At 62.2% G+C, this 56686-nt stretch carries 51 protein-coding genes and 2 pseudogenes (2 of these 53 cut by a window edge); 33 read left to right on the top strand and 20 right to left on the bottom strand.

Going from position 1 to position 56686, the window contains the following annotated elements; all coding sequences use genetic code 11:
• The 3 genes from C1M53_RS16490 to C1M53_RS16500 form a co-directional block, all read left to right on the top strand.
• Positions 1-116, top strand: partial view of an aldehyde dehydrogenase gene (locus tag C1M53_RS16490; protein WP_165358164.1) — the final stretch only. The gene continues 1372 nt to the left of window position 1, outside the view; 116 of the gene's 1488 nt are visible here — the last part of the coding sequence; its start codon lies off the left edge, out of view; its stop codon occupies positions 114-116.
• A gap of 171 nt (positions 117-287) precedes the next feature.
• A complete protein-coding gene (locus C1M53_RS16495) occupies positions 288-806 on the top strand; it encodes a 2'-5' RNA ligase family protein (RefSeq protein ID WP_245488614.1) in 519 nt (172 codons plus the stop codon).
• A gap of 89 nt (positions 807-895) precedes the next feature.
• Positions 896-2533: an AMP-binding protein gene (locus C1M53_RS16500; protein ID WP_129413217.1), complete on the top strand. Its 1638-nt coding sequence runs from the start codon at positions 896-898 to the stop codon at positions 2531-2533.
• Positions 2534-2537: 4 nt separating this feature from the next.
• On the opposite strand, the gene C1M53_RS16505 is transcribed toward C1M53_RS16500, so the two are convergent.
• From C1M53_RS16505 to C1M53_RS16530, 6 genes and pseudogenes are all read right to left on the bottom strand, one after another.
• Positions 2538-3044 (bottom strand): L-2-amino-thiazoline-4-carboxylic acid hydrolase, encoded by a 507-nt coding sequence (locus C1M53_RS16505; RefSeq protein WP_129413218.1) that lies wholly within the window; start codon positions 3042-3044, stop codon positions 2538-2540.
• A gap of 2 nt (positions 3045-3046) precedes the next feature.
• Positions 3047-3829 (bottom strand): ATP-binding cassette domain-containing protein, encoded by a 783-nt coding sequence (locus C1M53_RS16510; protein ID WP_129413219.1) that lies wholly within the window; start codon positions 3827-3829, stop codon positions 3047-3049.
• Positions 3822-4622 carry an ABC transporter ATP-binding protein gene (locus C1M53_RS16515; RefSeq protein ID WP_129413220.1) on the bottom strand — a complete coding sequence of 267 codons (801 nt, stop codon included), beginning with the start codon at positions 4620-4622 and terminating at the stop codon, positions 3822-3824. Before C1M53_RS16515 ends, C1M53_RS16510 begins: the two co-directional genes overlap by 8 nt.
• Positions 4619-5440, bottom strand: coding sequence for an ABC transporter permease (locus C1M53_RS16520; RefSeq protein ID WP_129413221.1), 822 nt, complete (start codon positions 5438-5440; stop codon positions 4619-4621). Before C1M53_RS16520 ends, C1M53_RS16515 begins: the two co-directional genes overlap by 4 nt.
• Entirely contained in the window at positions 5437-6423 is a 987-nt protein-coding gene (locus C1M53_RS16525) for an ABC transporter permease (RefSeq protein ID WP_129413222.1), read from the bottom strand. The genes C1M53_RS16520 and C1M53_RS16525 overlap by 4 nt, the downstream gene beginning before the upstream one ends.
• Before the next feature lie 72 nt (positions 6424-6495).
• Positions 6496-8105, bottom strand: a pseudogene (locus C1M53_RS16530) (ABC transporter substrate-binding protein).
• Between the two features lie 244 nt (positions 8106-8349).
• On the opposite strand from C1M53_RS16530, the gene C1M53_RS16535 reads away from it, so the two are divergent.
• Complete coding sequence (locus tag C1M53_RS16535; RefSeq protein ID WP_129416215.1) at positions 8350-9645, top strand: amidase; 1296 nt, start codon at positions 8350-8352, stop codon at positions 9643-9645.
• A 56-nt stretch (positions 9646-9701) separates the two neighbouring features.
• On the opposite strand, the gene C1M53_RS16540 is transcribed toward C1M53_RS16535, so the two are convergent.
• The 6 genes from C1M53_RS16540 to C1M53_RS16565 form a co-directional block, all read right to left on the bottom strand.
• The gene (locus tag C1M53_RS16540) at positions 9702-10670 is read right to left on the bottom strand and encodes an ABC transporter permease (RefSeq protein ID WP_054309623.1); all 969 of its coding nucleotides are present in this window, start codon (positions 10668-10670) and stop codon (positions 9702-9704) included.
• Positions 10667-12220 carry a sugar ABC transporter ATP-binding protein gene (locus C1M53_RS16545; RefSeq protein ID WP_129413223.1) on the bottom strand — a complete coding sequence of 518 codons (1554 nt, stop codon included), beginning with the start codon at positions 12218-12220 and terminating at the stop codon, positions 10667-10669. Before C1M53_RS16545 ends, C1M53_RS16540 begins: the two co-directional genes overlap by 4 nt.
• 253 nt (positions 12221-12473) lie before the next feature.
• Entirely contained in the window at positions 12474-13469 is a 996-nt protein-coding gene (locus C1M53_RS16550) for an ABC transporter substrate-binding protein (protein ID WP_129413224.1), read from the bottom strand.
• Between the two features lie 233 nt (positions 13470-13702).
• Positions 13703-14140, bottom strand: a complete 438-nt coding sequence (locus C1M53_RS16555; RefSeq protein WP_129413225.1) for an RbsD/FucU domain-containing protein — start codon at positions 14138-14140, stop codon at positions 13703-13705.
• Positions 14141-14189: 49 nt separating this feature from the next.
• The gene (locus C1M53_RS16560) at positions 14190-15206 is read right to left on the bottom strand and encodes an aldo/keto reductase (protein WP_129413226.1); all 1017 of its coding nucleotides are present in this window, start codon (positions 15204-15206) and stop codon (positions 14190-14192) included.
• A 37-nt stretch (positions 15207-15243) separates the two neighbouring features.
• Positions 15244-16749 (bottom strand): altronate dehydratase family protein, encoded by a 1506-nt coding sequence (locus tag C1M53_RS16565; protein ID WP_129413227.1) that lies wholly within the window; start codon positions 16747-16749, stop codon positions 15244-15246.
• Positions 16750-16902: 153 nt separating this feature from the next.
• On the opposite strand from C1M53_RS16565, the gene C1M53_RS16570 reads away from it, so the two are divergent.
• From C1M53_RS16570 to C1M53_RS16600, 7 genes are all read left to right on the top strand, one after another.
• Positions 16903-17823, top strand: coding sequence for a GntR family transcriptional regulator (locus C1M53_RS16570; protein WP_129413228.1), 921 nt, complete (start codon positions 16903-16905; stop codon positions 17821-17823).
• A 124-nt stretch (positions 17824-17947) separates the two neighbouring features.
• Positions 17948-18307: a DUF2946 family protein gene (locus C1M53_RS16575; protein ID WP_129413229.1), complete on the top strand. Its 360-nt coding sequence runs from the start codon at positions 17948-17950 to the stop codon at positions 18305-18307.
• A 99-nt stretch (positions 18308-18406) separates the two neighbouring features.
• A complete protein-coding gene (locus tag C1M53_RS16580; protein ID WP_129413230.1) occupies positions 18407-18949 on the top strand; it encodes a copper chaperone PCu(A)C in 543 nt (180 codons plus the stop codon).
• Positions 18950-18982: 33 nt separating this feature from the next.
• The gene (locus C1M53_RS16585; protein WP_129413231.1) at positions 18983-19504 is read left to right on the top strand and encodes a YcnI family protein; all 522 of its coding nucleotides are present in this window, start codon (positions 18983-18985) and stop codon (positions 19502-19504) included.
• Between the two features lie 50 nt (positions 19505-19554).
• Positions 19555-21177, top strand: a complete 1623-nt coding sequence (locus C1M53_RS16590) for a copper resistance CopC/CopD family protein (protein WP_129413232.1) — start codon at positions 19555-19557, stop codon at positions 21175-21177.
• A 133-nt stretch (positions 21178-21310) separates the two neighbouring features.
• Positions 21311-22726, top strand: coding sequence for an NADP-dependent phosphogluconate dehydrogenase (gene gndA, locus C1M53_RS16595; RefSeq protein WP_129413233.1), 1416 nt, complete (start codon positions 21311-21313; stop codon positions 22724-22726).
• A gap of 103 nt (positions 22727-22829) precedes the next feature.
• Positions 22830-24095 carry a S41 family peptidase gene (locus C1M53_RS16600; protein WP_165358166.1) on the top strand — a complete coding sequence of 422 codons (1266 nt, stop codon included), beginning with the start codon at positions 22830-22832 and terminating at the stop codon, positions 24093-24095.
• Between the two features lie 46 nt (positions 24096-24141).
• On the opposite strand, the gene C1M53_RS16605 is transcribed toward C1M53_RS16600, so the two are convergent.
• Complete coding sequence (locus C1M53_RS16605; protein WP_129413235.1) at positions 24142-25182, bottom strand: LacI family transcriptional regulator; 1041 nt, start codon at positions 25180-25182, stop codon at positions 24142-24144.
• A gap of 347 nt (positions 25183-25529) precedes the next feature.
• On the opposite strand from C1M53_RS16605, the gene C1M53_RS16610 reads away from it, so the two are divergent.
• The 8 genes from C1M53_RS16610 (at position 25530) to C1M53_RS16645 (ending at position 33513) form a co-directional block, all read left to right on the top strand.
• The gene (locus tag C1M53_RS16610; RefSeq protein WP_129413236.1) at positions 25530-26768 is read left to right on the top strand and encodes an ABC transporter substrate-binding protein; all 1239 of its coding nucleotides are present in this window, start codon (positions 25530-25532) and stop codon (positions 26766-26768) included.
• Between the two features lie 92 nt (positions 26769-26860).
• Positions 26861-27751 (top strand): sugar ABC transporter permease, encoded by an 891-nt coding sequence (locus tag C1M53_RS16615; protein ID WP_129413237.1) that lies wholly within the window; start codon positions 26861-26863, stop codon positions 27749-27751.
• A gap of 2 nt (positions 27752-27753) precedes the next feature.
• Positions 27754-28653: a carbohydrate ABC transporter permease gene (locus C1M53_RS16620; RefSeq protein WP_165358167.1), complete on the top strand. Its 900-nt coding sequence runs from the start codon at positions 27754-27756 to the stop codon at positions 28651-28653.
• A 2-nt stretch (positions 28654-28655) separates the two neighbouring features.
• A complete protein-coding gene (locus C1M53_RS16625; protein ID WP_129413239.1) occupies positions 28656-29750 on the top strand; it encodes an ABC transporter ATP-binding protein in 1095 nt (364 codons plus the stop codon).
• Positions 29751-29792: 42 nt separating this feature from the next.
• A complete protein-coding gene (locus C1M53_RS16630) occupies positions 29793-30539 on the top strand; it encodes a sugar phosphate isomerase/epimerase (RefSeq protein ID WP_129413240.1) in 747 nt (248 codons plus the stop codon).
• A 28-nt stretch (positions 30540-30567) separates the two neighbouring features.
• Positions 30568-31707, top strand: coding sequence for a Gfo/Idh/MocA family oxidoreductase (locus C1M53_RS16635; RefSeq protein WP_129413241.1), 1140 nt, complete (start codon positions 30568-30570; stop codon positions 31705-31707).
• 168 nt (positions 31708-31875) lie between these two features.
• Positions 31876-32922 carry an L-glyceraldehyde 3-phosphate reductase gene (gene mgrA, locus C1M53_RS16640; protein ID WP_129413242.1) on the top strand — a complete coding sequence of 349 codons (1047 nt, stop codon included), beginning with the start codon at positions 31876-31878 and terminating at the stop codon, positions 32920-32922.
• A 165-nt stretch (positions 32923-33087) separates the two neighbouring features.
• A complete protein-coding gene (locus tag C1M53_RS16645) occupies positions 33088-33513 on the top strand; it encodes a Fur family transcriptional regulator (protein WP_129413243.1) in 426 nt (141 codons plus the stop codon).
• Between the two features lie 16 nt (positions 33514-33529).
• Here C1M53_RS16645 and C1M53_RS16650 read toward each other — a convergent pair whose 3' ends face one another.
• The 3 genes from C1M53_RS16650 to C1M53_RS16660 all read right to left on the bottom strand — a co-directional run bounded on the left by C1M53_RS16650 (position 33530) and on the right by C1M53_RS16660 (position 37495).
• Positions 33530-33841, bottom strand: coding sequence for a hypothetical protein (locus C1M53_RS16650; RefSeq protein WP_129413244.1), 312 nt, complete (start codon positions 33839-33841; stop codon positions 33530-33532).
• 207 nt (positions 33842-34048) lie between these two features.
• Positions 34049-37009 (bottom strand): DNA polymerase I, encoded by a 2961-nt coding sequence (gene polA / locus C1M53_RS16655; RefSeq protein WP_129413245.1) that lies wholly within the window; start codon positions 37007-37009, stop codon positions 34049-34051.
• Positions 37010-37108: 99 nt separating this feature from the next.
• On the bottom strand, positions 37109-37495 hold the full coding sequence (locus tag C1M53_RS16660; protein WP_129413246.1) for a helix-turn-helix domain-containing protein: 387 nt from the start codon (positions 37493-37495) through the stop codon (positions 37109-37111).
• A 119-nt stretch (positions 37496-37614) separates the two neighbouring features.
• Here C1M53_RS16660 and gstA point away from each other — a divergent pair, with 119 nt between their 5' ends.
• From gstA to C1M53_RS16700, 8 genes and pseudogenes are all read left to right on the top strand, one after another.
• A complete protein-coding gene (gene gstA / locus C1M53_RS16665) occupies positions 37615-38229 on the top strand; it encodes a glutathione transferase GstA (protein WP_129413247.1) in 615 nt (204 codons plus the stop codon).
• Positions 38226-38621 carry a nuclear transport factor 2 family protein gene (locus tag C1M53_RS16670; RefSeq protein ID WP_129413248.1) on the top strand — a complete coding sequence of 132 codons (396 nt, stop codon included), beginning with the start codon at positions 38226-38228 and terminating at the stop codon, positions 38619-38621. The genes gstA and C1M53_RS16670 overlap by 4 nt, the downstream gene beginning before the upstream one ends.
• A 15-nt stretch (positions 38622-38636) precedes the next feature.
• The gene (locus tag C1M53_RS16675) at positions 38637-38858 is read left to right on the top strand and encodes a 4-oxalocrotonate tautomerase family protein (RefSeq protein ID WP_129413249.1); all 222 of its coding nucleotides are present in this window, start codon (positions 38637-38639) and stop codon (positions 38856-38858) included.
• A 427-nt stretch (positions 38859-39285) separates the two neighbouring features.
• Positions 39286-40095: pseudogene (locus tag C1M53_RS16680) on the top strand (lipid kinase); the annotation flags it as partial.
• A 92-nt stretch (positions 40096-40187) separates the two neighbouring features.
• Entirely contained in the window at positions 40188-41573 is a 1386-nt protein-coding gene (locus C1M53_RS16685; protein WP_129413250.1) for a M20/M25/M40 family metallo-hydrolase, read from the top strand.
• Positions 41574-41584: 11 nt separating this feature from the next.
• Entirely contained in the window at positions 41585-42205 is a 621-nt protein-coding gene (locus C1M53_RS16690; protein WP_129413251.1) for a ribonuclease D, read from the top strand.
• A 97-nt stretch (positions 42206-42302) separates the two neighbouring features.
• Positions 42303-42554: a hypothetical protein gene (locus tag C1M53_RS16695; RefSeq protein ID WP_129413252.1), complete on the top strand. Its 252-nt coding sequence runs from the start codon at positions 42303-42305 to the stop codon at positions 42552-42554.
• Positions 42555-42809: 255 nt separating this feature from the next.
• Positions 42810-43064, top strand: coding sequence for a GlsB/YeaQ/YmgE family stress response membrane protein (locus C1M53_RS16700; protein ID WP_129413253.1), 255 nt, complete (start codon positions 42810-42812; stop codon positions 43062-43064).
• Positions 43065-43141: 77 nt separating this feature from the next.
• Here C1M53_RS16700 and C1M53_RS16705 read toward each other — a convergent pair whose 3' ends face one another.
• Positions 43142-43447 (bottom strand): DUF982 domain-containing protein, encoded by a 306-nt coding sequence (locus tag C1M53_RS16705; RefSeq protein ID WP_129413254.1) that lies wholly within the window; start codon positions 43445-43447, stop codon positions 43142-43144.
• Between the two features lie 416 nt (positions 43448-43863).
• Positions 43864-45678: a M2 family metallopeptidase gene (locus C1M53_RS16710; protein WP_207213010.1), complete on the bottom strand. Its 1815-nt coding sequence runs from the start codon at positions 45676-45678 to the stop codon at positions 43864-43866.
• A gap of 210 nt (positions 45679-45888) precedes the next feature.
• Between C1M53_RS16710 and C1M53_RS16715 the strand changes: the two genes are divergently transcribed.
• Positions 45889-48123, top strand: coding sequence for a transglycosylase domain-containing protein (locus tag C1M53_RS16715; RefSeq protein ID WP_129413256.1), 2235 nt, complete (start codon positions 45889-45891; stop codon positions 48121-48123).
• A gap of 35 nt (positions 48124-48158) precedes the next feature.
• Here C1M53_RS16715 and C1M53_RS16720 read toward each other — a convergent pair whose 3' ends face one another.
• Entirely contained in the window at positions 48159-48620 is a 462-nt protein-coding gene (locus C1M53_RS16720; protein ID WP_245488177.1) for a MarR family transcriptional regulator, read from the bottom strand.
• Between the two features lie 65 nt (positions 48621-48685).
• On the opposite strand from C1M53_RS16720, the gene C1M53_RS16725 reads away from it, so the two are divergent.
• Complete coding sequence (locus C1M53_RS16725) at positions 48686-50557, top strand: chloride channel protein (RefSeq protein ID WP_129413257.1); 1872 nt, start codon at positions 48686-48688, stop codon at positions 50555-50557.
• 97 nt (positions 50558-50654) lie between these two features.
• Here C1M53_RS16725 and ybaL read toward each other — a convergent pair whose 3' ends face one another.
• Entirely contained in the window at positions 50655-52442 is a 1788-nt protein-coding gene (gene ybaL, locus C1M53_RS16730) for a YbaL family putative K(+) efflux transporter (RefSeq protein ID WP_129413258.1), read from the bottom strand.
• Between the two features lie 533 nt (positions 52443-52975).
• Here ybaL and cysG point away from each other — a divergent pair.
• The 4 genes in view from cysG to C1M53_RS16750 are tightly spaced (at most 39 nt apart) and all read left to right on the top strand, a layout consistent with a single transcriptional unit that may run on beyond the window.
• Positions 52976-54427, top strand: coding sequence for a siroheme synthase CysG (gene cysG, locus C1M53_RS16735; RefSeq protein WP_129413259.1), 1452 nt, complete (start codon positions 52976-52978; stop codon positions 54425-54427).
• On the top strand, positions 54424-54720 hold the full coding sequence (locus tag C1M53_RS16740; protein ID WP_129413260.1) for a DUF2849 domain-containing protein: 297 nt from the start codon (positions 54424-54426) through the stop codon (positions 54718-54720). The genes cysG and C1M53_RS16740 overlap by 4 nt, the downstream gene beginning before the upstream one ends.
• Positions 54721-54759: 39 nt before the next feature.
• Positions 54760-56430: a nitrite/sulfite reductase gene (locus tag C1M53_RS16745; protein ID WP_129413261.1), complete on the top strand. Its 1671-nt coding sequence runs from the start codon at positions 54760-54762 to the stop codon at positions 56428-56430.
• Positions 56405-56686, top strand: partial view of a phosphoadenylyl-sulfate reductase gene (locus C1M53_RS16750; RefSeq protein WP_129413262.1) — the 5' end (the start) only. 483 nt of this gene lie beyond the right edge of the window; only the first 282 of its 765 coding nucleotides appear in the window; the start codon lies at positions 56405-56407; its stop codon lies beyond the right edge, outside the window. The genes C1M53_RS16745 and C1M53_RS16750 overlap by 26 nt, the downstream gene beginning before the upstream one ends.

Raw genomic sequence — 56686 nt, forward strand, 5'->3', positions numbered from 1 at the left:
CGGACATGACCGTGCCGCTCGGCGGTTTCGGCCAGTCCGGCTTCGGACGGGACAAGTCGCTGCACGCCTTCGACAAATATTCCGACCTGAAGACGGCCTGGATTTCGCTGGCCTAGGAGGCTGACGGCGCAAGCGTGGTCTTCTGATTGCGCTTGCGTATGTTCTTGTTTTGTTCTAATCGGGACGTTTCGGCCCCGCGAAGTGGGCGAGACATGTCCCAAGGTGTTTTCGATTTCGGTCAGTCAGAAGGTCCGCTCCGGCCCAAGAAACCGGAGCGGCTGATCTTGATGGTGCTGCTTGAAACGCCGGTCGGCAGTCAGGTGCTGGAGATTGCCACCGGGATACAGACGGCGAACAGGCTCCAGGCGAAATTGCGTCCGCTGAAGCACCTGCACATCTCGCTCCAGCACATCAGGGACGACAACCGTTTGCGCGAGAAATACGTATTTGCTGCCAAATGTGCCGCAAATTCCGTCAGCGTCGATGCGTTTGATGTCTGTTTCGATCGTATCGTCACGTTTCCCGGTGGTCGACCGGACAGGCGAGCAACGGTGCTTCTGGGCGGAAGCACGCCGCTGATGGATCTCCAGAGGAAGCTTGGTGCTGCTCTCGTCTCCAATGGGTTGCGTGGGACGCTGAGCTTCAACCCGCATATCACGCTTTTCTACAGTTCTCGGTCGGTTGTCCCGCAGCAGATCGATCCGTTGCGTTTCACCGTCCGAACGTTCTCGCTTGTCCACAGCGAGCGAGGACTGACAAAATACAACGTTCTTGAATCCTGGCTGATGCCGGCGAAGTGGCACTAAAAGGCATAGCCTTTGGTTCGATGGCTTCCTAAGTTGGTCCGCGCTATGTGATGCGACCTGAACGTTGCATCGCCATCGCGGAGGAGAGGATGGATTTTTCGACGGTCGACCGCACCTATGCCAGGGCGCGTGCGGGATTTCGCCTGGAAATACCCGAGCATTTCAATTTTGCGTTCGACGTCATCGACGACTGGTCGAAGCGGGACGACCGTACCGCGGTGATCGCCGTCTCGCGTGACGGCGAGACGATCCAGCGCATTGCCTATTCGCAGCTTTCGGAAAGCTCGAACCGCTTCGCCAATGCCTTGCGCAAGCTGGGTGTCAAAGCGGGCGACTTTGCCTGCCTCGTCATCGGCCGCGTGCCGGCCTGGTACACGGTGCTGTTCGGGTGCATGAAGGCGGGCGTTGTCTCGATGCCAGGCACCAACCTGCTCACTGCGCACGACATCGCCTATCGCGTCAACCACTCGAAGGCCACGGCGGTCATCGTCACCTCCGAGCATTGCGCCAAGGTCGACGCCATTCGAGCCGAATGCCCGACGCTGACGACCTTCATCGTCATCGATGGCGAACGCGACAGCTGGCTGTCGTTCGACAGGTTGTTGGCCGAGGCTTCGCCGGAACTGGACCGGAAGGATTTTCCGCCGAGCCGCGCCACCGACATGATGATGGCCTATTTCACCTCCGGCACGACCTCGCTGCCGAAGATGGTGCCGCGCGACCATGGCTATGCGCTCGCCCATGTGGCGACCGGCCTGTTCTGGATGGATCTCAGGCCCGGTGATGTGCACTGGTCGCTGACGGACACCGGCTGGGCGAAGGCGGCCTGGGGCATCCTGTTTCCGCAGCTGATGCTCGGGACGCCGGCAGTGCTCTACAATGGCGACGGTGCCTTCGACGCCGACATGCACCTGAAGCTGATCGGCAAACTCAGGGTCTCGACCTTCTGCGCGCCGCCGACCGTCTACCGTCTGTTCGCGCAACAGGATCTGAAACGCTACGATCTTTCCAGCCTGCGCCGTTCGCTGGGAGCGGGCGAACCACTCAATCCGGAGGTGATGCGCATCTGGAAGGAAGCGACGGGCACGACGATCGCCGACGGTTACGGCCAGACCGAGACCATCAACATCGTCGCCAATTTCCCGGGCGAGGAAGTGCGCTTCGGTTCGATGGGCAAGCCGGTGCCGGGCTATGATGTCGACGTCGTCGATGACGACGGCAAGCGCCTGCCGGATGAGGAAGTCGGCCATATCGCGGTCAGGGTCACCGACCCGCATCCAGGCGGCCTGTTCCACGGCTACTATACCGGCAAGGCACTGGACACCGGCTCGTTCCGCAATGGCTGGTATTATACCGGCGATACCGCGCGGCGCGACAAGGATGGTTATCTCTGGTTCGTCGGTCGTTCCGACGATCTGATCTCCTCCGCCGGCTACCGCATCAGCCCGTTCGAGGTGGAGAGCGCACTGATCGAGCACAAGGCGGTCGCCGAAAGCGCGGTCATCGGCAAACCCGACCCGACCCGCGGCCAGATCGTCAAGGCCTATGTCATCCTGGCAAAAGGCTTCACGGCGTCGGAAGACCTTGCACGCGACATCCAGGAGTTCTGCCGCAACCTGACCGCGCCCTACAAATATCCGCGCGAGATCGAATTCGTCGACGCGCTGCCCAAGACCATTTCCGGAAAGATCCGCCGGGTGGAACTCAGGCAGGCCAGCAAAGGGTAAGTGGTCAGGCCGCGTCGCGGTCGGTGAGCGCGATGTGACAGCAGCCGCTGCCATGGCCGGGCGACCAGGTGACGTTGTCGAAACGCACGCCGGTGGCTTCGAACAGGCCGCGATCGAAGGCGCCGGCAATGCGGCAGAGCGTGGTGAGCTGCTCTTCGCCGACGCCAGCCTCGACCCAGGCGTCCTTGAGTGGACAGCGCTTGACCTTGAAGGCGATGCGGTCCGGCGCGCGCTCGACATCGGTCGGATACATGCGTCCGTCATCCGGGCTGACGGAGAGGAAGGCCTCGCCGATGGCGCGCGCGTCATTGGGACCGAATTTGCCGAAGGCCGCAGCCGCCACCTCCTGGCCGCGCTTTTCGATGGCGCGCACCATGACCGTCTCGGCCTGCTCGGCACCCAGTTCCGTCGTCAGTTCGTCCAGCATGAGCCGGTAAAGATCGGCGCGGTTGCGGAAGGCGGAATCGAGTTCGCGGGCAAGCTTTTCCGCGCGGGCCTGAGGATCGGTCATGATCAGTCCTGTGTTCGGGGCAGTCTGGGCACAGCGGCAACCAGCGCCTTGCCGATGGTTGATTGCGGATTGTCGATGACGGCGCGGGCATCGCCCTGTTCGGCGATGCGACCGTCTTCGAGAAGGATGACCCGGTGCGCAAAAGCCCGCACCACGCCGAGGTCGTGGGAGACGAACAGATAGGCGATGCGTTCCGTGCGCTGCAGGTCGAGCAGCAGTTCGAGGATCTGGCCTCGCACTGAAACGTCGAGTGCCGACACCGCCTCGTCGAGCACGATCAGGGATGGCTTCGTGGCGATGGCGCGGGCGATCGCCACACGCTGGCGCTGGCCGCCGGAAACCTCGTGAAGGTGGCGGTTGCAGAGATCTGGCGCCAGGCCGACGCGTTCGAGGAGAGTTGCAATACGATCCGGGCGCTCGCTGCGGCTGGCAAGTCCGTGGATGCGCAGTGGATCATCCAGCACGCGCGCCACTGTCGCGCGCGGATTGAGCGCGGCAAGCGGATCCTGGAACACCATCTGCAGCCGTGCGCGTCTGGCGCGCAGAGCTGAACCGCGCAAGGCGAGGAAGTTCCCGCCTTCGAAATCCACCCGGCCGGCATCGGGTTCCATCAGCCGCAGGATCAGGCGGGCGATGGTGGATTTGCCGGAGCCGGAAGGACCGGCGAGCGACAGGGTCTCGCCGGTCGAAATGGAAAGGGAGATATCGTCGGCAGCAGTGACGATTGTCCCGCTTCGCCGGAAACGTTTGGTGAGCCCGGAGACGGCAAGCAGCGGCTCAGACATGGCCGCGTTCCGTGGCGATGATCATTGGCGTGGCGTCGAGGCCGATATGGGCGTCCAGCAGTTTCCTGGTGTAGGCATGCCGGGGTTTCTGGATCACTGCGTCGGCGGTGCCAAGTTCGACCATCTCGCCGCTGTCGAAGACGGCGATGCGGTCGGCCTGTTCGGCGGCAAGCGCGATGTCGTGGCTGACGAACAGCAGCGCCATCGCATCCTCGGCCACCAATTGCCGGATCAGCGCAACGATGTCGGCCTGCACGATGGTGTCGAGAGCGCTGGTTGCTTCGTCTGCGATGAGCAATCTCGGCCCGGCGGCGATGGCAGTGGCGATCGCTACCCGCTGCCTTTGTCCGCCCGACAGCTGGTGCGGATAGGCATGCAGGGCCGTGTCGGGGTCTGGCAGTCTGACACGCCGCAGCAGATCAAGTGCGCGGTCTCGCGCCTGTGCCCAACTGAGATCGAGATGTGTGCGGGCGACCTCGGCGATCTGCCGTCCGACAGCCATCACCGGGTCGAGGCTCGCCGAAGCGTCCTGGAAGACGAAGCCGATGTCGCGGCCGCCGCGCGACAGCTGCGGCTGTCCCGACCACAGGATCGCGCCATCCACGGTGGCCGTCGGTGGCAGAAGCCCGGCGATAGCGAGCGCCAGCGTGCTCTTGCCGGAACCGCTTTCGCCGATGATCGCCAGCCGTTCGCCGGGGGCGATGTCGAGATCGACGTTGCGGAGCGAGAACGAAGCCGTATCGCGCCGGTATGAGACGGACAGGTCGCGAATCGAGACGAGTGGGCCGGTCACGACAGGCCCTTCCTGACGGCGGTGCCTTCGACGACGCCTTCGCCGGCGAGATAGACACCGAGCACGGTCAGCACCAGCGCGATGCCGGGCACGATGGAGAGGAACGGTGCCGAACGCAGAACGGTGCGGCCCTCGGCAATCATGCCGCCCCAGGTGACGCGATTGGGATCGCCGAGCCCGAGGAAGGAAAGCGCGGCCTCGATCAGGATCGCTGAGGCAACGATGACGGAGGAGAGCGCGAGCACCGGAGGCAAGGCGTTGGGAAGAACCTCGCGCAAGGCGATCTCCAGCGGATGCATGCCGATGACCCGCGCGCCGGCAACGAAGTCGCGCTCGCGGATCGAAAGCACTTCGGCACGCGCGACGCGCGCCGGCCCTGTCCATGCCGAAAGGGCGATGGCGATCACCACAACCGTCAGCGACGGGCCGACGACACTGACGAAAGCTAGGGCCAGCAGGAAGGACGGTACGGTCTGGAAAGCGTCGGTGATGCGCATCAGTGCCTCGTCGACTATGCCACCGGCAAAGCCCGCCAATGTGCCAATCACCGCGCCGACGGCGATTGCGGCCGCCGCGGCGGCGAGGCCGACAGCCAATGATGTACGGGCGCCATGGAAGAGTTCGGCCAGCACGTCGCGGCCAAGACGATCGGTGCCGAGCGGCAGCGACCAATCCTGGAACGGCGGCAGCGACGGTGCTCCCTTGATGGCGAGAGGATCACCCGGGAAGAGCGTGGAAGCTGCCAGTGCCATCACCGCGAGTGCCGACAGGATGCCGAACCCGACCAATGCTTCCGGGACGCGTGTCAATCGCCTCATGCGCTGGCCTCGCTGGCGCCGACGCGCGGGTCGAGGAAGGCGTAAGCGATATCGACCAGGAGGTTGATGAGAATGACCAGGACGGCGCTGACCAGGATGATGCCGAGCAGCAGCGGCGTGTCGCGCAGCGCCACGGCCTCCTGTGCCAGCCGTCCCAGGCCGGGCACGGAAAAGATGCTTTCGATGACGACGCTGCCCCCCAGCATCTGGGCGGATTGCAGGCCGAGCATGGTGACCAGAGGCAGCAGCGCATTGCGCGCCACATGAGCCAGCACGATGCGCCGGCGGCTGAGCCCCCTGGCGCGGGCAGCGCGTACGAAATCCAGCCGCCACACCTCGGCCATGCCGGCGCGCATCATCCTGAGATAGAGCGCCAGATAAATCACGCCGAGAGAGGTCACCGGCAGGACGAGGTGATGGGCGATGTCGGCAGCCCGCGCGAAGCCGGTCTTGCCGGACGCGATTGTCTCGAAACCGGAGATGGGAAACCAGCGCAGATCGACGGCAAAGATGATGACCAGCACCAGCGCCAGCCAGAAACCGGGCACGGCGTAGAGCGCCAGCGATGCCGTCGACAGCAAGCGGTCGCGAAAGCTTCCAGGTTTCGCGCCGGCATAGATGCCGAGTGCCGAGCCGAGGCCGAAAGACAGGGCTGTCGAAGCGCCCATCAGGACAAGCGTCACTGGCAGCCGTTCCAGGATGACGTCGCGGATCGGCCGCGAGAAGGCAACCGACTGGCCGAGATCGAAGTGCAGCAGCGCCCACAGATAGTTGGCCAGCCGTGTCGCGGCGGACTGGTCGAGGCCCCAGCTCTGCCGCATCGCCTCGACGAGACCGGCATCGCCGCCGGTCGACACGAGATAGGCGTCGACCGCATCGCCGGGCGCTGCCTCGAGCAGGAGGAACGTGCCGACAACGACGATCAGGAGCACGAAGACGGAGCCGACGAGGCGCCGGCGCAGAAGGAGGAAGGCACGTGACATGAGTACAAAACTTTGAGGCCGGAACCACCAGCTTACGCGCTGGCGGCTGGCGACCTCAAGCACCGATCCCGATTACTTGGCCAGCCAGGTGTCCGACCAGTTCGACACCGCCCAGCGCGGATTGTGGCGATGTTGCCCACCTTGTCGCTGGCAACCGAAATGAAGGTCCAGTCAGCGACGTTGATGAAGGGCAGGTCCTCGACGACCTTCTTCTGGAATTGCTTGTAGAGATCGGTACGTGTCGTGGCATCCAGCGTCTCGGCCGCCTTGGCGATGATGCCGTCGATGTCGGCGTTCTTGTAGCCGCCCTGGTTGGAGAAGGGCACGCCGTCGGGAATGCCGCTCTGCGCCAGGATGGTGGTGGAGATCGCCGGGTCGCCGCGGAACACGGGCGGGCCGACAGCGAGGTCGAAGGCATGGTCGGTATAGACTGCCTTGATATGTGCTGCGGAGTCGTTGTTGACCAGCTCGGCGTCGATGCCGATGGCCGCAAGCGCCTGGCGCAGATAGTCACCGAATTGCTTGGTTTCGTTGAAATAGGGAGCCGGCAGCAGCTTGAGCTTGAAGCGCTTGCCGTCAGCGCCGGCCTTGTAGCCGGCCTCGTCGAGCAGGGCGTTGGCCTTGGCGACGTCGAAGGCATAGGCCGGCACGTCAGCGGTATAGAACTGCCTGTCGTTTTTCGGCACTGGTCCGGAGGCGGTTTCCGCATAGCCGAGGAAGATCGTCTTGACGACGAAATCCTTGTCGATGGCATGCGCGATCGCCTGCCGCACCTTCACATCGGCCAGTTCCTTGCGGCGGTGGTTGATTTCCACGACCAGCTGGTAGGTGAGGCCTTCATAACCCTTGGTGACGACCTTCAGTCCCGGCACCTTGGAAATGCGGTCGAGGTCGGCCAGCGGCACGGCCGAGAAGGCAGCAAGCTGGATCTCCTCCGCTTCTAGCGCATTGGCGGCTGCCGAGCGATCCGGCAGCACCTGGTAGACGATCTCGTCGAGATTGGGTTCACCCTTGCCCCAATAGGCGGTGTTCTTCTCCAGCCGGTAGTACTGGCCGGCCTTGTGTTCGGCGAACTTGAAAGGACCTGTGCCGATCGGCGCGGTGTTGGCCGGGTTCTCCTCGATCTTGCCGTTCTCATAGACGTGCTTGGGCACGACGCTGGTCAGCGCCGGCAGGGCGTTGCGGATCAGCTGGAACGGCGTGGGCTTGGCGAATTTGAAGACGGCGGTGTGCTTGTCCGGCGTTTCGACCGCTTCAAGGTCCTTGAAGACGACGCGGCCGAGGTTCTGCAACGGCTTCCAGATCTGCAAGGCCGAAAAGGCGACGTCGGCCGAGGTGAACGGCTTGCCGTCGTGCCAGGTCACGCCCTCGCGCAGCTTGAAGGTGACAGACTTGCCGTCTTCCGAGCCTTCCCAACTGGTGGCGAGACGAGGGCTGAGCCCGTCCTTGCCTTCATAGTCGGCTTCCGCGAGCGGCTCGACGATCTTGGACGAGATGAAGAAGACGCCGTTGGAGGCGACGATCGCCGGGTTCAGGTTGCGTGGCTCGGAATCGGCCGCGACCGTCAGACGCCCCCCTTTTTGCGGTTCCTGCGCCCAGCCGATGGTCGGGAGGGCGGTCGAGGCAAGCAACAATGCGGTGCCTGAAAGCAGCGAGCGCCTGGTGAGGCTGAAATCCGACATGACTGATCCCCCAAAATGACCCGCCAGGCGGGTTCAACATTGCGGACAGGTCTGGCACCTGTTTCCACCGGCGCGGATTATGACCTTTGTCGGCTGTTTCACCAGAGAAGGAATTGGCGCAAAAGGCCCTGGCGTTGAAATTTCCATCCGCTGGACCAGCCGTGGTGCATGCCAAAAGCGTTGCGGTTTGATGGTGCGCATGAGACAGCAGGGCAGCCATTGATCAAAGCAAGGTGAGATGCCGATGCCCTCAGCGCGTGATCGTCTCGAAGCCGTCCTGTCGCGTCTCGCAGAGCGGGCCGCCGGCGAGAAGGTGTTCACCAAGCTCTATCCAGACGCGGCCCGCGCAGCGGCCGACGCAACCGACGCTCGGCGGAAGGCCGGAATCGCGCTGGGGCCGCTCGACGGCGAGATCGTCTCGATCAAGGATCTGCTCGACGTCGGCGGCGAACCGACGCTGGCCGGTTCGCTGCTTCGCCGCACCGCCGCACCGGCGCAGAAGGACGCACCGGTGGTGCAGCGTCTGCGCCAGGCCGGAGCCGTCATCATCGGCAAGACCAACATGACCGAATTCGCCTTTACTGCGCTCGGCCTCAATCCGCATTACGGCACGCCGGGCAACGGTGCCGATGCCAGGCGCGTGCCGGGAGGATCTTCATCGGGCGCTGGCGTGTCGGTGGCCGAAGGCACCAGCGCCATTTCGATCGGTTCGGATACCGGCGGATCGATCCGCATCCCGGCGGCGCTGAACGGTGTTGTCGGCTTCAAGCCGACGGCGCGCCGTGTGCCTCTGGATGGCGCCTTCCCACTTTCTTTCGCGCTGGATTCGCTCGGCCCGCTGGCACGCAGCGTTGCCGAATGTGCCGCCACCGACGCGATCCTCGCCGGCGAGGAACCTCTGCCGTTGGTGCCCGCGCGGCTCGATGGCCTGCGCGTCGGTATTCCGCGTGGCGCCCTGTTCGACGACACGGAGGAAACGATCGCCCACGCCTTCGAGGATGCGATCCGCAGACTGGAGCGGTCGGGCGCACGCCTTTTCGACATTGCCATCGACGACCTTGTCGACGCGATGAATGAGGCCACGCAATATGGTTCGATCGCAGGCATGGAAGGTGCTGCCATCCACGCCGACTGGCTGGAAGCCGGCACGAACGTCGCGGTCGATCCGCATGTCAGCGTACCGCTGGCCCGTTATGCCAAGGCGCCGGTGCCGGTCTACATCCGCACCATGCGCAGTCGCCTCGGGCACATTGCCGAGATGGATCGCAGATTGGCGGATTTCGACGTGCTGGCATTGCCGACCGTTCCGGTGGCGGCGCCGCTGATCGATGCGGTGATGGCCGACCCGAAATTCGACGACCGCATGGAAGGACTTCTGCTGCGCAACACCGAGGTGTTCAACTATTTCGACCAGTGCGCGATCTCGCTGCCAATGCCGGGTACCGTTTTGCCATCGGGCCTGATGCTGGTCGGCCGCAATGGACATGACCGCCGCCTGCTGGCGATTGCGGCTTCGGTCGAGGCCTTGCTCAAGGCCTAAGCCTTCCTGGAGGGCTGCCGACAGAGCAGGTTCGGGTTCGCTCTATCGGCCTGTCACTATTTGCTGCCGCGCCGGCGCAGTCCGTCGAAATAGACGATGACGATGATCAGCACGCCGGTGATGACCCGCTGCCAGAACGCGTTGACGTTGAGCAGGTTGGCGCCGTTGTTGATGGTGGCCAGGATGAAGGCGCCGAGAAGGGGGCCGTGCACCGAACCGACGGCGCCGAACAGCGACGTGCCACCGATGACCGAGGAGGCGATCGCCTGCAGCTCCCAGCCTTCGGCCTGGGTGGGATTGCCGATGCCGATGCGTGAGGCGAGCAGGACACCGACAAAGGCCGCGCACAGGCCAGACAGCGTGTAGGCCATGTAGATGGTGCGCTGGACGTTGACACCGGAGAGGCGCGCGGCCTCGGCATTGGAGCCGACCGAAAACAGATAGCGGCCCCAGCGCGTGTGGTGCAGGAAGATGTAGGCGGGTACGCCGACAAGGATGACCATCCAGAACAGGTTGGGCACGCCGACGAAGGAGCCGCGCGAGAACTCCTGGAAGGCGTCGTTGTTGATGGAAATCGAGTTGCCGTTGGTCATCAAAAGGCCGATGCCGCGCAGCGAGGTCAAGGTGGCCAGCGTGATGATGAAGGGCGGCAGCCCCATCTTGACGATGCCGAAGCCGTGGAAGAGACCGATGGCGACGCCGATCAGCAAGGTGATCAGGATGGCGACAAAAACCGGCAGGCCGGAATTGATCAGCATCGCCGTTGTCACGGTCGCAAAGCCGACGACCGCGCCAACGGAAAGGTCTATGCCGCCGGTGATGATGACGAAGGTCTGGCCGACCGCCAGAATGGCGATCATCGAGCCCTGGCGCAGCAAGTTGGAGATGTTGTTGGCGGTGGCGAAGCTGGAGGTCGAGAAAGAAAGCAGGACCCACAACAGAACCAGCAGCGCCAGCAGCGTCAGCCCGAACAGCGCGTTGTAGTTGCGCTTCGGCTTTTCGGCGGGGATCGCCTCGGTGCTCATGGGTGTCCTCCCGTTCTTTCCTGCTTCTCGGCCAGCGCCTGGGTCAGGATGTCTTCGTGGCTGGCGGTGTGGAAGCCATGCGTGGCGACCAGCTTGCCGCGCCGGAAAACATGCAGCGTATCGGCCAGTTCATAGACTTCCGGCAGATAGGACGAGATCAGGATGATGCCCGCGCCCTGGGAGAGCAGCGTGGAGAAAAGCCGGTAGATTTCCGCCTTGGTGCCGACGTCGACGCCCACCGTCGGCTCGTCGAAGATGAACAGCTTGGCGCCATGGTTCAGCCATTTGCCGATGACGATCTTCTGCTGGTTGCCGCCGGAGAGACTGGAGGCCAGCGCTTGGCGTCCGGCCGTCTTGATGCGCAGGCCGGCGATCTGCTGCTCGGCATGTTTTGTCTCTTCTCCGCCGGAGATCAGAGCACTCCTGCTGATGCGCTTGTAGATCGGCAGGTTGAGGTTCAGGCTCACCGGCAGATTGAGGCAGAGGCCCTGGTCGCGTCGGCTTTCAGGCGCAAGCGCCATGCCGAGCTTGATTGCATCGTGCTCGGAACGGATGTGAACTTCCTTGCCGTCCCACAACACCATGCCGGAAGATTTCGGGTGACGGCCATAGAGGGTGGTGACGAATTCGCTACGCCCGGCACCGATCAGACCGTAGAGACCGACGATCTCACCTTCGTGCACGGTCATCGAGACATTCTCGAAGCCATTGCCGGAAAGCTCTCTGGTTTCCAGGATCGCCCTGCCGATCGGGAACGCGTCCTTGTGGTAGATCTGTTCGATCGTGCGGTTGATCATCAACCGCACCAGTTCGGTCTCGTCGGTCTGCTTGATGTTGCGGGTGCCGACATAGGTGCCGTCGCGCAGCACCGAAACACGGTCGGCCAGTTCGAACACCTCTTCCATGCGGTGGCTGATGTAGATGATGGTGACGCCTTCGGCTTTGAGCCGGCGGATCAAGGCGAAAAGCTGGTCGGCCTCCTTGCGCGTCAGATAGGCAGTCGGCTCGTCGAAGATAAGGAACTTTGTGCCGCGCACCGTGGCGCGGGCAGCCGCGATCAGCTGCTGCTGGCCGATGGTCAGGTCGCCCAGCATGACGTGGGCGGGCAGGTTGAAGCCGAGGTCGTTGATGATCTTCTGGGCATCACGCACCATGGCACGCTGTTGCAGGAGGCCGTAGCGGACGTTTTCCTCGCCGAGGAACATGTTGGCGGCAACGGTGAGGTGACGGCACAACACCACTTCCTGATGCACCGCGTTGATGCCGAGCTCCATCGCTTCGTGCGGTGTGGCAAGCGCGACAGGGGCGCCTTCCCAGATCACGTCCCCGGACGTGCGTGGCATGACGCCGGTCAGAAGCTTGATGAGCGTGGACTTGCCGGCGCCGTTTTCGCCGACGATCGCGTGGATTTCGCCGGCTTTGAAGGCAAGGTTCACCGGCTTCAAGGCGTGGGTGCCGGGATATTTCTTCTCCAGGCCGCGCAGTTCCAGGATCACCTTGCCGGGTTCCAGTTCCGGCGCAGGATGCTGGTGCTGTGTCGCCGATGTCATGACAATCCTCCCGATTGGCACGCTTTGGACAGCTAGAGCAATTCCAGGAAAAGTGCGTAGCGGTTTTCCGTCCGGAATTGCGTAAGACAAAGAGTTAGAGCGGTTCCGTGAAAAACGGAAACGCCATAGTGCAGCCCGGCGCATGGGACCCGAACCCGACAGGCTTCGCCGCTCTCTTCTGGTTCGAAGTCACAGGCCTTCTGGCAAGTTCTCCAGGGCCGAGACGGCCCCGGAGATATCTGTCGACACGCGATCAGTTGAGCTTCGGATTGAGCAGCGCGTCGATCTTCGGCTCCTTCATGTTCGCCTTGGTGACAAGATTGGCGCCGGTGTCGACGAAGGTCTCGACCTTCTCACCCTTCGAGGCGGCCAGCGCGGTCTTGATGCCGTCATAACCCATGCGATACGGGTCCTGCACGACAAGACCGGAAATGACCCCGTCATTGAGGAACTTGATCAGCTTCTCGTCGCTGTCGAAACCGATCAGTCCGACCTTGCCGGAAAGGCTGTTTTCGGCAATCGCCTGGCCGACACCCTGCGCCATGATCAGGTTGGAGGCGAAGATGCCCTTCAGGTCCGGATTGGCGGTGATCAGGTCGGTTGCGATGTTGAGACCGGTCGTGGCCTGACCATCGGCATATTTGTCGGCAACCACCGTCAGGCCCGGATATTTGGCCTTGACCTGTTCGAGGAAGCCTTCGCGGCGCTGTTCAAGCGAGCCGGCACCTGGAAGTGCGGTGATGATCGCTACCTTGCCTTCGACCTTGCCGCCATTGGCGGCGCCGATCGCGGCGGCCAGACCGTCGGCTGCAACCTGGCCGCCGACCTTGTTGTCGGTGGTCAGGAAGGAGGTGAAGGCCTTGGAATCGGCCGAGGAGTCGATGCCGATGATCTTCACCTTCTTGGCTGCTTCGTCGATCGGCTTGCCGAGAGCCTTGGCTTCGGTCGGAGCGATCACGACGGCGGCCGGATTGCCGGCCACCGCGTTTTCCAGGATCGAGATCTGGCCGTTCACGTCGGTCTCGGCTTGCGCGCCGAGTTCCGGCACGTTCACGCCAAGGTCCTTGCCGGCCTTGCGGGCGCCGGCAAGAACGATCTGCCAGTAGAAGGAGGTGGTGTCCTTCACGATGATCGGAATTGTGGTGTCGGCGGCAGCGGCCGGTCCCGGCTGAAATGCGCCGGCCAGCATCGAGGCAGCGGCGAGTGCCACGAAAGTGCGGCGGCTGAGCATGCTTTTCACGAATTTCATAGGCTTCCTCCCAAAGTCGCCCGGTCGATTACGCGAAGTCCCTTCTGGATAGGCGAAGTCCAATCAGGACTTTATGGATAAAAAACAGCATCTCGATTTTTAGTGGATCGTGGCTGGGCTTGCAAGTGTGACGCTCCCCTCCGTGGCCCTCACGACCCTCGTTCCGATATGAGGCATCAATTCCAAAACAAGGTCAATGCGGAATAATCATTCCATATTGTGTGCCGTGTCTTTCAATCCTGTTCCGAGCGGACCACGCCTTTCTTGAGAAGGATGTTGGCGTAGGAGGCACGCTCGCCGGAGGCAACGATGTAAGCGGCCTTGGCCGCACGCTCATAGAAGGCGAACCGTTCCAGGGGAGCGACGACAAAAGGGCCGGCCAGGCGGTCGATGATCGACTGGTAGGAGCGGCAGATGTCAGGAAGTCTGTCCGCGTCTTCGACGACTGCCATCCGAAAAGCTGCGGCCGGTGCATAGGTGTCGAGCGGCATGTGAGTGAGGATCGCTTCAAGCAACGCCTCGCCGCCCAGCCCATCGGCGCGCACGACCTTGGGCCCCTGCGTACTTGCCGGAAAATTACCGTCGGCGATGACGATCTCGTCGCCATGGCCCATGCTGCGCAACGCATGCAGCAGGTCGGGGCCGAGAAGAGGATGAATGCCGCGCAGCATCAGGCGATGTCCTTCGGAGTTGTTGTCTGGCCGTTGCGTCCAACTGGCTTCATTCGCGCACGGCTCCCGTCAGCGGCGGCTGCACGGTCGTGTAAGGACGGTATTTTTCGAACTCTGCTTCTGGAACCTTGATCTTGAGCAGGTCGACGTTGCGCGTCAGGCTGGAAGCCCTGGCGGTGCCGATCAGCACCGTCGACACCGCTTTCTCGTGCAGGGGAAATTGCAGCGCTGCGGCTGCCAGCGGGTATCCGGCCTCTTCGGCGATCGTTTCCATGGCCGACACCTTGGACAGGATCTCGGGCGAGGCCGGGCCATAGTCGAAATGCGAGCCGGGTTTGGCGCCTGTCGCCAGAATACCGGAGTTGAAGACGCCGCCGATGACCAGCGTGGTGCCGCTTTGATGGCAGAGTGGCAGCAACTCTGCCTCGGCCGAGCGGTCAAGCAGCGAATAGCGGCCGGCAAGCAGGATGCAGTCGAGCGGTGCGCGGCGCATCACCTCCACGCAGATCTCCACCTCGTTGACGCCGAGGCCATAGGCGGAAATGACGCCGCCGGACTTCAGCTCTTCCAGTGCCTTGATCCCGCCGCCCAGCAACTGACCGAGATGCACCTTGGTGAGTTCGATACCGTGGGTGTAGACGCCGATGTCGTGCACATAGAGGATGTCGATGCGGTTGAGGCCGAGGCGTGCATAGCTGAACTCGACCGAGCGCATGATGCCGTCATAGCTGTAGTCATATTCCAGCTTGAAGGGCAGCGGGTTGAAGAAACCGAGGTTGGGAACCTCGTGTTCCGGCGCGGGCTTCAGAAGACGGCCGACCTTGGTGGAAAGCGCATAGCCGTCGCGCGGCTTGTCGCGCAGGAAATCGCCGAAACGGCGTTCGGAAAGGCCGAAACCGTAGTGAGGTGCCGTGTCGAAATAGCGGATGCCGGAATTCCAGGCCGCATCGAGAACCGCTTCGGCGTCCTTGTTCGGTATCGCCTGGTAGAGATTGCCCAGCGAAGCGCCGCCGAAACTGATCTCGGTGACCTCCAGCGCGGTTTTGCCGATGCGGCGCGTCTTCATGCATACACTCCCATTTGCGGAAACGCTCCAGCCAAAGCTACAGCGTTGCGCCGAGATGCCAAGGCACGAACTCGTTGTCGCCGTAGCCGAACAACTCGCTCTTGGTCTTCTTGCCCGAAGCGGTCTCGACGATCAGTTCGAAGATATCGCGTCCCATCTCCGCGATTGTCCTGTCGCCGGAGGCGATGACGCCGCAGTTGACGTCCATGTCCTCTTCCATGGCTTCGAAAAGCGAAGTGTTGGTGGCCACCTTGATCGATGGAGTCGGGTGGCTGCCGAAGCAGGAGCCGCGCCCGGTGGTGAAAACGATGACGTTGGCTCCGCCTGCTACCTGGCCGGTGGCGGAGACCGGGTCATAACCTGGCGTGTCCATGAAGACGAGACCGCTGCCGCTCACCTTCTCGGCATAGGCGAACACCCCGTTCAGTGGCGTCTGGCCACCTTTGGCGACGGCACCGAGCGACTTTTCGAGAATGGTGGTCAGCCCGCCGCGTTTGTTGCCGGGCGAGGGGTTGTTGTCGATGGAAGCGCCGTGCATGGCGGTATGGTTCTCCCACCATTTGATCAGGCGATCGAGTTTGTCGGCGATCTCCGGCGTGGCGGCGCGATAGGCAAGCAGGTGCTCGGCACCGTAGATTTCGGTGGTCTCCGAGAGGATGCCGATACCGCCGACGCCGGCGAGCAGATCGACTGCCGCGCCGAGTGCCGGGTTGGCGGTGATACCGGACATGCCGTCCGAACCGCCGCACTGCAGGCCGACCACGATCTCCGAGACAGGGATCGGTTCACGCTCCAGCCCGCCGACCTCTTCGGCGATTTCGGCCAGCACGCCCATTGCCTTCTCGACCGATCTGCGCGAGCCACCGGCGTCCTGGATGTTGAAGTGCCGCTTGCCCGCGGCGACGCCCTTCTGGCCGTAGAGGGTAAGCTGGTTGACCTCGCATCCCAGCCCCACCATCAGCACGCCGCCGAAATTGGGATGGCGCGCGTAGCCGGCGAGCGTGCGGTGCAGGACCATCATACCGTCGCCGGTGGCGCTCATGCCGCAACCCTGTCCGTGTACGATCGGCACGAAACCATCGATGCCCGGATAGAGCGGCAGCAGGCGGCGGTTGGCCTCGTCGGCGATGGCGTGGCAGACGGTGGCCGAACAGTTCACGCTGGCGACGATGCCGACAAAATTGCGGGTACCGGCGCGGCCGTCAGCGCGGCGATAACCCATGAAAGTGCGGACCTTGTCGGTCTCGGAGGCTTCCAGCGGTGCCGATGGCGGCACCACCGGCATGCGTCCGGATTCGAAGACCAGATTGTGCGAATGCACATGCTCGCCCGCAGCGATATCCTGCGTGGCGCGGCCGATCGCCTGCGCGTATTTCACGACCGCGGAGCCGGCCGGGATCTGCCTGATCGCCACCTTGTGCCCGGATTCGATCGCATCGGCTGTTGTCGCACCACCCGGCAATGTCGTGCCTTTCTCAAGTCGGCCGTTGGCGACGACGACATTGTCGGAGGGCGAAAGCACGATCGAATTGGCGGCGGTCACGACGATGGTTCCTGGGATTATCCTGGGTGAATGCCGGATTGACACCGGCAATCCTGCAGCTAATGTCTTTTATCGTAAAAAAACATTTGGGCGTCAATTGGCATTTTCGGTTAGAGCGCTCTCCGGGAACGGTGCGCGGGCCAAGAGAACAGGATGTCGAAGAGCAACAACGTCTACAAGGATGCCTATAATCGTTGCCTGCGGCTGCTGGAGGAAACCAGCAACCTGCCCTCCGAGCCCGAACTGGGAGCGACATTGGGGGTGAGCCGCACCACGGTGCGCGGCATTCTGGCCCGGATGGCTGACAACGGGCTGATCACCTGGGACAAGCGCGACAAGACGGTACTACGCGCGCCGAAGGAAGAGGATTTCTTCCCGGAGGAAGAGACCGACTCGCTGTCACAGATCATCGAGCGCTCCTTCATGCGGCGGCTGCTGGCTGAAGGGGCGGAAGCCGGCATGCAGATCAACGAACTGGAACTGGCGCGGGAGATCGGCGTCGGCACCACCAGCGTGCGCGAATTTCTCATCCGCTTCAGTCGCTTCGGGCTGATCGAAAAGCGTCGCAACAGCCATTGGGTTCTCAAAGGGTTCACCCGTGCCTTTGCACTGGAGCTGGCTGATATCCGTGAGATGTTCGAATTGCGCTCGGCAGCCGCCTTCGTTGCCTTGCCGGATGACAATCCGGTCTGGGTCGATCTCGACCGCCTGGAAGTCGAGCACCATGCCCTGGCGCGCGATATCGCCAATCGCTATCCCGAATTCTCGGAACTGGACGAGCGCTTCCATCGGCTGATCCACAGCGCCTCGCACAACCGCTTCATCGTCGATTTCTACGACGTCATCTCCATGATCTTTCACTATCACTATCAGTGGAACAAGGCGGGCCAACGCAGCCGCAATGAGACGGCAGTGGCCGAACATCTTGCCTATATCGCGGCACTCAAGACGCGCGATGCGGCCAAGGTGGAGGACGCTTGCCGCAGGCATCTGACCTCGGCCAGGCAGACCCTGCTCGATTCGACGCCCGAAGGCAGGCAGACCATTCCGGCGAAATGGACCAGGACGCTCTGATACCGTCGGGCTTGTTGCCGCAGCGCTGATTTGGCGGTTTGCCGGCCCTCAGGCTCGTGATAGGTCTTTGCCGATTGGCAAGGGAGTGCGCGACGCCGTGATCGCCGGGCGCAGGAGATGGAGCATGCCGACGGCCCTCGCCGTTGCGTGGCTGCTCGTCCTGCAATCCGTGCTCGGCGCCTTCGCCGCCGGCACAGGCCCCAATCCCGCGCAGCTCGATGCCTTCGGCAACGTCATCTGTACACATGACGGCGCCGCGCAACTGCCGCCTGGCGAGCAGCCGCAACAGCACCAGCAATCGTGCTGCGTGCTGGGTTGCAACATGTACGCGTCGGCCTTCGGTGCCCCGCCGGAAGCCTCCCCCCTGCTGGATGGCCTGGCCTTTGTCGCCAGCCTCCGCGTCGCGTTCCCAGCCAACAATGTCATCGGTTTCAGCCATGACTGGTCGCCGGGCAATCCACGTGCGCCACCGGCGTCGGCCTGATCTTTGTCCGTTGCGCCAGGCCTTTGGCCGCGCCACGATTCCTCTCTTGTTTTTGTACTTGCGTGTCCGGCAACGGCGCGTCTGCCATGGAGCAACCCCATGCCTGTTTTCAACAGCACTCTTTTGCCTGCATTTTCACTGAGAAACTCGATTCCTGCCCGGCTTGGCCTTGTGTCGGCTGCCTTCGCGGTTTTGCTTGCCGGCATGCCGGCCGCGTTTGCGCACGAATTCAAGGTCGGCAGCCTCGAGATCGATCATCCCTGGTCACGGGCGACGCCGCCCGGCGCCAAGGTTGCCGGCGGCTACCTCACCATCAAGAACAGTGGCGGAGAGGCGGATCGTCTTGTCTCGATAGCTTCGGATGTCTCGCAGAAAGCCGAGGTACACGAGATGGCGGTCAAGGACGGCGTCATGACCATGCGCAAGGTTGACGGCGGCCTGGAAGTCCCGGCCAACGGCAAGGCGGAACTCGCGCCGGGTGGTTACCATCTGATGTTCATCGGCCTCAATCGCCAGCCGAAACAGGGCGAGAAGTTCGCCGCGACCCTGACCTTCGAAAAGGCTGGTCCTGTCACGGTGGAGTTCGATGTCGAGGCGGTGGGTGGCGCTGCGCCGAAGGCGCATGGCGATCACGCGAACTGATTTTCATCACGAGACGATTTCAGAGGAATTCCGATGTTCAGAACCATGATCGTTGCCGGCCTTTTCATGGGCGCGGGCGCAGGGTCGGCTTTTGCCCATGTCTCTCTGGAGACCCAGGAAGCACCAGTCGATTCCACCTACAAGGCGATTTTCCGCGTTCCGCATGGTTGCGATGGCAAAGCGACAACCGCCGTGCGCGTCAAGATCCCGGAAGGCGTCATCGACGTGAAGCCGATGCCGAAGGCCGGCTGGAAGCTGGAGACGGCGAAGGGCAAATATGCCAAGGCCTATAAGCTATGGGGTGAGACGGTCAGCGAAGGCGTGACCGAGGTCAACTGGAATGGCGGCAACCTGCCGGACGAATTCTATGATGAGTTCGTGCTGCGGGCGCGTTTGACAGGCGATCTGCCCGCCGGCGAGACCTTGCGCTTTCCTGTCGTGCAGGAATGCGAAGGAGGCGGCACCGCCCGCTGGATCGAAATCCCGGCCGCCGGTCAGGACGAGGACGCGCTGGAGCATCCGGCGCCAGGTCTGAAACTCCTGCCCAAGAAGTAATCGTCCGCGGCGCGCCTGCCATGGCGCGCCGCTCTCCCGGTTGACCGATCATGCGGAACTTCGCTCCACAACACTTACAGGCAGGCCTTCAGCGTCTGGTTGTCTCTATTGTCGTTCTGTTTGCCGTGCTGGCCGTGTTTGGCGCAGGTCAAGCTTCGGCGCATGCCAGCCTGGTCAAGACCGAGCCGACCGATGGAGCGATGCTGCAACAAAGTCCGAACCGGTTTTCGCTCGCTTTCAGCGAACCGGTTTCGCCGCTGGTGCTTACCCTCGTGCGGCCGGATGGCACGCCGGAACGGCTGACATCGTTTCGCAGCGACGGGCAGACGCTCGACATCGACAATCCGCAACCGCTCGGCAGCGGTACCCACGTGCTCAGTTGGCGCGTGATTTCCGCCGACGGGCATCCGGTCGGCGGTTCGCTGCTATTTTCCGTCGGTTCCGTCAGTGCCGCACCCGCTGCGGGCGATGCCATCGATCCCTGGCTGCATCGCGTGATCTGGGTCGTGAAGATCATGCTCTATCTCGGCCTGTTCCTTGGCGTCGGTGGGGCATTCGCACTCAGCTGGCTGGCGGGCGAGGGACGGGGCGGCGAACGCTTCGTGGTGACAATGCTGCTGGCCGGATTGATCGCCGCCCCCGTCTCGCTTGGCCTGCAAGGGCTCGATGCGCTGGGCGCGTCGTTCGAGCAGTTTGCGCAGACCATTGTCTGGAAGACCGCTTTTGCCACCAGCTTTGTCTGGACTGCTCTGATTGCCGCTATCGCGCTGGGATTGGGTCTTCTGGCGCTCGTGCTGCCGCGCGCCGACGCCAGGCCCTTCGCAGCCATTGCCTTGATAGCGGTCGGCGTGGCACTCGCCGCGAGTGGCCATGCCAGCGCGGCAGCGCCGCAGTGGCTGACGCGCCCCATGGTTTTCGTCCATGCTGTGGGTATCGCCTTCTGGGCAGGTGCGCTTACGCCGCTCGCCGTGGCACTCAAGCGCCAGACGGCCGGTGCCGACATGCTCCTGCGCCGCTTTTCGGTGGCCATCATGCCGGTGGTCGCTGCTCTCGTGGTTGCCGGCATCGTGCTTGCGGTGATCCAGGTGGAGACGGTGTCGGCGCTGGTCGACACCGACTACGGTCGTCTGCTGCTGGCAAAGCTCGCGCTTGTGGTCGGTCTGTTCGCGCTCGCCGCCACCAATCGCTGGGCGCTGACACGCCCGGCCGAAGCGGGGCAGTCCGCTGCACGTCACCGTCTGGTCCGCTCCATTGCGGTCGAGACCCTTATCGTCCTCGCGATCTTCGGCATTGTCGCCGGCTGGCGTTTTACGCCGCCGCCGCGTGCGCTGGCGATCACGGCAGCCGAGCCTGTGTCGACCCATATGATGACGCTGCAGGCGATGGCTGACCTCACGGTGACTCCCGGCACGGCCGGACCCGTATCCGTCAGCATCATGCTGATGACCGGTGATTTCGGGCCGCTCGATGCCAAGGAAGTGACTTTGGTGCTCTCGCGGCCTGAAGCAGGGATCGAGTCGTTGAAACGCGCTGCGACAAAACCCGGTGACGGCACCTGGCTGGTCGACGGTCTTGTCATTCCGTTTCCCGGGCGCTGGACAGTGCGGCTCGACATCCTGGTTTCGGATTTCGAAATGGTGAAGCTTGAGGGGCCGATCGACATCCGTCCCTGACGTCGGCACGATGGCTTAATCGATTGAAATTTCCGATGAATGGACGACCGCCCCTTGTTGACGAAGCGGGTGCCTGAGGCCAATCATGTCACCTCTACGGCGACAGCCGTTATTCGCAGACAGGAACGACAGCATGGAAAAAGCCGAAATCGGCCTGATCGGCCTCGGTACGATGGGCTCCAACCTCGCCCTCAACATTGCCGAGAAAGGGCACCGCATCGCGGTATACAACCGCACGCCGTCGCGAACCGATGATTTCGTTGCCAAGGCGGGCGACCTCGCTGGCCGTGTCGTGCCCTGCGAGAGCCTTGCCGACCTCGCCGCCGCCATCCGCCCGCCGCGGCCGATCATCATCATGGTGCTGGCCGGCAGTCCCGTGGATGAACAGATCGCGGCGCTGCGCGGAGAACTCGCGGCCAACGACATCATCATCGATGCCGGCAACGCCAATTTCCGCGATACGATGCGACGCTTCAGGGAACTGGAGGGTTCGGGCCTGACCTTCATCGGCATGGGCGTTTCGGGCGGCGAAGAAGGCGCACGACACGGTCCGTCGATCATGGTCGGCGGCAAGGAGGAATCCTGGCACCGTGTCGAGAGCGTGCTCACCGCCATTTCCGCCAAGTTCAAGGGCGAACCCTGCGCGGCCTGGCTCGGTCCGGATGGGGCAGGCCATTTCGTCAAGACGATCCACAACGGCATCGAATATGCCGACATGCAGATGATCGCTGAAATCTACGGCATCCTGCGTGACGGGCTGGGAATGGCGCCAAAGGAGATCGGCGCAGTCTTCGCCGAATGGAACAAGGGCCGTCTGAATTCGTACCTGATCGAAATCACCGCCGAGGTGCTGAAAGCCGACGATGCCAGGACCGGCCAGCCGGTGGTCGACATCATCCTCGATCGCGCCGGGCAGAAGGGTACCGGAAAGTGGTCGGCGATCGAGGCGCAGCAACTCGGCATCCCCGCAACCGCCATTGAGGCGGCAGTGGCGGCGCGCGTGCTGTCGTCGCTCAGGGATGAACGGCTGGCAGCAGAGAAAATCTACGGCGGCGGGGTGGCGCCGATTACGGCGCCAAGGGAAACGCTGCTCAAGCAGCTGGAACTGGCGCTGTTTGCCGGCAAGATCGCCGCCTATGCGCAAGGCTTCGCCGTGATGGCGGGCGCTTCGAAGGAATTCGGCTGGAACCTGCCGATGCCGACGATCGCGAAGATCTGGCGCGCCGGTTGTATCATCCGTTCACAGATGCTGGACACCATGGCGGAAGCCTTTGGATCCGGCGCGGCCTCGACCAACCTCTTGATGGCGCCGGACTTCGTGAAGCTGATGCAGGAAGCGCACCCGGCGCTGCGGCGTGTGGTGGCGCTGGCCACGGAAGCAGGCGCGCCGGTGCCGGCACTGTCGTCGGCGCTTGCCTATTTCGACAGCTATCGCCAGGGCCGTGGAACCTCCAATCTCATCCAGGCGCAACGCGATTTCTTCGGCGCGCATGGCTTCGAACGCATCGATGAAGCCGGCGCGTTCCATGGGCCCTGGGGGCAGGGCTGAGGTCTTTCGGATAGCTCCTGAGCGCGCGGCGATCGCTGGATGGTGGCGTCGCGCATTCGTTCGTGTTTGGATGCGGTCCGCTGGCTCCGGGACTGGAGGACATATGCGGGCGAGGTGGCTCCTGTCGGCTGTTGCTGTCGTCTGTTCGGCGATGACCGCGCAGGCCGCAAACGAGATCGCTGCAGACGAATTGGTGGCGCGCGTCGCGAGCAGGGTCGAAGAGCTCATCGAGCGCAATTTTTATAAGCCTGTTGATTTCCCTTCTTTTGCCGGAAAGCATCCGACGAATGCAGATGTCGACAAGGCTCTGGCCGACCTGAAAGCCTCCCATACCCGCCGGTTTATGCCTGGTACGCTTGAATATTACGAAGTGGCGGACATCTACCAGCGTTGGCTAAGTCGGGATCTCAGTTCAATCTTTCCACCACGCGGCGAGGTCCAATATGAAGGTATCGGTATCGCCACAACTGTGATTGACGGCAAGCGGTTCGTCACGGACGTCTATGACGGTGCCATGGCAAAGACAGCCGGAATCCAGGTCGGGGACGAAATACTATCCGTAAACTCACAACCTTTCGACGAGATCAGGTCCTTTAAGGGCGGCGCTGGAACAATCGCTATCGTCACAGTGAGGCGGGCTGCAAAGACGCAGCCGGTAGAGATTCCAGTGATGGTAGCGGCCATTTCACCGGTGAGAATGTTCCTGGAGGCGGTGAGCGCCAGTGCCCGTATTGTCGATTATGCCGGTCGAGATATTGGCTATGTCCGGCTCTGGACGCTTGCGTCTCCACTCACCAACGAAACCGTGGAAACGATGCTGCGCAGCGGGGTTCTAAGCGAATCCGATGGCCTGGTGCTCGACCTGCGCGGCCGTTGGGGCGGCATTTCAAGCGAGCTTCCCGAGATGTTGATGGAGGATTTTGCCGACATATCCTTCACGATGCGAAATGGGCGGAACTTCTCCCAGAGAGAAACATGGCGCAAACCCATTGTTGTTCTGATTGATGGAGGAACGCGCAGCGCCAATGAACTGCTGGCTTGCGCAATGAAAAAGCGCGGCTTTTCCCTGATTGGCGAGAAAAGCGCTGGAGCCGTGCTGGGCGGCAACGCCTATGTTCTTCCAGACGACAGCCTGTTGATGGTCGCTACTTCGATGGTTCGGGTCGATGGTGAGGTGCTTGAGGGCAGGGGAGTCGAGCCGGACAAAATTGTCAGTGCGCCCGTCCCTTATGCCGGGGGAGCAGATCCGCAGCTTGAGGTGGCGATGAAGGAAGTATCGGAGCAGCTATCCGGTGTCAGTCCGTGGCGCAGTTCTCTATCCCCGGAACAAAGACGCTGTTCGCAGGGAAGTGCGGCCAGGTCGAACTGAAAGCGCCACGATACTTTCTGCCTTGTGATCGAAAGGTCGCCTTCGGCTATTGTGGGGCTTTCACCTCGGCCGGCACCACCAGTCTCTGCATGGGCGCCGCCGACCTGTCGTCGATGCGATTGAGCACGGCGGTTGCCAGATCGTGTCCGGCAAGCCGGAAGTCCTCTTCGACGACGTGGATTTCGGGACGCACCAGCTGCAGCAGATTGAACGGTTCCTTGGCGACGAGGTCGACATCGCGTCCAAGCTTGAACCCTGCCGCCTCGATGCCGGCGATGAGGGCGAAGGTCGGGCCGCCGGCGCCGCAAACGATGCCGTCGGGTCGGCCGGTCCGCCGCATCAGTTCGATGGTGTGGCGGCGAATGTCGTCGATGACGTTGTCGCTGCTGACGGATGAGAACGGAACCTCGCTCAACCCCTGCCGGTCGATCTCGTCGAGGAAGCCGCTGCGCATGTGCTGGTGATAGGTGAGGGCTGTCGGCGGAGCCAGAAGAGCGAGGCGCCGGCGTCCGAGCTCGGCCAGCCGTCGCACTGCCAGCCGCGCGAAGCTCTCATTGTCGAAGTCATGATAGGCGTGCTCTATCCCCATTGCGGTGCGGCCATGAGCGGCAAAGGGAAAGCCACGCTCGGTCAGATAGCGCACGCGCGGGTCATTGGGCTGCGTGCGCGAGATGATGATGCCGTCGGCAGAGCCGGTTTCCACCACATAGCGGATTGGCTCCATCGGGTCGTTGTTGTGGGAATAGGGAGCGACAACCAGATGATAGGGCGTCGCCGCCAGACGCTCTGAAATGCCGTAGATGAAATCGGACAGGAAGCCGCCGATCTGTTCGGTGGTGTTGAGCACGACCGAGATGACGTTGGTCTTGCCCGTGCGCAGGCGCACGCCGGCCCGGTTCGGCCGATAGCCGATCTGGCGCGCGACGAGCTGCACGCGCTTGCGTGTCTCGGCGCCGATCTCCGGTGCGTCCTTCAGTGCGCGTGAAACGGTTGTGACGCCAAGCCCCGTCATGAAGGCAAGCGTCTTCAGCGTCGGCCTGCCGGTCTCCGCTTCGTCCTCGTCCGTGTTGTGGCTCGATTTATCCATAACCCTGCCCGCAGCGCGCATACCAGTCTGTTTCGGCGGCGACAATGCGCGAATTTGTCGGCCCGGCTAAGGCGGGTCGATCACGCAAATATACTGAAACGTTACAGATTTGCCAGTCGGACCTTGGTCGACCGCTTCCGAGCGGTCACCCGCAGTCATGTCCAATCCGGTTGGTTTGCACTGCAATTGCTTATTTTGCAGTGCAAAATGGATGATTTCTCGACATTGCAGCTTATTTTGTCGAGCTTCGAAAAATAGTTTGGCGCGCCGATCGATTGGGGATTGCCACAACGAAACAATTGCCGTATCCAAAATCTGTAACGTTTCAGATTTTGGGAGGAATCGGAATGCGACGCACTTTGACGGCTGCCGTGCTGGCAGCCGGGACGGCTCTCGGTTTTGCCGGCCCCACTTTCGCTACGGATCTGGAAGTCACGCATTGGTGGACGTCGGGCGGTGAAGCCGCTGCCGTCGCTGAACTCGCCAAGGCATTCGACGCGACCGGTAACAAATGGGTGGATGGCGCCATCGCCGGCTCCGGCGGCACAGCCCGTCCGATCATGATCTCGCGCATCACCGGCGGCGATCCGATGGGCGCAACGCAGTTCAACCATGGCCGTCAGGCGGAGGAGCTTGTGCAGGCCGGGCTGATGCGCGATCTCACCGATATCGCCGCCAAGGGCAAGTGGACGGATGTCGTGCGGCCGAAAGGGTTGCTCGATTCCTGCACCATCGACGGCAAGATCTATTGCGTGCCCGTCAACATCCATTCCTGGCAATGGCTGTGGCTGTCCAATGATGCCTTTGCCAAGGCCGGCGTGGCAGTGCCGAAGACCTGGGACGAATATGTCGCGGCAGCGCCCGCGCTGGAGAAAGCGGGTATCGTACCGCTTGCGGTGGGTGGCCAGCCCTGGCAGTCCTCCGGTGCGTTCGATGTGCTTCTGCTGGCTGTCGGCGGAACGGACGCTTTCCTGAAAGTCTACAAGGATAAGGATGGTGCGTTTGCCGGCGGGCCGGAGATCGCCAAGGTGTTCAAGGCGGCGGATGATGCCCGCAGGATGTCCAAGGGCACCAATGTCCAGGACTGGAATCAGGCCACCAACATGGTCATCACTGGCAAGGCCGGCGGCCAGATCATGGGTGATTGGGCGCAGGGTGAGTTCCAGGTAGCCGGCAAGGTGGCCGGCAAGGACTATACCTGTCTGCCCGGCCTCGGCATGAACAGCGCGCTCGCAACTGCTGGCGATGCTTTCTATTTCCCGCTGCTCAAGGACGCCGACAAGGCCAAGGCGCAGGAAGTGCTTGCTGAAACGCTGCTCGATCCCAAGACGCAGGTGGCTTTCAACCTGAAGAAAGGTTCGCTGCCGGTGCGCGGCGACGTCGATCTTGCTGCCGCCAATGACTGCATGAAGAAGGGCCTCGACATCCTCGCCAAGGGCAATGTGATCCCGTGGACGGACCAGTTGCTGTCGCAGGATACGCAGAAGCAGAAGGAGGACCTGTTCGCCGAATTCTTCGCCAAGCCGGACCTGACCGTCGAGGATGCGCAGAAGCGCTTCGCCGACATCATCTCCAGCGCTGACTGATCCTGTTCACCCGATCCTCCCGGGCTCCGGCTCCGTCCAGTGCTTGGCGGGGCCGGAGTTCCCGGAGGTCCAGGACCTGGGACGGCACCTCCATGAGCACTGTGACCAAGCGACCAAGCCGGCTGTTCCGCAACCTCAATGCCAAGATCGCCTCGGTGCCGATGATCCTCACCGCGCTGGTGGTGTTCGTCGGCGGCACGCTGTGGACCGTGCTTTACTCCTTCACCAATTCGCGTCTGCTGCCGCGGCTCAAATTCGTTGGCCTCGACCAGTATGAGCGACTGTGGGCAACGCCGCGCTGGCTGGTGTCGATCGAGAACCTGGCGATCTACGGCATCCTGTCGCTGGTCTTTTCCCTGGTGATCGGCTTCGTCCTGGCGGCGCTGCTCGACCAGAAGATCCGCTTCGAGGACACCTTCCGCACCATCTTCCTCTATCCCTTCGCGCTTTCCTTCGTCGTCACCGGCGTGGTCTGGCAATGGCTGCTCAATCCGGATTTCGGGGTGCAGGCCGTGGTGCGCTCGCTGGGCTGGGAAAGCTTCGCCTTCGATCCGCTCTACACTTCGAGCATCGTCATCTACGGCGTGTTGATCGCGGCGCTCTGGCAAGGTACCGGCTTCGTGATGTGCCTGATGCTGGCAGGCTTGCGCGGCATCGACGAGGATATCTGGAAAGCGGCGCGGGTAGACGGCATCCCGGCATGGAGGACCTATCTCTTCATCGTTCTGCCGATGATGCGGCCGGTGCTGGTCACCACGCTGGTCATCATCGCCGCCGGCATCGTCAAGGTCTATGATCTCGTCGTGGCGCAGACCAGCGGCGGGCCGGGCATCGCATCCGAGGTGCCGGCCAAATACGTCTACGACTATATGTTCTTCGCACAGAATCTCGGCCAGGGTTTCGCGGCCTCGACAATGATGCTTTTGTCGGTCGCCATCGTCATCGTGCCCTGGGCCTATCTCGAATTCGGGCGGAGGCGCTGACGATGGCGATGTCACAGGCCATCGAGGGCCCGCGTGGACCGAAGCCACGCCACGCCTTCTCGAAGCGCAACATCTTCATCTACGGCACGCTGTTCGTGGTTGCCGTCTACTACCTGCTGCCGCTCTATGTGATGGTGGTAACGTCGCTGAAAGGCATGCCGGAAATCCGGCTTGGCAACATCTTCTCGCCACCGCTGGAAATCACCTTCGAGCCTTGGGTGAAGGCCTGGGCGACGGCGTGTACCGGGCTGAATTGCGACGGGCTTTCGCGCGGCTTCTGGAATTCGGTGCGCATCACCGTGCCTTCGGTGATCCTGTCGATTGCCATCGCGTCGGTGAATGGTTACGCGCTCGCCAACTGGCGTTTCAAGGGCTCGGAGCTGTTCTTCACCATCCTGATCGTCGGCGCCTTCATTCCCTATCAGGTGATGCTCTACCCGATCGTCATCATCCTGCGCGAAATCGGGCTCTATGGCAGCCTGAGCGGGCTGGTCATCGTGCATTCCATCTTCGGCATGCCGATCCTGACGCTGCTGTTCCGCAACTATTTTGCATCACTGCCGGAAGAACTGTTCAAGGCGGCGCGTGTCGACGGGGCCGGCTTCTGGAGCATCTATCTGCGCATCATGCTGCCGATGTCGGTGCCGATCTTCGTCGTTGCCGTCATCCTGCAGATCACCGGCATCTGGAACGACTTCCTGTTCGGCGTCGTCTACACGCGCCCCGACACCTACCCGATGACCGTGCAGCTCAACAACATCGTCAATTCGGTGCAGGGCGTGAAGGAATACAACGTCAACATGGCTGCCACGCTGCTGACCGGCCTCGTGCCCCTCGTCGTCTATTTCATCTCCGGCAAACTGTTCGTGCGCGGCATCGCCGCGGGTGCGGTGAAAGGGTGAGCATGAACATGATCGCCAGTCCCAGCGTCTCGATCCAGGATCTGAAGCTCAATTTCGGTACCGTCTCGGTGCTGCAGTCACTCAACCTCGATATCGCCGAGGGCGAGTTCATCGTGCTGCTCGGGCCGTCCGGTTGTGGCAAGTCCACCTTGCTCAACTGCATTGCCGGCCTGCTCGACATTTCCGACGGCCGCATCTTCATCAAAGGCAAGAATGTCACCTGGGAGGAGCCGAAGGACCGGGGCATAGGCATGGTGTTCCAGTCCTACGCGCTCTATCCGCAGATGAGCGTGGAGAAGAACCTGTCGTTTGGTCTCAAGGTGGCGGGAACGCCAAAGGACGAGATCGACAAGCGCATTTCCCGCGCGGCCGAAATCCTGCAGATCGAGCCGCTGCTGCAGCGCAAGCCGGCAGCACTTTCCGGTGGCCAGCGCCAGCGCGTGGCGATCGGCCGGGCTCTGGTCCGCGACGTCGATGTCTTCCTGTTCGACGAACCCTTGTCCAATCTGGACGCCAAGCTGCGTTCTGAACTGCGCGTCGAGATCAAGCGGCTGCACCAGCGGCTCGCCAACACCATGATCTATGTCACCCACGACCAGATCGAAGCGATGACGCTGGCCGACCGCATCGCCGTGATGCGCGGTGGCGTGATCCAGCAGCTGGACGCGCCGCAGGCAATCTACAATCGCCCGGTCAATCGTTTCGTCGCCGGTTTCATCGGTTCGCCCGGCATGAATTTCGTCGACGGCAGGCTGGAGGCGAGCGATGGCGGCTGGCGCTTCAGCTCTGGCGACCTGAATATCCCACTCTCGACCTATGCTTTCGAAGGGCAACCTCTGGCGGGACCGGCAGTGTTTGGGGTCAGACCCGAACATATCGGTCTCAATTCGGGTTCCGGCTGGCCGTTCTCCGCGAAGGCCACCGTCGATGTCGTCGAGCCGATGGGGTCCGACACTCTGGTCTGGGTGCGGCTCGGCGCACAAAGCCTGTCGGTGCGAGTGCCCTCCGAGCGTGCGCCCGGAACCGGCAGCCAGGTCGAGATCGGCTTCGATCCGTTGCGCGCCTCGCTGTTCGGCGAAGACGGCAACCGGCTGTGACAACCACCCCAACGATATCCCCCAAGCAGATGGACAGATAGAATGGACTGGTCATTTCAACTCTACAGCGCCCGCAATTTCCTGCCCTGGGACAAGGTGCTGAAATTGCTGGGCAGCCTCGGCTATGCGCAGGTCGAGGGTTATGGCGGTGTCTACGACGATCCGAAAGCTTTCCGTGCGGAACTCGACAAGAACAAGCTCGCCATGCCGACCGGGCATTTTTCGATCGAGGCACTGGAGACCGATTTCGATGGCGTGCGCAGGATTGCCGATGCACTCGGCATCAAGCTGCTGGTCTGTCCCTATCTGGTTGCCGAAGCACGCCCTGCCGATGCGGCCGGATGGCGCGGTTTCGGTGAACGGCTGGCCAAGGTCGGCGAGACTGCCAAAAAAGCAGGCTACGGCTTTGCCTGGCACAACCACGATTTCGAGTTCAAGGCGCTGCCTGACGGCTCGATCCCCCAGGAGCATATCCTGTCGTCCGCACCGGATATCGGCTGGGAGATGGATGTCGCCTGGGTCGTGCGCGGCGGTGCCGATCCGGTGCCCTGGATCGAGCGTTACGGCAGCCGCATCGTTGCCGCCCATGTCAAGGATATAGCCAAGCCCGGCCAGGGTCTGGACGAAGACGGCTGGTCGGATGTCGGTCACGGCACCATCGACTGGTCCAAGTTGACCAAGGTGCTGCGTGAGCGCAGCAGCGCCAGATACTTCATCATGGAACAGGACAACCCGAACGACATCGAGCGCTTCGCGCGCCGGTCGATCGAGGCTGCCCAGACTTTTTGACGGACAAAGACGTTTTAGGAGAACGACGATGGCAAGGAAGCTCGGGATCGGCGTCATCGGCGCCGGCAATATTTCGGCGGCCTATTTCAGGCTGGCGCCGCTGTTTCGGGGCATCGAAATGCGAGCCTGCGCCGACATCAACATGGAAGCGGCGAGGGCGCGGGCGAAAGAGTTCAAGTTGCGCGCCGAAACGGTGGACGATCTGCTGAAGGCCGACGATATCGACATCATCGTCAACCTCACCATCCCCGCCGTCCATTACGATGTCTCGAAGCGGGTGCTCGACGCCGGCAAGCACGTCTATTCGGAAAAACCGTTCGTGCTGTCGCTGCAGGAAGGGCTCGATCTGCGCAAGCGCGCCGAGAAGAAGGCCCTGCGCATAGGCTCGGCACCCGATACCTTCCTTGGTGGCGCACATCAGCTGGCACGCAACCTCATCGATGAGGGCAAGGTCGGCGCGATCACCGGCGGTACCTGCACGGTGATGAGCCATGGCATGGAGCACTGGCATCCGAACCCGGACTTCTTCTTCCAGCCCGGCGCCGGTCCCGTCCTCGACATCGGGCCCTACTACGTCACCAACCTGATCCAGCTGGTCGGACCGGTGAAGCGGGTCGCGGCTTTCGCCTCGATCCCCGCCAAGGAGCGCGTCATCTCCTCGAAGCCGCGCGCCGGCGAGAAGATCCCGGTCAACACGCCAACCACCATCCATGGCCTGCTCGAATTCGCCAATGGCGCGGTGGTGACATTGAACACCAGCTGGGACGTATGGGCGCATGGTCACGCGCCGATGGAACTCTACGGTGAAAAGGGCACGCTCTATGTGCCGGATCCGAATTTTTTCGGTGGCGACGTCGCCTACACCAGGGAAAGCAAGCCGGCAAAGGGGTTGCCGAAATGGCCGCATCCGTTCGGCGTGCCCAATGAAAAGCACTCCCAGGGCATGATGGCCAACTATCGCACGGCTGGTCTTGCCGACATGGCGCTGGCGATCATGGAAGGGCGCCCGCACCGCTGCTCGATGGAGTTGGCGCTGCATGCGGTGGAAGTGATGACCAGCCTGCTGAAATCGGCCGAAACCGGCAAATTCGTCTCCCTGCAGACAAGTTGCGAGCGACCCGCTGCGCTGGGCGTCAAGGAGGCAAAGGCGCTGCTGGTGAAAAAGTAAGCCGTCATCGATCACCGGTTTGTCTGCACCGTTTCATCTCTTGCGTTGACGCAATTCCGGACGGAAAACCGCTGCACACTTTTCCTGGAATTGCTCTATAGATGCGTCCTTCGAGCTTCGCTTCGAAGGACGCATTCATTTGCGGAACACCCTTTCCAAGGAAACACCATGCCTTACGCTCCCGCCGCCGACCGTTATCAGTCGATGATCTACAACCGCTGCGGCCGTTCTGGCCTGAAGCTGCCGGCCATCTCGCTCGGGCTCTGGCACAATTTTGGCGAAGACACCCCGCACAGGGTCAAACGTGCCATTTGCCACAAGGCGTTCGACCTCGGCATCACGCATTTCGATCTGGCCAACAACTACGGCCCGCCGCCCGGATCTGCGGAGATTGCCTTCGGCGAGATACTGCGCAGCGACTTCGCCGGTTATCGCGACGAGATGATCATCTCGAGCAAGGCCGGATACGACATGTGGCCGGGACCGTATGGCGAGTGGGGCAGCCGCAAATATCTGCTCGCCAGTCTCGACCAGAGCCTGAAGCGTATGGGGCTCGACTATGTCGACATCTTCTATTCACACCGCTTCGATCCCGATACGCCACTGGAAGAAACGATGGGTGCGCTGGATCATGCCGTGCGTTCGGGCAAGGCTCTTTACGCCGGCATCTCGTCCTACAATTCACAGCGCACGCGCGAGGCGGCCGACATCCTCAGGCAGCTCGGCACGCCGTGTGTCATCCACCAGCCGAGCTATTCCATGCTGAACCGCTGGGTCGAGGATGATGGTCTGCTCGACACGCTGGACGGCCTCGGCGTCGGCTCCATCGTGTTCTCGCCGCTGGCGCAAGGCATGCTCACCGACAAGTATCTGAACGGCGTGCCGCAGGGCAGTCGCGCCACGCAGGGCAAGTCGCTGCGTGAATCCTTCCTCAACGAGCAGACACTGGCCAACATCCAGGCCCTCAACGGCATTGCCAGGAAGCGTGGCCAGACGCTGGCGCAGATGGCGCTGGCCTGGGTGCTGCGTGGCGGCCGCGTCACCTCGGCCCTGATCGGCGCCAGCCGGCCGGAACAGGTCGAGGATTGTGTCGGCGCGCTCAAGAACCTCGACTTCAGCGACGCGGAGCTTGCCGAGATCGACGGCTATGCGCGCGAGGCCAATATCAATCTCTGGGCTGCCTCGGCCGAGAGAACCGGACCGACACGCAAGTAGAGCTGGCGCCTGGCGACGTGACGATCCGGACACTCTCCGGACCGTCACGTCACAAGACAATGGCAAAACCATCGATTCATGCTTATTTCTGGGGCAGGCGGCTGGTCGGCCTGTGGCGGGCAGTCTGATGAGCGCGCGAGTTGCGCAAGTATCGAAAGCAGAATCATGACGGCAAGGAACGTGCTGACCAAGAACCAGCAGAGCGTGCTGGAGAAACTGGAAGTGGCCAACGCGCCACTCAGCGCCTACACGCTGCTCGACCAGTTGCGTGAACGCGGTTTCCGCGCGCCGCTGCAGGTCTATCGCGCACTCGATACGCTGATGAAGGAAGGTTACGTGCATCGGCTGGAAAGCCTGAATGCCTTCGTCGCCTGCTCGGACCCGCACGATCATGGTCATGCCCACGGCCATAGCCATGGCATGACTGCTTTTGCCATCTGCGACAATTGCGGTCAGGTCACCGAGTTATGCGATGAGAAGATCGGCGATAGGCTCGGCGAATGGGTCGGTTCCACTGGTTTCGTCGCCAAGAAGGCGGTGATCGAATTCCGCGGCACCTGTGCCAAGTGCCGGGCGGAGGCTACCGCCTAGCAGATCGTGACTCGATCTATTGTGGCGGGAAACTGATGATGAGCGTGACAAGCGCTGTGATCAGTATCGGCCCCAGGGCGTAAAGGAAGGTTCTTCTGGTGCCATAGCGTGCCCTGGCAGGATGGTGCGCCGATACGTTGCGTGCGTTGACCACACCCATCACGACACCTGCTGCAGCCATGCCGAACGTAACCAGTATGACCAGGCTGGCGAGGCTTTGACCCGACGGTGGCGTTGGTGTCAGCGCTGACCACAAGGCAACAGCCAGGAAGCCGAAGCCCAGGCCGAAGAATGCGTGACCAAGGACAATTTCGAAGCGCCTCGTCATGACCACCCAAATCATTTCATGCTTGAAATAGGTTGGGCCTTCTACCAAATGGTGGAATAATTTCTAGTTAAGAGTGTGTGCCGTGGTGCGCTACAATCACTCTTGGTGAATACAATATTGATTACCGTGATTGATTGCCACGGCCATGGCAGGTTCCGGAGCTGTTCAAGGCCGCCGGAGGCGAGTTCTTCCTGCCTCGATCAAACGTCAATGCGCCTCGTCCCAGTTGTTGGCGGCACGCGCGTCGACCTGCAGCGGCACGGACAGCGAAACCGCCGGCATGGCCGCATTCTCCATGACTTCGCGCACAATCGGAATGGTCGCTTCGACCTCGCTCTCGACGGTTTCGAAGATCAGTTCATCGTGCACCTGCAGCAGCATGCGGGCCGAGAGCCCGGCATCTTCCAGCGCCTGATCGACGCGGATCATGGCACGGCGAATGATGTCGGCGGCCGTGCCCTGCAGGCGGGCGTTGGTCGACGCGCGTTCGTTGAAGGCACGGATGGAAGGGTTCGACGAACGGATCTCCGGGTAATGGATGCGGCGGCCGAAGATGGTCTCGACATAGCCAAGTTCGCGCGCGGATGCCTTGGTGGATTCGATGTAGTCGCGGATGCCGGGGAACCGCTCGAAATACTTCCTGATGTAGTCGGAGGCTTCCTCGCGCGGGATCGACAGCTGGTTGGCCAGACCAAAGGCCGAAATGCCGTAGATGATGCCGAAATTGATCGCCTTGGCGCGGTTGCGGATCTCGCGCGGCATGCCTTCGACCGGCGTGTTGAACATTTCCGAAGCCGTGGCGGCGTGGATGTCGTCGCCATTGGCGAAGGCCAGCTTCAGCTGCGGGATGTCGGCGACATGGGCGAGCACACGCAGTTCGATCTGACTGTAATCGGCCGAGATCAGCTTGTTGCCCTTGTCGGCGATGAAGGCGGTGCGGATCTTGCGCCCTTCGGCCGTGCGGATCGGAATGTTCTGCAGGTTCGGCTCGGACGATGACAGGCGTCCGGTCGTCGTGGCAGCGAGCGCGTAGGATGTGTGCACGCGCTTGGTCGACGGGTTCACATACTCCGGCAATGCGTCCGTATAGGTCGATTTCAGCTTGGTGACCTGGCGCCAGTCGACGATCTTGCGCGGCAGCTCGTAGCCTTCCGCTGCCAGTTCTTCCAGCACCTGCGCTGTCGTGGACCACTGGCCCGACTTCGTCTTGGTGCCACCAGGCAGTTTCATCTGGTCGAACAGGATATCGCCAAGCTGCTTGGGCGAACCGATGGTGAAACGCTCGCCGGCGACCTGGTAGATTTCGTCCTCGAGCGCTGCGGCACGCTGTGCGAAGTCTCCCGACAGCCGCGACAGCATCTGCCGGTCGACGGAGATGCCGCGCTCCTCCATTTTTGCCAGCGTCTCGACCAGTGGCCGCTCCAGTCGTTCATAGACCGATGCGACACGCTTGGCCGCGAGCTGCGGCTTCAGCACCTGCCACAACCGGAACGCCACATCGGCGCCTTCGGCGGAATACGACGTTGCGCGGTCGATCTCGACGAAAGCGAAGGTCACCAGCTTCTTGCCGGAGCCGACGATGTCCTTGTAGGGCGTCATGGTGCGACCGAGCCACTTGTCGGCCAGCGAAGCGATGTCGTGACCACCTGCCGTGCCACCGTCGAGCACATAGGACAAAAGCATGGCGTCGTCATAAGGCTGGAGCAGCAGGCCATGCCTGCGCAGCACCAGCCAGTCGTATTTCACATTGTGGCCGATCTTGAGCACCGACGGATCGGCCAGCAAAGGCGCGATCGCCGCACGTGCTTCCTCGAAGGATATCTGCTCAGGGGCCATGCCGCCGCCGAGCAGATCGTCTTCTGCATTTCGGTGCGTGAGCGGCACATAGGCCGCACGGCCTGGCCGCGTCGCCAGCGAGAAGCCCACGAGCTCCGCCTGCATCGGATCGAGCGAGGTCGTCTCCGCGCGGAAAGCGACTGCACCAGCCTCCCTTGCTTCCGCGACCCAGGATTGCAGGGTGGCCACGTCGCGAATGCAGGCGTAGGCCGCGGGATCGAATTTCGCCACGGCGGCTTGCTGGATGCGGGTCGCGACGAGGCCAGCCACGGTGCCTTCGACATTGCCCCGATTGGGATCGACCGGTGCCGTCGCCGCCGGCTCCACCGCTGGCTGGGTCTGCCCGCGCGCAACGGCGGGCGCGCCGGCGCCGACGTCCGGCCCATGTGCGCTGTCGCCCGTCTCGACCGTCAGCACTGCCGCATCGATGGCAGCGACATCCGTATCGGTAGCCTCGGCGACACGCCGCGTCAGCGTGGTGAACTCCATCGCCTTCAGGAAGCCGATCAGCCGGGGACCGTTCGGCGGCTGCAGCACCAGCTCGTCAAGGCCCTCGACCACCGGGACATCGTTTTTCAGCGTCACCAGATCGCGCGAGATGCGGGCCTTGTCGGCATTGTCGATGATCGACTGGCGACGCTTCTCCTGCTTGATCTCGCCGGCGCGGACAAGCAGCGTGTCAAGATCGCCGAACTGTTCCAGAAGCTGCGCCGCCGTCTTCGGGCCGATGCCGGGAACGCCCGGCACATTGTCGACCGAGTCGCCGGTGAGCGCCTGCAGGTCGATCATCTTTTCCGGCGGCACACCCCATTTCTCGATTACCTCGGGAATGCCGATCTGCCTGTCCTTCATCGGGTCATACATGCCGACGGCGGGGCCGACGAGCTGCATCAGGTCCTTGTCGGAGGAGATGATGGTGGCGTCGGCGCCGGCCTCGCGGGCCAGGCGCGCGTAGGTGGCAATAAGGTCGTCGGCTTCGAAACCCTCCATCTCGATGCAAGGCAGGTCGAAGGCACGGGTGGCTTCGCGGATGAGGCCGAACTGTGGGATCAGGTCTTCCGGCGGGGCCGATCGGTTGGCCTTGTATTCCGCGTAGAGTTCGTTGCGGAAGGTCTTGGACGAATAGTCGAAGATGACGGCGAAATGCGTGGGTGTGATGCCGACATTGGTGTTGCGCGCATCTTGCATCAGCTTCCACACCATGTTGCAGAAGCCGAGCACTGCGTTGGTGGGCAGGCCGTCCGACTTGCGGTTCAGCGGTGGCAGCGCGTGATAGGCCCGGAAGATGTAGCCGGAACCGTCGACAAGGAAGAGATGATCGCCTTTTTTCATGGCGATACGGGTAGCCCGGCAACAGGCGGCTGTCCATGGTTTAGGCCGCTGTGCCGCCGTCTCCTGACATTCTTCGAACAGCTTTCGGCAAGCGGCTGTTCAGGCAGTCAGCACAGCCTGTTCGGACTCGCCAGTCGCCTTGGCGGCTTTGCGATTCTTGAACTTGTGGCCGATCTCTATGATGGCCTGGATGGCCGGCATGAATTCGGCGCCGAGATCCGTCAGCCCATACTCCACCGAAGGTGGTGACGTCGGCATCACACGCCGCCACAACACGCCTTTCTCTTCCAGATCGCGCAGCCTGGATGTCAGAACCTTGGCAGAAACGGCAGGGATGTCGGCCCTCAGTTCACCGAAACGGCGCGGCTCCGCGCTGAGACACCAGATGATGTTGGGCGTCCATGCGCCACCCAGCAGCGACATGCATTCGCTGAGCGGGCAGGAATAGGGCGGCGCAGCGGCCTTGTTCTTGCGGACCTTGAGCATCGTCTTTTCCAGTTACCGCAGAGATACCCGATTCAGTCGATCACCTCAAGTTACATGGTATCCATAGGTTACTGCATTTGCTAGCCGTTTGGACGTTCATTCCTGAAAGAGGACCCTTCATGAAACTTTATTATTCTCCCGGCACTTGTTCGCTGTCCCCGCATATCGTGCTGCGCGAACTTGGCCACGATTTCGAGCTCGAGAAGGTCGATATCCGCGCCAAGGTCACCGAGAGCGGCGACGACTTCCGGGCGATCAATCCCAAGGGCTACGTGCCGGCGCTGAAGCTGGAAAGTGGCGAGGTGCTGACCGAAGGTGTCGCGATCGTGCAGCATCTGGCCGACGCCGCCGGCGCGCGCCATCTGGCACCGCAACCGGGAACCCTGGAGCGTACACGGCTTGTCGAACATCTGAACTTCATCTCGGCCGAACTGCACAAGTCCTTCGGCCCGTTGTTCCAGGGTGCTTCGGAAGAGGCGAAAGAGGCCGCGCGGGCAAAGATCGGCAGCCGGCTGGACCTTCTGGAGCAGGTCTTTGCTGACGGACGCGACTTCCTGATGGGTGAGAGCTTCTCGGTCGCGGATGCCTATCTGTTCACCATCGTCAGCTGGACGCACCCGACCGGCATCGACCTCGCCAAATGGCCTCGCATTGCCGACTTCGTGGAACGTGTCGCCCGGCGTCCGACGGTTCAGGCAGCACTGGTCGCCGAAGGGCGGGGAAAAGCGGCATGAGCGCCGAGGTTTCCCACGCCACTGCCTATGCCGACGTTGCTGATGCGCTCGCCGATTATTTCGACGGGCTCTATTTCAGCGATACGGCAAGGCTTCGCCGCATCTTCCATCCGCAGGCGATCTACGCCTGCGCGACGGAAGGCAAGCTCCTGCATCTGACGATGCAGGAGTATTTTCCGATCGTCGACAAGCGGCCATCGCCGGCCAGCCGCGCCGAGCCTCGCGCCGATCGTATCGTATCTATCGAGTTCGCCGGTCCGGTCACCGCGTTCGTGCGGCTCCACTGTGCGATCGGTCCGAAATTGTTCACCGACCTGTTGACCCTTATCCATGTCGAAGGTCGTTGGCAGATCATCTCCAAGGTCTTTCATTTCGACCTGAAATCTTCCTGAAGCGAGGACAGCGCCATGCCCTATGTCAACATCAAGATCACCCGCGAAGGCGCGACGAAGGAGCAGAAAGCCGCGCTGATCAAGGGTGTCACGGATTTCCTGGTCGACGTGCTGGACAAGAATCCAGCCACCACCGTCGTCGTCATAGACGAGGTCGAGATGGAGCATTGGGGCATCGGCGGTCTTCCGGTCGAGCAGTACCGAAAAAAGATCGCAGGCCATTCGATAGAAGGCTGAAACGCCTTGGCATCGGCGGTGACGCCATCGTCGTCAGCAAAGGACGACAGCTATTGTTCCGACCTGAAACGGCCGCTCACGGGCATGTTACGAAAGTGTAATGTTTGTGCCCTTGAATCGCCATGTTCGCCTCCACAAATAAGGGTCATCGGCAGTTTTCGCCGAAAGTCCGGAACAAGGCCCGTCCCCCGCCTATGCCGGACATCTGCGGCAGCCTTTCCCCCTCTCCGGGCTGCCGCATTGTTTCGAGTAGCGCCGCCGTGGTTCCCCCTCCACCACGGCGGCACTTTTTTGGGAGCAGGACCATCACCGAGACGCAGGAAAAGACGGCGAGCCGGAAAACGCCGAAAACGCGGAAGCGGCGTGCGTTGCTGCTCATCAATCAGAAAGCCCGGCGTGGCGACATGCCGCTCGACGGAATCCTCAAGAGACTGCGCGACGGCGGACTGACGTCACGGTCGAGCCGTTCTCGGCTTTGCCGGAGCTTGCCCGCGACATCACCCGGCTGCGCGAGCAGGCCGACTGCATCATCATCAGTGGTGGTGACGGCACCGTTTCCTCCGGCGCCATGGCCGTGATGGAAAGCGGACTTCCTATGGGCATCCTGCCGATGGGCACGGCCAACGACCTCGCCCGCACACTTGGCCTGCCGATGGACATCATGCAGGCGGTCGACATCATTGTGGGCGGCTACGAACGGCGCATCGATCTCGGTTCGGTGAACGGACACGCTTTTTTCAACGTCGCCAGCATCGGACTCTCGACACAACTTGCGCAAGGCCTGAGGCCCGAGATCAAGCGCCGGTGGGGCCGCCTCGGTTATGCGATTGCCGCTTCGCGCGTCCTGTTCAAGGCAAGGCCCTTTACCGCGTGGATCCGTGAGAAGGGCGACACGGTGCGGGTCAAGACCTTCCAGATCGCCGTCGGCAACGGCCGCCACTACGGCGGCGGTAATGTCGTCGAGGCAAGTGCTGCGATCGATGACGGCTTCCTCGACCTCTATAGCCTCGAGATGAGCAATGTCTGGAAGCTTGCGTTGATGCTGCGGTCCTTCCGCTCCGGCACGCACGGCGCCTGGAACGAGGTTCGCACGGCACGATGCGTGCAGTTCGATGTGACCACCAAAACGCCGCAACCGGTTAACACCGATGGCGAGATCGTGACGTCAACGCCAGCGTCCTTCCTCGTGCATCCGGAGGCGATTGCCGTCTATGCGCCGCCGGGCACCGACGACTGACGATAGAGCCAATCGACCAGCTGTGGTTTTCTTTGGACAACGCTTCCATTAGGGTCGCCGCGGAATCGCCCTTTCAGATCAAAAGGCCCGCAATGACCGTTCTCAACCCCGTCCTCGACCGCCTCGACAAGAACCTCGACCAGAGCCTCGATCGCCTGTTCGATCTTTTGAAGATCAAGTCGATCTCGACGGATCCGGCCTTTTCGGCCGACTGCCGCAAGGCGGCCGAATGGCTCGTCGCAGATCTGAAGTCGATCGGTTTTGACGCTTCGGTGCGGGACACGCCCGGTCATCCCATGGTGGTCGCCCATCACGAAGGTCCGGCAAATGCGCCGCACGTGCTGTTCTATGGCCATTATGACGTGCAGCCGGTCGATCCGCTCAATCTCTGGCACGATGACCCCTTCGCGCCGGCGATGAAGGAAATCGAGCCAGGTCGCAAAGTCATCACCGGCCGAGGTTCGGCAGACGACAAGGGCCAGTTGATGACCTTCGTCGAAGCCTGCCGCGCCTGGAAGGCAGAACATGGTGTGCTGCCCTGCCGCATCACCATCCTGTTCGAGGGTGAAGAAGAGAGCGGCTCGCCATCGCTGAAGCCGTTCCTCGACGCCAATGCCAAGGAACTGAAGGCGGATTTCGCCCTGGTCTGCGACACCGGCATGTGGGATCGCGAGACCCCTGCGATTTCGACCGCGCTGCGTGGTCTCGTCGGCGAGGAGATCACCATCAAGGCTGCCAACCGCGACCTGCATTCAGGCGAATTCGGCGGTGCCGCTGCCAACCCGATCCGTATCCTGGCCAGGATCCTGGCCGATATCCATGACGAAACCGGCCGGGTGACCATTCCGGGCTTCTACGACGGCGTCGAAGAGACGCCATCGCAGGTGTTGAAGTCGTGGGAAGCACTGGGCGAGACGGCAGAGACCTTCCTTGGCCCGATCGGTCTTTCGGTTCCTTCCGGCGAAAAGGGCCGTTCGGTGCTGGAACTGGTCTGGGCGCGTCCGACCGCCGAGTTCAACGGCATCATCGGCGGCTATACCGGCAAGGGCTTCAAGACGGTGATCGCGGCGGAAGCCTCGGCGAAAGTCTCCTTCCGCCTCGTGCACAAGCAGGACCCGGACAAGATCCGGGCCGCCTTCCGCAAATTCGTCGAGGACCGCCTGCCGGCTGACTGTTCTGTCGAATTTCACCCGCATGGCGGCTCGCCGGCGATCCAGCTTTCCTATGACTCGCCGTTCCTGACCAAGGCCAAGAATGCGTTGTCGGACGAATGGCCGAAGCCGGCGGTGATGATTGCCATGGGGGGGTCGATCCCGATCGTCGGTGACTTCCAGAATTTCCTCGGCATGGAATCGCTGCTGGTCGGCTACGGCCTCTCGGATGATCGTATCCATTCGCCGAACGAGAAGTACGATCTGAGCTCTTTCCATAAAGGACAGCGCTCGTGGGCGCGTATCCTCGATGCGTTGACCCGTTGAGAGCACCGGCCATGAGCACCATTCGTTTCCACCAGAACGATCTGCCCGATCTCAGCCACTACGATGTCGATGCTGTTGCTATCGACACCGAGACACTGGGTCTCAACCCGCATCGCGACCGTCTTTGCGTGGTGCAGATTTCACCCGGCGACGGTACGGCCGACGTCATCCAGATCGCGCCTGGTCAGAAGAAGGCGCCGAACCTGGTCAGCCTGCTGAAGAACCGCAAGGTCACCAAGCTGTTCCATTTCGGGCGTTTTGATCTCGCCGTGCTCTACAATGCTTTCGGTGTGATGCCGGAACCGGTGTTCTGCACCAAGATCGCGTCGCGGCTGGTGCGTACCTACACCGACCGGCATGGGCTCAAGGATATCTGCCAGGAATTGCTTGGGGTCAGCCTGTCGAAGCAGCAACAGTCTTCCGACTGGGCGGCCGAGACGCTTTCGCCGGAGCAGCTCGAATATGCTGCGTCCGACGTGCTTTACCTGCACCGGCTGCGCGATGTCCTGGCCGGCCGATTGCAGCGAGACGGCAGGACCAAGGAAGCCGACGCCTGCTTCCGCTTCCTGCCGACCCGTGCCAAACTCGATCTCATGGGCTGGGACGAAGAGGATATTTTCGCCCACAGTTGAGCGCCGCGCTGACCTCGGCCGATGGAGCGTGATCCCGAACCGAAGGTCAGCGCAGCAAAAAGTGGGAACCGGTTTTCGGAAGAGAGAGGCTGGAACCATGGCTGCAAGACAACCGATCGACACCGCGCCGAAGGACGGGTCCAAGGTGACCGTCTACTGGACGGACGGCGATGGGGTGCTGAATGAATCCATCGCGCAATACCGCTCCGCCGAGCGCCTCAAGGCCCTCGGTGGCGACGTCAATCCCGGCGATATCGGCTGGTGGGCGGCGATCGACGGCCACACCCAGAAGAAGATAGAGCCGACAAGCTGGCGCCCGGCCTCCGACGACGAGGACGACGACGCCTAGAGCAATTCCAGGAAAAGTGCGTAGCGGTTTTCCGTCCGGAATTGCTTAGGGACAAAGACTTGGGGTGTTTCCGCTTCCTGATGTCGACTCGCTGTCGGTGCGCAATTCCAGACGCAAACCGCTTCGCACCCTGCAGGAATACTCCAAAGCGTGTGCTTGGCTTTTCTTGCGCGGTTGAACTATCGTCCCTGCATTGCAACCGGGGCCTGATTCGCAGCTTCGCCTGGTCTTGGCCCATGTTCGAGAGGGACTGCCATGGGTGTCGAAAGTCTGATTGTCTTCCTCATCATCGGCGCGGTCGCCGGCTGGCTTGCCGGCCTGATCGTCAAGGGCTTCGGCTTCGGCCTTGTCGGTAACATCGTCGTCGGTATCGTCGGTGCCTTCATTGCAGGCTGGCTGTTCCCGACACTGGGCATCAGCCTGGGTTCGGGCATCATCGCCTCGATCATTCACGCGGCAATCGGCGCGATCATTCTTCTGGTGCTGATCAGGTTGGTAAAACAGGCCTGAGCGCCGCTACGGCGGAACAACAGGCTCTCCATTCCCAGGCATGTTCCTGGGAATGGTTTTCAGAAATGGTCATGTTCTCAGGCGCTTCTGCGCATCGGCCTTTCATGGCTGTGATCGACCACGTAGTGGCCAATCCTCTCATCGACGAGCATGCCGCTGATGCGGATGAAGCCGGCAAAAGAGCGGCGCGCATCATCGGTGCTGATCTGGCCGCCATCGGCGGCGAGGCAGCAATTCATGGCACAGTTGAAAACGGGGCCGCGACGCCCTGCAGGCCATTCACGTAAGAATGCGATCGCTTCGGCAACGCCTTCGATTTCTTTGATCGGATGGCCTGGTCCACGCGAAAGCCGCACCGGCACGACAAATTGCAGGCGGTTCATTGGCTACCTCCCAGACATTGGAGCAGGCTGACACTACTCCTTTGTTGGCACGGCGAACAGGCCGTGCACGCAGGATTGATCGTCGGATTCAAAAATTGATCTTAGGAGAGGTTTGCAAATTGAACGGCTCGCTGCAGGGGGTGTTGCAGCGAGCCGTTTACAGGACATGGAGGGACATGCCTGACTTCAAGTGGACGAAAACTCCTCAGGAAGTGCCCATCAACGATCCGCTCCCGGCAAAGTTCCGCCGCGAACAATCACGAAAGAGTGACGCAGTCTGTTTTTGAAGAGTAATTGACGAAGAAAAGGCGTTTGAGCGCCGAGGTGCAAAGATGCGTGCCGACCCTGAGCAGAGCCAAACATAGCTCCAGCCCGCGAACCCGGTGACGACGCAGCCCGCCGCTCTCGTTTCCAGTCTACCAGCCGCAGCTCTTGCCCCGGTTCTGTTCCTTCAGCCACGCTTGCAGCGGCGCGAAATAAGCGATGATCGCATCGCCTGAAATTTCGCGTTGGCCGGTGAAGGCTTCCAGCGCATCAGGCCAGGCTTTCGAAGCGCCCATTTCCAGCATTGCGTTGAATTTCCTGCCGACTTCCTTGTTGTTGTAGAACGAGCAGCGATGCAGCGGGCCTTTCCAGCCGCTCTGCTCGCAGGCAGCCCGGTAGAACTGGAACTGCAGCACATTGGCGAGGAAATAACGCAGGTAAGGGGTGGTGGCGGGAATGTGGTACTTCGCGCCAGGATCAAATGATGCTTCGCCGCGCTCGACCGGCGGCTGGATGCCTTGATACTTCAGACGCAGGTCGTTCCAGGCTGCATTGTAGCCTTCCGGCTTCACCGAGCCGTCGAAAACACCCCAGCGCCATTTGTCGACCAGCAAGCCAAACGGCATGAAGGCGATCTTGTCCATGGCCTGGCGCAGCAGCAGGCCGATGTCCTTGTCGCTGCTCGGAACCTTGTCCTTCGGCAGCAGGCCGATCTGAACGAGATATTCAGGCGTGATAGACAGTGCGATGGTGTCGCCGACCGCTTCGTGGAAGCCGTCGTTCGCGCCATTCATATGCAGGAAGTCCTGCGCCTTGTAAGCGCGCTGGTAGAAATTGTGGCCAAGTTCGTGGTGGACGGTCACGAAGTCCTGCCCGTTGACCTTGATGCACATCTTGATGCGTACGTCGTCCTGGTTATCGATGTCCCATGCCGAGGCGTGGCATACGACGTCGCGGTCGGCCGGCTTCACGAACATCGACCGTTTCCAGAATGTGTCGGGCAATTTGTCGAAACCGAGCGAGGTGAAGAAGGCCTCGCCGGTTTCGACCATCTTCCTGTCGTCGTAGCCGGCTGATTTCAGCAGTTCGGTCGGGTCGTAGCCGATATCGCCAGCGCCCGCGGGCGCAACGATGTCGTAGATGCCAGTCCATTCCTGCGCCCACATGTTGCCGAGCAGATCGGCACGGATCGGACCTGTCCGGGGTTGCACGGCATCGCCGTATTTTTCGTTCAGCTTGCCGCGCACATAGCAGTGCAGGTCGTCATAGAGCGGCTTCGTGTCCGACCAGATCCTGTCGGTCAACTTGGCGACCTCATCGGCGGGCATGTCGTATTGCGAGCGCCACATCGCGCCGACATTCGGGTAGCCGAGCTCCCTGGCTCCGGCATTGGATATCTCGACCAGCCGCTGATAGTCGGCACGCATCGGGGCGCCGACCTTGTCGTGCCAGCTGGTCCACATCTCCTTGAGCTCTTCGGGATTGCGATTGAGCGACATCTGCTCTTCGATGTCGGAGCCGTTGATCGGCTTGCCCCGCAGCGTGCCTTCGCCCTTGCCATAGGCCGACTGCAGCCTGGTCGAGATGTTGTTCAGCTGGTCAGCGGCGCCTGCCGTCGTTGGCGCCGGCAGCACGATGCCGCCTTTCAGGATATTGAGCTTGCGTTTGACCTCGTCGCTGAGGCCTTCGACCTTGTCGAATTTAGCGGCTTCCAAGGCGAGACGAACCGAAAGCTCGGTCTGGCGGGCGCCGGCTTCGGCCGCGAGCGCGTCGGTGTCTTCGGTGAGGAACGTGCTGTTCACCCACTGGATCCGGTTGACCCGAACCGATTCCGTATTCAGCGCGGCCTCGGCATTCTTGAGGAATTTTTCTGTGTCCTCGACTGTAGGGCTGGTCGACTGGGCAAAAGCTGGGGCTTGCAAGAGCAGACTGACCGCTGTCGCGGTCGCAAGAAGGGTGCATCTCATAGACATGTCCTCCACGTCCCGGCCCGCCGGAGCCGAAGCTACGGCAAGTCAGGACAGGGTCAAGGGTGGATGCGCCGTATTTCGTGGATCAAGGGTCCGCTTATCTGTGCGCTGGTCGCTTGCACAGAGATCTTCCTTTAACCGGCCTTTAAACCGCCTCATCTAGTCTTCACCGAAGCGCCATCGGCATCGGGACTATCGGCAGCGCGCATGGCGGACCGCAGGGACAAACGCATCGAGCCCAGCTTTGACGGGCCGTCGCAGACGGCTTCTTCCACGGGATTCTCGGTGCGGGAAGAGGACCGCGTCGTGCCGGGAAACCGTAAATCCTCCAGCAAACGTGGCACGGCCAAAGCGAAGTCGTCTCGTGGTGGCCGGCGCAGGCGCAGCAAGACCGGGCTGTTCGGGCGGCTGCTTTACTGGTGCTTCGTGCTCGCCATCTGGGGCGGCATCGCCGTCGCCGGCGTCGTCGTCTATTACGGCGCCAAGATGCCTGCGGCCACCACCTGGTCGGTCCCGGATCGTGCGCCCAACATCAAGATCGTCGATGTCGACGACCATTTGATTGCCAACCGCGGCATGAGCGGCGGTGAGGCGGTCGGGCTCAACGAGATGTCGCGTTACATCCCCGAAGCCGTCATCGCCATCGAAGACCGGCGCTTCTATTCCCACTACGGCATTGATCCGATCGGCTTCACCCGCGCGGTTGTGACCAATCTTATCGGCGGTCACTTGCGGCAGGGCGGGTCGACCCTGACCCAGCAGCTCGCCAAGAACCTGTTCCTGACACCGGATCGCACACTGGAGCGCAAGGTGCAGGAAGTCCTGCTTGCCATCTGGCTGGAGCAGAAACACACCAAGGATCAGATCCTGGAGATGTATCTGAACCGGGTCTATTTCGGCTCGGGCGCGCACGGCGTCGAAGCAGCCTCGCGCCGCTATTTCGGCAAGAGCGCGCGCGACGTGACACTCTCCGAGGCAGCGTTGCTGGCGGGCCTGTTGAAAGCGCCGTCGCGTTTCTCGCCGGCACGCGATCCCAAGGCGGCCGAGAGCCGGGCGCAGCTGGTGCTGGGCGCCATGCGCGAAGAGGGCATGATCAGCGACAAGGAATTGAAGACCGCGATGGCGGCTCCCGCCGTGCGCGCGCCTTCCTACTGGACAGGTTCGGAAAACTACGTCGCCGACGCCATCGTCGAAGAACTGCCGACCCTGATCGGCGACGTACGTGGCGACATCGTCGTGGAAACCACGGTCGACCTCACGCTGCAGAAGCTGGCCGAGAAATCGATCCGCGAGCTGATCGATGCGAAGGGCAGCAAACTCAACGTCACCCAGGGCGCACTGGTGTCGATCGACAATTCCGGCGCGGTGCGGGCAATGGTCGGTGGCTACGATTATTCGACCAGCCAGTTCAACCGTGCCTCCGAGGCGCGGCGGCAACCCGGCTCGGCCTTCAAGCCTTTTGTCTATATGACGGCGCTGGAGGCCGGCCGTACGCCAGACAGTGTCCGCAACGATGCGCCGATCCGTATCGGCAACTGGTCGCCCGACAACTTCAAGGGCAAATATTATGGCAAGGTCACGCTGGCGACCGCGCTCGCCAAATCCTTGAACTCGGTGGCGGCACAGCTGACCATGGAAGTCGGCCCCGATGCGGTGATCGATACCGCGCATCGCATGGGCATCCAGTCCGACCTGCAGAACAACACGGCGATCGCGCTCGGCACATCGGAAGTGACGCCGCTGGAGTTGACCTCGGCCTATGTGCCGTTCGCCAATGGCGGGTTCCGGCCAGAGGTGCATTTCGTGCGCCGCATCACCGACGGCAACGGCAAGGTGCTCTACAAGGCCAAGGAAGGCTCGGCACCGCGCGTGGCGCGAACCGAGATCATCGGCATGATGAATTCGATGATGTCAGGCACCGTCGAGGTCGGTACCGCGAAGAAAGCCGCCTTCGGCTGGCCTTCCGCGGGCAAGACCGGCACCAGCCAGAACTCACGCGATGCCTGGTTCGTCGGCTACACCGCCAATCTGACCACCGGTGTGTGGTTCGGCAACGACGATGGCACCGCGATGAAGAACGTCACCGGTGGCGCACTGCCGGCGCAGGCCTGGCATGAATTCATGATGGCCGCACACCAGGGCGTTCCGGTGAAGCCGCTGCCTGGCACCTGGCGTTCGACGCCTTCCGACACCATCGTGCAGGACGATATCCCATTTGACCTGACACCGCCGGCGCCGGTGCCCGGAGGCGCTCCGTCGGCTTCGGCGGACCAGCCTGCGCAACAGCGCGCAGTCCGCCAGCAGGCGCAGGACACCAGCCCCGCGATGCCACGCGACAATGGCAGCACAGCCTCGATCGATCATCCGGTGCCGCCGGGCGACGTCGGCGGGCCAACGAAAAAGCGCGGCACCTCGATCCTGGACATCCTTGGCGGTGGTTAAGCCGCGCATTGCCATTTTGAGGAAACGTCCTCGCGCTACTCTTGCGTTTCTGCGCCGCTAAGTTTCGCGAGAATGGAGACGAGCTGCGGCGCCATCGAGCTGATCTCGTCCTGATGAATGCCGGAAAGCGCCTGCAGGCGGTTCTCGCTTTCGGGCGTGAGCGTCAGCAGCACCCGCCGGCCGTCATTGGGATCGGGACGGCGGCGCACGAGACCCGCTTCCTCCAGCCGATTGGCGAGTTCCGCCGCCGTGTGCTGCCGCACCAGCAGCCGCGTCGCCAGCTCGCCGATCGACAAGCCATCGGCCTCGCCCACCCCCTTGATCGTCAGCAGAGCCTGGTGCTGCTGCGCTGTCAGGCCGGCCTCGCTCGCCGCGGCCTCACTGAAGGCAAGAAACCTGCGGATCGCATAGCGGAACTCGGCAAGCGACCGATAGTCGACGCTTTCCGCGCCGCCGGCCCGCGGTCGTCCTGATGCTGCTTTCGGTTTTTTGATCACCGGGTCGTTTCCTTCTGCGAATTTATATCGTAATGCGATATAAATTCATCAACAGCGCTGACATCATGCCTACATCGACCGAAACCCATAAGCCAGCCAATGTCAGGCTGGGCAACTCGACTCACTTCTCATCCGGAAACTCCGTCCCCAGGCCCGGCGATTTCACCGCCGATGCGCGCGTGCTGATGCTGATGGCCATCGCCGTCGTCGTCGGTACCGCTTCCGTCGGGACTGCCTGGATACTGCTCAGGCTCATCACTCTCTGCACCAACCTGGCGTATTATGGCCGGTTCTCGCTGGAAGCCTTGCCGATCGCCGGTTCGCCGCTCGGATGGGCTATGGTCGGAGTGCCGGTTGTCGGTTGCCTGATCATCGGTCTGATGGCGCGTTTCGGCTCGGAGAAGATCCGCGGCCACGGCATACCGGAGGCAATCGAGGCGATCCTGATCGGGCAGAGCCGCATCAGCGCCAAGGTTGCCCTGCTCAAGCCGCTTTCGTCGGCAGTTTCGATCGGCACCGGCGGCCCGTTCGGCGCGGAGGGCCCGATCATCATGACTGGCGGTGCGGTAGGCTCCTTGATCGCGCAGATGATCCATCTCAGCTCCAGCGAACGGAAGGCGCTGCTGGTGGCGGGCGCAGCTGCCGGCATGACCGCGATCTTCGGCACGCCGCTTGCCGCGGTGCTCCTGGCCGTGGAGCTGCTGCTTTTTGAGTGGAAGCCGAGGAGTTTCCTGCCAGTGGTCGTCGCGGTGGCCGTTGCTGCGGCGGAGCGGACGCTGCTGCTCGATCCCGCGCCGCTGTTTGCCTATACCGGTCAGATGGCGCCCTCGTTGCCGGCCTTCCTGTCATGGATGCTGGTTGGTCTCGCCATGGGGCTGGGTTCCGGCCTGCTGACGGCCATGGTCTATGGCACCGAGGACCTGTTCGAGAAGCTGCCGATCCACTGGATGTGGTGGCCTATGTTCGGCGGCGTTGTCGTCGGTCTTGGCGGTACGATCGAGCCGGCGGCCCTGGGTGTCGGCTACGACAACATCCGTCATCTGCTCGCCGGCGACCTCGTTTTCAAAGCAACGCTGCTGCTGCTTGTCGTCAAGGCGATCATCTGGGCGGTGGCGCTGGGTTCTGGCACATCCGGTGGCGTGCTGGCGCCATTGCTGATCTTCGGTGGAGCGCTTGGCGCGCTGTTGTCGCCCGTACTGCCACAGGCCGATAATGGTTTCTGGGCGCTTCTCGGCATGGCGGCGATGATGGGAGGCACGATGCGTGCGCCGCTGACGGCAACGCTTTTCGCGATCGAGCTGACCGGAGACCAGCATGCGCTGCTGCCTTTGCTGGTTGCCTGCGCGATCGCCTATGCCACCACGGTGCTCCTGCTCAAACGCTCCATCCTCACCGAAAAGATCGCCCGCCGCGGTCTTCACATCACGCGCGAATATCAGGCCGATCCGTTCGAACAGGCCTGGGTCAAGGATGTCATGGTGAAGGAGCCGGACGTGATCGATGCGTCGTGGACAGTGGGTGAAACTATCGACTACTTCATGAGTGCCGATCATCGCCATAAAAGCTATCCCGTCATCGCATCGAACCGGACCGTCACGGGAATGGTCTCGCGGGGAGACGTACTGGCCTGGCTCAGCGACACCAGCAGCGTCGATCGTGCCGCCAGCCTTGGCGACATGCTTGTCGAGGAACCTTTGTTTGGCAGGCCGGACGAACTGGTTGGCCATCTGGCGGATCGCATGGCGGAAAACGGCATCGGCCGCGTGCCGGTGATCGACGCGTCAGGCAAACTGGTGGGCCTCGTCGCTCGCAAGGATCTTCTTGCTGCCAGGGCGCGGCGCGTTGCCGAGGAACGCGACCGCGCAAGGCTGCTCATGCGGCAACCACGAGTTAGCAAGGCCGCAGGGGCAGCCGGTTCAAGACAATTCCGCGCCTAGAGCATTTTGTAGCCAAGTGGAATCACTTGGCGTTACAAAAATGCGACTAAACAAAAACTTAGAGCGTTTCCGCGTTTCCGTGAAAAACGGAAACGCTCTAGGTAGCCGGTGCTGGCTCGGCTGCAGGCTGAGCCTGCTGTGGTTTCAGGACGGCCTCGACAATACCGCGCGCGATTTCACGCTCGCCCATGATGACGGTGTTGGCCCCGAGCCCTTCCAGATGTTCCACTTCGGCATCGGAGTGAGCGCGGGCGACGATCTCGATCGTCGGGTTGGCAGCGCGGGCTAGGAGCGCGATGCGGCCAGCTTCGAAGGCATTCGGGATGGCCAGGATCAGCCGCTTGGCCAGGCTGGGATTGGCTGCCGCGAAGATGTCCTCCTTGGCGGCATTGCCCATCACGGTTTCTATGCCATCGGCCTTCAGGCGGCTAATCGTCTTGTCGGCGTCTTCGACGACGAGGAAGGGTTCATTGGCTTGTTTCAGCGCGGCACCCACAAGGCTGCCAACACGGCCGTAACCGATCAGGATGGTGTGGTCGGTCAAGGTGGTGGGCGTCGGGGCATCATCCTCCTCTGCTTTTTCACCTGTGGTCGCCACCTGTCCGACCGTCGTTGCCGGGCCGATCGGGGCGGCAGCGACCGCGACGCCATCAGCTCCACGCCGCTGCTCCAGCCATGGCTTCAGCCGGTCGACCACCAGGAACATCACCGGGTTGAGGATGATCGAGAGGATCGCGCCGACAAGGATCAGGTCGCGGCCTTCCTCGGGCAGAAGCTTCAGGCCGACCCCGAGTTCGGCCAGGATGAAGGAGAACTCGCCGATCTGCGCCAGGCTGGCGGAAATGATCAACGCCGTCGCGATCGGATAGCCGAACAGCAGGACGATGGCGAAGGCCGCCAGCGACTTGCCGATGACGATGATGAAGAGCGTGCCCAGAACCGGCCAGATGTGCTGCATCACGCTGAACGGGTCGAACATCATGCCGACCGAAACAAAGAACAGCACGGAAAAGGCGTCGCGCAGCGGCAGCGATTCCTCGGCAGCGCGATGGCTGAGCTCGGATTCGCTCATCACCATGCCGGCGAAGAAGGCGCCAAGTGCCAGCGAAACCCCGAACAGCTTGGCGGCGCCGAAGGCGACGCCGAGCGCGACGGCCAGCACGGCCAGCCGGAAGAGTTCGCGCGATCCGGTATGAGCGACATAGTGCAGGACCCAGGGGATGACCCGGCGTCCCACCACCAGCATCAGCACCACGAAGGCGACCACCTTGGCCAGGGTGACGCCGACCACGCCCCAGACGCCGTAGCTGGCGGTCAGCCCATAGAGCCCGCCCGGAGGAGGGGCCTGATCCACCCCGCCGAGCACGCCGGCGAGCGCCGGCAAAAGCACCAGCGTCAGCACCATGGCCAGGTCTTCGACGATCAGCCAGCCGACGGCGATGCGGCCCCGCTCGGTCTCGACCAGGCGGCGTTCCTGCAGCGCACGCAGCAACACCACGGTGCTGGCTACCGAAAGCGCCAGGCCGAAGACCAGGCCGGCGCCAAGCGACCAGCCGAGCATCCAGGCCAGGCCCCAGCCGAGCAAGGTGGCGAAGCCGATCTGCACCACCGCACCGGGCAGCGCGATGGCACGCACGGAAAGTAGGTCCTTCATCGAGAAATGCAGGCCGACGCCGAACATCAGCAGGATGATGCCGATCTCGGCGAGTTCCAGCGCAAGACCCTGGTCGGCAACGAAACCGGGGGTGTTGGGGCCGACCAGAATGCCGGCCAGCAGATAGCCGACCAGAGGTGGGATGCGGAAACGATTGGCTATGGCGCCAAAGACAAATGCCAACCCCAGACCGACGACGATGGTTGCGATAAGGGGAGTGTCATGCGGCATGGTCGATGGAGCGCCCTTCTGGTCTAACGCATCGGCCCGAAAATCGGAATCGATTTTCGGAAAGCTCGATGCGCAGTTTCAAGTGTTAGAGCGTCCTTTACGCGTCCAAACGGACGCGTGGCGCTCTAACGATGTTGGATGAGCGCCGCCCTGAGCCGCCGCCTTCTTGCACTATGGGGATGGCGACGGTGCCGTGCAACCCCGCGAGGTCATTGAAATGCATGCGAAATGCACGAGCGGGGAGATTTGATGAACCATGCGACGATCCCGGTGCCCTGATGCTTAATTCTACTAAATAGATAGAAATTAGAAAAATGTGTTTTGCGGAGAGCCCCGACGAGCGCTAGAAGGGCCGCCTAAGATATAAAAGCCCGATCCCGTCGATCGATTTTTGGCGTTGGGAGAAAATTTTTCTCCGGCCCCTCATGCTTTCAGAAAAGAGATTGCATCCAAAACGAAGGCGCGCGAGTGCGTTCCTTCTGCTCTTTCCCGCATGCGCGTAGAAATGCCAGCCTGTTCAGGGTCTTACCGCAATGCCGCATGCCACCCCCAAGCTCAATGCCTTTCCCGTGTTCATGCGGGTGGAGGGCGAAGCCGTGATCATCGTCGGCGGTGGCGAGGAGGCCTTGGCCAAGGCACGGCTGATTGGCCAGTCCAGCGCCCGTGTCGTGATCGTCGCCGAGCATGTGGAACCGGCGCTGCGCGCCTGGATTGCCGAAAACAGCGCCAGTCACATTGCCGAAGCTTACCACAGCCGGCATCTGGCCGGTGCCGTGCTGGTTTTTGCCGCAACCGGCGAGGAAGCATTCGACCGGCGGGTTTCGAGCGATGCACGCGCCTTGAACATTCCGGTCAACGCGGTCGACCGGCCCGAATTGTGTGACTTCTTCACGCCGGCCCTGGTCAATCGCGCGCCTGTTGCGGTTGCCATCGGCACGGAAGGTGCCGGCCCGGTGCTGGCGCAGATGATCCGTGCCCGGATCGATCAATTGCTGTCGCCTTCGCTGGGGCCGCTCGCTGCTCTTGCCGCAACCTTCCGCGAAGCAGCCGAGCGCATCCTGCCCAAGGGAAATCGCCGTCGCCGCTTCTGGGCGGATTTCTTCGCCGGCTCGCCTGCGCGGGCCGTGGAGGCCGGCAACCTGTCGGCAGCCCATGACGCTGCTTCCAAACTGCTGCTTTCCGACGCGGTCTTCGGCGGCCACATAGCTCTGGTTGGCGCCGGACCCGGTGCGGAAGATCTGCTGACTTTGCGTGCCCAGCGTCTTCTCATGGAGGCCGATGTCATCGTGTTCGATGCACTGGTTCCGGAAGCTGTCGTTGCCATGGGTCGTCGCGACGCGGAACGCCTGGCTGTCGGCAAGCGCAAGGGCTGTCATTCGAAGTCGCAGCTCGAGATCAACTCGTTGCTGGTTTCGCTCGGTCGTGAAGGGCGTCGCGTGGTGCGGCTGAAAAGCGGCGACCCGCTGGTGTTCGGCCGCGCCGGCGAAGAAATGGCCGCGCTGCGCGAAGCTGGTGTTTCCTATGAGGTGGTGCCCGGCGTCACTGCCGCCTTCGCTGCCGCCGCCGATTTCGAGCTGCCATTGACACTGCGCGGCGTGACCTCGTCGATGGTGTTCACCACCGGCCACGACCTCAAGGGCGGCGCACTGCCGGACTGGGCGAAGCTTGCCATCTCCGGTGCCACGGTTGCCGTCTACATGGGACGCAGCGTCGCCGCCCATGTCGCCAGCCGGCTGATCGAAGCCGGCCTTTCGCCCGATACCGCGGTTGCCGTGGTCGAGAATGCCAGCCTGGCCAACCGCCGCCGTTTCCATGGCACGCTGGCTGACCTGCCGTCGCTCGAGGCGCGTAGCGACCTGACAGGCCCGGTCATGACCATCATCGGCGATGCGGTCGCCGGCGCCAATTTCGACCATTCCGAGCCGCTGGCGGCCGGCAAGCATCGAGAGGCCGGACTGCCGGTCATCCAGGGAGCCGTTTCATGAAGATCCTGACTGCAAACCGTCTCACCGATGGCGAAGCCGTCTGGTATGCCGGCGGCGCCTGGGCCGAAACCATCGACAGTTCGGAACTCGCCGCCGACAAGGCTGCCGAGGAGCGTCTGGAAGCCATCGGCGCCGCCTCTTTTGCCGCCAACGAGGTGGTCGACGTCAATCTCATCGACGTCGAGATCGTCGATGGCGTCATTCATCCGCTGCGCCTGCGCGAAAGAATCCGCGCTGCAGGTCCCACCAACCGCAATGATCTCGGCAAACAGGCACGCCCGACCGCAGCCTGATCACGACAAGCGGGTGCTTAGGCATCCGGAGGACAAGACATGTATCGCTACGACGAGTTCGACCATCAGTTCGTGCAGGCCCGCGTCGCCCAGTTCACTGACCAGGTGGAGCGCCGCCTTGCCGGCGAAATCACCGAAGACCAGTTCCGGCCATTGCGCCTGATGAACGGCGTCTATCTGCAACTGCATGCCTACATGCTGCGCATTGCCGTCCCTTATGGAACGCTGTCGTCGAAGCAGCTCAGGATGCTCGCCCATATCGCGCGCAAGTACGACAAGGGCTACGGCCATTTCACCACGCGCCAGAACATCCAGTTCAACTGGCCGGCGCTGTCCGACATACCGGCGATCCTGGCCGACCTTGCCTCGGTCGAGATGCATGCCATCCAGACCAGCGGCAACTGTATCCGCAACGTGACCGCCGACCATTTCGCCGGCGCCGCTGCCGATGAGGCCGCCGATCCGCGCCCCTATGCCGAGATCCTGCGCCAGTGGTCTTCGGTGCATCCGGAGTTCTCCTACCTGCCGCGCAAGTTCAAGATCGCGGTGACCGGTGCCGAGCGTGATCGCGCAGCGATCCAGACCCATGACATCGGCCTGCATCTGAAAAAGAATGCGGCCGGAGAGCTCGGATTTGCGGTCTATGTCGGGGGCGGCCAGGGTCGCACGCCGCTGGTGGCCAAGAAGATCCGCGATTTCCTGCCGGAAGAGCACCTCCTGTCCTACTGCACGGCGATCCTGCGCGTGTACAATCTCTATGGACGCCGCGACAACAAGTACAAGGCGCGCATCAAGATCCTGGTGCACGAGACCGGCGTCGAGGAATTCACGCGCCAGGTCGAAGCCGAGTGGGCGGAGCTGAAGGATGGCGAACTGACGCTGCCCGAAGCCGACATCAAGGCGATCGACGCCTATTTCGCGCCGCCGGCACTGCCTGCGCGACCAGAGGGCGACGAAGCGATCAAGCTGGCGCGACTGGATTCACGCAGCTTCTCCGAATGGCTCGACCAGAACGTCGTTACCCACCGCAATCCGGATTATGCGGCGGTGACGATTTCGCTGAAGGGCATTGGCGAGGTGCCGGGCGATGCCTCCGACAGCCAGATGGACGCGGTTGCCGATCTTGCCGAGACATATGCATTTGACGAAGTGCGCGTCAGCCATGAGCAGAACCTGATCCTGCCGCATGTCGCCCGCGCCGATCTCAAGGCGATCTACGACCGGCTGGCTGAGATCGGACTGGCGACTGCCAATTCAGACCTGATCTCCGACATCATCGCCTGCCCCGGGCTCGACTATTGTGCGCTGGCCAATGCGCGCTCGATCATCGTGGCGCAGAACATTTCCAAGCGTTTTGCGTCGCTGGAACGGCAGCGCGACATCGGCGAGCTCAAGCTGAAGATTTCCGGTTGCATCAACGCCTGCGGCCATCACCATGTCGGTCATATCGGCATTCTCGGTGTCGAGAAGAAGGGTGCGGAACTCTATCAGGTCACGCTCGGCGGTTCGGCCGATGAACACACATCCGTCGGCGAGATCATCGGCCGTGGCTTTGGTCCGGACGAAATCACCGATGCCATCGAAACTGTCGTCGAAACCTACCTGGCTGTTCGCCTCGACAGGTCGGAAAAATTCCTCGATGCCTATCGCCGTGTCGGCCCGGCGCCGTTCAAGGAGGCGCTCTATGCTGGCGAAGCCAAGGCCGCTTGATCAGGCCGTGCCCGGAGAAAGCGGCGTGGCGGCACAGGCCGCTGCGTTCGAGGCGTTGTACGGGCACCTGAGCGCGCACGAGATCATCGAGCGGGCTGTGTCGGACCTGTTTCCGGGTGAACTTGCCGCGGTGTCTTCCTTCGGCGCGGATTCGGCGGTGCTGCTGCATCTGATCGCAGAGGTCGACAGGCACTTGCCGATCATCTTCCTCGACACCGGCAAACATTTCGAGGAAACGTTCGATTATCGCGACGCG

The organism is Mesorhizobium sp. Pch-S (assembly GCF_004136315.1).
In the GTDB taxonomy this organism is placed as follows: domain Bacteria; phylum Pseudomonadota; class Alphaproteobacteria; order Rhizobiales; family Rhizobiaceae; genus Mesorhizobium.

Bases quoted from the DNA above. Each gene is read 5' to 3' on its own strand.
- C1M53_RS16650 (WP_129413244.1), bottom strand. From the start codon at position 33,841: ATGACGAGGCGCTTCGAAATTGTCCTTGGTCACGCATTCTTCGGCCTG.
- cysG (WP_129413259.1), top strand. From the start codon at position 52,976: ATGCCGCATGCCACCCCCAAGCTCAATGCCTTTCCCGTGTTCATGCGG.
- gstA (WP_129413247.1), top strand. From the start codon at position 37,615: ATGAAACTTTATTATTCTCCCGGCACTTGTTCGCTGTCCCCGCATATC.
- C1M53_RS16555 (WP_129413225.1), bottom strand. From the start codon at position 14,140: ATGCTGCGCGGCATTCATCCTCTTCTCGGCCCCGACCTGCTGCATGCG.
- C1M53_RS16630 (WP_129413240.1), top strand. From the start codon at position 29,793: ATGGACTGGTCATTTCAACTCTACAGCGCCCGCAATTTCCTGCCCTGG.
- C1M53_RS16670 (WP_129413248.1), top strand. From the start codon at position 38,226: ATGAGCGCCGAGGTTTCCCACGCCACTGCCTATGCCGACGTTGCTGAT.
- C1M53_RS16725 (WP_129413257.1), top strand. From the start codon at position 48,686: ATGCCTACATCGACCGAAACCCATAAGCCAGCCAATGTCAGGCTGGGC.
- C1M53_RS16700 (WP_129413253.1), top strand. From the start codon at position 42,810: ATGGGTGTCGAAAGTCTGATTGTCTTCCTCATCATCGGCGCGGTCGCC.
- C1M53_RS16575 (WP_129413229.1), top strand. From the start codon at position 17,948: ATGCCGACGGCCCTCGCCGTTGCGTGGCTGCTCGTCCTGCAATCCGTG.
- C1M53_RS16685 (WP_129413250.1), top strand. From the start codon at position 40,188: ATGACCGTTCTCAACCCCGTCCTCGACCGCCTCGACAAGAACCTCGAC.
- C1M53_RS16500 (WP_129413217.1), top strand. From the start codon at position 896: ATGGATTTTTCGACGGTCGACCGCACCTATGCCAGGGCGCGTGCGGGA.
- C1M53_RS16620 (WP_165358167.1), top strand. From the start codon at position 27,754: ATGGCGATGTCACAGGCCATCGAGGGCCCGCGTGGACCGAAGCCACGC.
- C1M53_RS16570 (WP_129413228.1), top strand. From the start codon at position 16,903: ATGTCGAAGAGCAACAACGTCTACAAGGATGCCTATAATCGTTGCCTG.
- C1M53_RS16675 (WP_129413249.1), top strand. From the start codon at position 38,637: ATGCCCTATGTCAACATCAAGATCACCCGCGAAGGCGCGACGAAGGAG.
- C1M53_RS16580 (WP_129413230.1), top strand. From the start codon at position 18,407: ATGCCTGTTTTCAACAGCACTCTTTTGCCTGCATTTTCACTGAGAAAC.
- C1M53_RS16710 (WP_207213010.1), bottom strand. From the start codon at position 45,678: ATGAGATGCACCCTTCTTGCGACCGCGACAGCGGTCAGTCTGCTCTTG.
- C1M53_RS16545 (WP_129413223.1), bottom strand. From the start codon at position 12,220: ATGACATCGGCGACACAGCACCAGCATCCTGCGCCGGAACTGGAACCC.
- C1M53_RS16560 (WP_129413226.1), bottom strand. From the start codon at position 15,206: ATGAAGACGCGCCGCATCGGCAAAACCGCGCTGGAGGTCACCGAGATC.
- C1M53_RS16550 (WP_129413224.1), bottom strand. From the start codon at position 13,469: ATGAAATTCGTGAAAAGCATGCTCAGCCGCCGCACTTTCGTGGCACTC.
- ybaL (WP_129413258.1), bottom strand. From the start codon at position 52,442: ATGCCGCATGACACTCCCCTTATCGCAACCATCGTCGTCGGTCTGGGG.
- C1M53_RS16690 (WP_129413251.1), top strand. From the start codon at position 41,585: ATGAGCACCATTCGTTTCCACCAGAACGATCTGCCCGATCTCAGCCAC.
- C1M53_RS16705 (WP_129413254.1), bottom strand. From the start codon at position 43,447: ATGAACCGCCTGCAATTTGTCGTGCCGGTGCGGCTTTCGCGTGGACCA.
- mgrA (WP_129413242.1), top strand. From the start codon at position 31,876: ATGCCTTACGCTCCCGCCGCCGACCGTTATCAGTCGATGATCTACAAC.
- C1M53_RS16610 (WP_129413236.1), top strand. From the start codon at position 25,530: ATGCGACGCACTTTGACGGCTGCCGTGCTGGCAGCCGGGACGGCTCTC.
- C1M53_RS16695 (WP_129413252.1), top strand. From the start codon at position 42,303: ATGGCTGCAAGACAACCGATCGACACCGCGCCGAAGGACGGGTCCAAG.
- C1M53_RS16535 (WP_129416215.1), top strand. From the start codon at position 8,350: ATGCCCTCAGCGCGTGATCGTCTCGAAGCCGTCCTGTCGCGTCTCGCA.
- C1M53_RS16740 (WP_129413260.1), top strand. From the start codon at position 54,424: ATGAAGATCCTGACTGCAAACCGTCTCACCGATGGCGAAGCCGTCTGG.
- C1M53_RS16660 (WP_129413246.1), bottom strand. From the start codon at position 37,495: ATGCTCAAGGTCCGCAAGAACAAGGCCGCTGCGCCGCCCTATTCCTGC.
- gndA (WP_129413233.1), top strand. From the start codon at position 21,311: ATGGAAAAAGCCGAAATCGGCCTGATCGGCCTCGGTACGATGGGCTCC.
- C1M53_RS16615 (WP_129413237.1), top strand. From the start codon at position 26,861: ATGAGCACTGTGACCAAGCGACCAAGCCGGCTGTTCCGCAACCTCAAT.
- C1M53_RS16520 (WP_129413221.1), bottom strand. From the start codon at position 5,440: ATGAGGCGATTGACACGCGTCCCGGAAGCATTGGTCGGGTTCGGCATC.
- C1M53_RS16495 (WP_245488614.1), top strand. From the start codon at position 288: ATGGTGCTGCTTGAAACGCCGGTCGGCAGTCAGGTGCTGGAGATTGCC.
- C1M53_RS16625 (WP_129413239.1), top strand. From the start codon at position 28,656: ATGAACATGATCGCCAGTCCCAGCGTCTCGATCCAGGATCTGAAGCTC.
- C1M53_RS16540 (WP_054309623.1), bottom strand. From the start codon at position 10,670: ATGAGCACCGAGGCGATCCCCGCCGAAAAGCCGAAGCGCAACTACAAC.
- C1M53_RS16715 (WP_129413256.1), top strand. From the start codon at position 45,889: ATGGCGGACCGCAGGGACAAACGCATCGAGCCCAGCTTTGACGGGCCG.
- C1M53_RS16645 (WP_129413243.1), top strand. From the start codon at position 33,088: ATGACGGCAAGGAACGTGCTGACCAAGAACCAGCAGAGCGTGCTGGAG.
- C1M53_RS16605 (WP_129413235.1), bottom strand. From the start codon at position 25,182: ATGGATAAATCGAGCCACAACACGGACGAGGACGAAGCGGAGACCGGC.
- C1M53_RS16525 (WP_129413222.1), bottom strand. From the start codon at position 6,423: ATGTCACGTGCCTTCCTCCTTCTGCGCCGGCGCCTCGTCGGCTCCGTC.
- C1M53_RS16585 (WP_129413231.1), top strand. From the start codon at position 18,983: ATGTTCAGAACCATGATCGTTGCCGGCCTTTTCATGGGCGCGGGCGCA.
- C1M53_RS16600 (WP_165358166.1), top strand. From the start codon at position 22,830: ATGCGGGCGAGGTGGCTCCTGTCGGCTGTTGCTGTCGTCTGTTCGGCG.
- C1M53_RS16590 (WP_129413232.1), top strand. From the start codon at position 19,555: ATGCGGAACTTCGCTCCACAACACTTACAGGCAGGCCTTCAGCGTCTG.
- C1M53_RS16635 (WP_129413241.1), top strand. From the start codon at position 30,568: ATGGCAAGGAAGCTCGGGATCGGCGTCATCGGCGCCGGCAATATTTCG.
- C1M53_RS16745 (WP_129413261.1), top strand. From the start codon at position 54,760: ATGTATCGCTACGACGAGTTCGACCATCAGTTCGTGCAGGCCCGCGTC.
- polA (WP_129413245.1), bottom strand. From the start codon at position 37,009: ATGAAAAAAGGCGATCATCTCTTCCTTGTCGACGGTTCCGGCTACATC.
- C1M53_RS16510 (WP_129413219.1), bottom strand. From the start codon at position 3,829: ATGTCTGAGCCGCTGCTTGCCGTCTCCGGGCTCACCAAACGTTTCCGG.
- C1M53_RS16505 (WP_129413218.1), bottom strand. From the start codon at position 3,044: ATGACCGATCCTCAGGCCCGCGCGGAAAAGCTTGCCCGCGAACTCGAT.